Origin of the sequence: Mastigocoleus testarum BC008, assembly GCF_001456025.1 — a bacterium.
GTDB lineage: Bacteria > Cyanobacteriota > Cyanobacteriia > Cyanobacteriales > Nostocaceae > Mastigocoleus > Mastigocoleus testarum.
This window is the reverse complement of the sequence record NZ_LMTZ01000150.1, coordinates 1-57,671: the sequence shown is the minus strand read 5'-3', so window position 1 is coordinate 57,671 and position 57,671 is coordinate 1. Positions and strand designations below refer to the sequence as shown.

General features: G+C 38.3%; 41 protein-coding genes. 21 read left to right on the top strand and 20 right to left on the bottom strand.

The annotated features are described in order from the left end of the window. The first annotated feature begins 22 nt into the window (after positions 1 to 22). Both BC008_RS40300 and BC008_RS40295 read left to right on the top strand, forming a co-directional pair. Entirely contained in the window at positions 23 to 559 is a 537-nt protein-coding gene (locus BC008_RS40300; RefSeq protein ID WP_027842723.1) for a pyroglutamyl-peptidase I family protein, read from the top strand. A gap of 40 nt (positions 560 to 599) precedes the next feature. Then, positions 600 to 1,964, top strand: a complete 1,365-nt coding sequence (locus BC008_RS40295; protein ID WP_027842722.1) for a DUF3370 domain-containing protein — start codon at positions 600 to 602, stop codon at positions 1,962 to 1,964. A gap of 262 nt (positions 1,965 to 2,226) precedes the next feature. On the opposite strand, the gene BC008_RS40290 is transcribed toward BC008_RS40295, so the two are convergent. Then, the gene (locus tag BC008_RS40290) at positions 2,227 to 3,240 is read right to left on the bottom strand and encodes a DUF3179 domain-containing protein (protein WP_027842721.1); all 1,014 of its coding nucleotides are present in this window, start codon (positions 3,238 to 3,240) and stop codon (positions 2,227 to 2,229) included. Positions 3,241 to 3,551: 311 nt separating this feature from the next. Then, positions 3,552 to 4,400: a M20/M25/M40 family metallo-hydrolase gene (locus tag BC008_RS40285; protein WP_027842720.1), complete on the bottom strand. Its 849-nt coding sequence runs from the start codon at positions 4,398 to 4,400 to the stop codon at positions 3,552 to 3,554. Between the two features lie 118 nt (positions 4,401 to 4,518). Between BC008_RS40285 and dnaK the strand changes: the two genes are divergently transcribed. The 4 genes from dnaK to BC008_RS40265 all read left to right on the top strand — a co-directional run bounded on the left by dnaK (position 4,519) and on the right by BC008_RS40265 (position 9,725). Continuing rightward, entirely contained in the window at positions 4,519 to 6,870 is a 2,352-nt protein-coding gene (gene dnaK, locus BC008_RS40280; RefSeq protein ID WP_027842719.1) for a molecular chaperone DnaK, read from the top strand. Between the two features lie 302 nt (positions 6,871 to 7,172). Continuing rightward, a complete protein-coding gene (locus tag BC008_RS40275) occupies positions 7,173 to 8,153 on the top strand; it encodes a DnaJ C-terminal domain-containing protein (protein WP_027842718.1) in 981 nt (326 codons plus the stop codon). 362 nt (positions 8,154 to 8,515) lie between these two features. Next, entirely contained in the window at positions 8,516 to 9,097 is a 582-nt protein-coding gene (locus tag BC008_RS40270; protein ID WP_082650653.1) for a J domain-containing protein, read from the top strand. A 355-nt stretch (positions 9,098 to 9,452) separates the two neighbouring features. Further along, positions 9,453 to 9,725, top strand: coding sequence for a DUF3143 domain-containing protein (locus BC008_RS40265; RefSeq protein ID WP_027842717.1), 273 nt, complete (start codon positions 9,453 to 9,455; stop codon positions 9,723 to 9,725). Between the two features lie 298 nt (positions 9,726 to 10,023). Here BC008_RS40265 and BC008_RS40260 read toward each other — a convergent pair whose 3' ends face one another. From BC008_RS40260 to lysA, 3 genes are all read right to left on the bottom strand, one after another. Next, complete coding sequence (locus tag BC008_RS40260; RefSeq protein ID WP_027842716.1) at positions 10,024 to 10,773, bottom strand: isoprenyl transferase; 750 nt, start codon at positions 10,771 to 10,773, stop codon at positions 10,024 to 10,026. After that, positions 10,770 to 11,693: a diadenylate cyclase CdaA gene (gene cdaA, locus BC008_RS40255; RefSeq protein WP_027842715.1), complete on the bottom strand. Its 924-nt coding sequence runs from the start codon at positions 11,691 to 11,693 to the stop codon at positions 10,770 to 10,772. The genes BC008_RS40260 and cdaA overlap by 4 nt, the downstream gene beginning before the upstream one ends. A 441-nt stretch (positions 11,694 to 12,134) precedes the next feature. Next, positions 12,135 to 13,547: a diaminopimelate decarboxylase gene (lysA, locus tag BC008_RS40250; protein WP_027842714.1), complete on the bottom strand. Its 1,413-nt coding sequence runs from the start codon at positions 13,545 to 13,547 to the stop codon at positions 12,135 to 12,137. A 165-nt stretch (positions 13,548 to 13,712) separates the two neighbouring features. Here lysA and rimI point away from each other — a divergent pair, with 165 nt between their 5' ends. The 4 genes from rimI to BC008_RS40230 all read left to right on the top strand — a co-directional run bounded on the left by rimI (position 13,713) and on the right by BC008_RS40230 (position 19,730). After that, positions 13,713 to 14,267 (top strand): ribosomal protein S18-alanine N-acetyltransferase, encoded by a 555-nt coding sequence (gene rimI / locus BC008_RS40245; protein ID WP_027842713.1) that lies wholly within the window; start codon positions 13,713 to 13,715, stop codon positions 14,265 to 14,267. Positions 14,268 to 14,702: 435 nt separating this feature from the next. Further along, positions 14,703 to 17,171 (top strand): ATP-dependent Clp protease ATP-binding subunit, encoded by a 2,469-nt coding sequence (locus tag BC008_RS40240; protein WP_027842712.1) that lies wholly within the window; start codon positions 14,703 to 14,705, stop codon positions 17,169 to 17,171. A gap of 379 nt (positions 17,172 to 17,550) precedes the next feature. After that, entirely contained in the window at positions 17,551 to 18,711 is a 1,161-nt protein-coding gene (locus BC008_RS40235) for an FIST signal transduction protein (RefSeq protein WP_027842711.1), read from the top strand. 5 nt (positions 18,712 to 18,716) lie between these two features. Then, a complete protein-coding gene (locus BC008_RS40230) occupies positions 18,717 to 19,730 on the top strand; it encodes a sensor histidine kinase (RefSeq protein WP_036265164.1) in 1,014 nt (337 codons plus the stop codon). Between the two features lie 35 nt (positions 19,731 to 19,765). On the opposite strand, the gene BC008_RS51910 is transcribed toward BC008_RS40230, so the two are convergent. From BC008_RS51910 to BC008_RS40210, 4 genes are all read right to left on the bottom strand, one after another. Continuing rightward, positions 19,766 to 22,279, bottom strand: a complete 2,514-nt coding sequence (locus BC008_RS51910; protein WP_027842709.1) for a hypothetical protein — start codon at positions 22,277 to 22,279, stop codon at positions 19,766 to 19,768. 2 nt (positions 22,280 to 22,281) lie between these two features. Next, positions 22,282 to 23,340 (bottom strand): TniB family NTP-binding protein, encoded by a 1,059-nt coding sequence (locus BC008_RS40220; protein WP_027842708.1) that lies wholly within the window; start codon positions 23,338 to 23,340, stop codon positions 22,282 to 22,284. Between the two features lie 643 nt (positions 23,341 to 23,983). After that, positions 23,984 to 26,410, bottom strand: coding sequence for a DUF456 domain-containing protein (locus tag BC008_RS40215; protein WP_027842707.1), 2,427 nt, complete (start codon positions 26,408 to 26,410; stop codon positions 23,984 to 23,986). A gap of 2 nt (positions 26,411 to 26,412) precedes the next feature. Beyond that, on the bottom strand, positions 26,413 to 27,381 hold the full coding sequence (locus BC008_RS40210) for an AAA-like domain-containing protein (protein ID WP_235595946.1): 969 nt from the start codon (positions 27,379 to 27,381) through the stop codon (positions 26,413 to 26,415). A gap of 747 nt (positions 27,382 to 28,128) precedes the next feature. Between BC008_RS40210 and lepB the strand changes: the two genes are divergently transcribed. Continuing rightward, positions 28,129 to 28,722, top strand: a complete 594-nt coding sequence (lepB, locus tag BC008_RS40205; RefSeq protein WP_027842706.1) for a signal peptidase I — start codon at positions 28,129 to 28,131, stop codon at positions 28,720 to 28,722. A gap of 368 nt (positions 28,723 to 29,090) precedes the next feature. On the opposite strand, the gene BC008_RS40200 is transcribed toward lepB, so the two are convergent. Together BC008_RS40200 and BC008_RS40195 are read right to left on the bottom strand one after the other, a co-directional pair. After that, positions 29,091 to 29,624 (bottom strand): helix-hairpin-helix domain-containing protein, encoded by a 534-nt coding sequence (locus BC008_RS40200; protein ID WP_027846137.1) that lies wholly within the window; start codon positions 29,622 to 29,624, stop codon positions 29,091 to 29,093. A 14-nt stretch (positions 29,625 to 29,638) separates the two neighbouring features. Next, positions 29,639 to 30,013, bottom strand: a complete 375-nt coding sequence (locus tag BC008_RS40195) for an NINE protein (RefSeq protein ID WP_027846136.1) — start codon at positions 30,011 to 30,013, stop codon at positions 29,639 to 29,641. A 325-nt stretch (positions 30,014 to 30,338) separates the two neighbouring features. Between BC008_RS40195 and BC008_RS40190 the strand changes: the two genes are divergently transcribed. Further along, positions 30,339 to 30,662 (top strand): DUF1825 family protein, encoded by a 324-nt coding sequence (locus tag BC008_RS40190; RefSeq protein ID WP_027846135.1) that lies wholly within the window; start codon positions 30,339 to 30,341, stop codon positions 30,660 to 30,662. Between the two features lie 202 nt (positions 30,663 to 30,864). Here BC008_RS40190 and BC008_RS40185 read toward each other — a convergent pair whose 3' ends face one another. Beyond that, positions 30,865 to 32,790, bottom strand: a complete 1,926-nt coding sequence (locus tag BC008_RS40185) for a transglycosylase domain-containing protein (RefSeq protein WP_027846134.1) — start codon at positions 32,788 to 32,790, stop codon at positions 30,865 to 30,867. Positions 32,791 to 33,029: 239 nt separating this feature from the next. Between BC008_RS40185 and tyrS the strand changes: the two genes are divergently transcribed. From tyrS to BC008_RS40170, 3 genes are all read left to right on the top strand, one after another. Beyond that, a complete protein-coding gene (tyrS, locus tag BC008_RS40180) occupies positions 33,030 to 34,235 on the top strand; it encodes a tyrosine--tRNA ligase (protein WP_027846133.1) in 1,206 nt (401 codons plus the stop codon). Positions 34,236 to 34,375: 140 nt separating this feature from the next. Then, positions 34,376 to 35,092, top strand: coding sequence for an orotidine-5'-phosphate decarboxylase (gene pyrF / locus BC008_RS40175; protein ID WP_027847009.1), 717 nt, complete (start codon positions 34,376 to 34,378; stop codon positions 35,090 to 35,092). Continuing rightward, positions 35,089 to 35,838 carry a hypothetical protein gene (locus BC008_RS40170; RefSeq protein ID WP_153009675.1) on the top strand — a complete coding sequence of 250 codons (750 nt, stop codon included), beginning with the start codon at positions 35,089 to 35,091 and terminating at the stop codon, positions 35,836 to 35,838. The genes pyrF and BC008_RS40170 overlap by 4 nt, the downstream gene beginning before the upstream one ends. A gap of 309 nt (positions 35,839 to 36,147) precedes the next feature. Here BC008_RS40170 and BC008_RS40165 read toward each other — a convergent pair whose 3' ends face one another. Next, on the bottom strand, positions 36,148 to 37,392 hold the full coding sequence (locus BC008_RS40165; RefSeq protein ID WP_027844169.1) for a TetR family transcriptional regulator: 1,245 nt from the start codon (positions 37,390 to 37,392) through the stop codon (positions 36,148 to 36,150). A 330-nt stretch (positions 37,393 to 37,722) separates the two neighbouring features. On the opposite strand from BC008_RS40165, the gene BC008_RS40160 reads away from it, so the two are divergent. Beyond that, positions 37,723 to 38,577: an acyl-CoA desaturase gene (locus BC008_RS40160; protein ID WP_058184079.1), complete on the top strand. Its 855-nt coding sequence runs from the start codon at positions 37,723 to 37,725 to the stop codon at positions 38,575 to 38,577. A gap of 622 nt (positions 38,578 to 39,199) precedes the next feature. Then, a complete protein-coding gene (locus BC008_RS40155; protein ID WP_027844167.1) occupies positions 39,200 to 40,891 on the top strand; it encodes an NAD-binding protein in 1,692 nt (563 codons plus the stop codon). A 139-nt stretch (positions 40,892 to 41,030) separates the two neighbouring features. Here the strand turns inward: BC008_RS40155 and BC008_RS40150 are convergent, their stop codons facing one another. Together BC008_RS40150 and BC008_RS51905 are read right to left on the bottom strand one after the other, a co-directional pair. After that, positions 41,031 to 42,758, bottom strand: a complete 1,728-nt coding sequence (locus tag BC008_RS40150) for an RDD family protein (protein WP_058184080.1) — start codon at positions 42,756 to 42,758, stop codon at positions 41,031 to 41,033. 4 nt (positions 42,759 to 42,762) lie between these two features. Then, the gene (locus tag BC008_RS51905) at positions 42,763 to 44,259 is read right to left on the bottom strand and encodes a protein kinase domain-containing protein (protein ID WP_027844166.1); all 1,497 of its coding nucleotides are present in this window, start codon (positions 44,257 to 44,259) and stop codon (positions 42,763 to 42,765) included. A gap of 794 nt (positions 44,260 to 45,053) precedes the next feature. Here BC008_RS51905 and BC008_RS40140 point away from each other — a divergent pair. Beyond that, positions 45,054 to 45,932, top strand: a complete 879-nt coding sequence (locus BC008_RS40140) for a hypothetical protein (protein ID WP_058184081.1) — start codon at positions 45,054 to 45,056, stop codon at positions 45,930 to 45,932. 452 nt (positions 45,933 to 46,384) lie between these two features. Here BC008_RS40140 and BC008_RS40135 read toward each other — a convergent pair whose 3' ends face one another. Further along, complete coding sequence (locus BC008_RS40135; protein ID WP_036266065.1) at positions 46,385 to 47,503, bottom strand: glycosyltransferase; 1,119 nt, start codon at positions 47,501 to 47,503, stop codon at positions 46,385 to 46,387. 521 nt (positions 47,504 to 48,024) lie between these two features. On the opposite strand from BC008_RS40135, the gene BC008_RS51900 reads away from it, so the two are divergent. Beyond that, positions 48,025 to 49,209: a DUF2808 domain-containing protein gene (locus BC008_RS51900; protein WP_058184082.1), complete on the top strand. Its 1,185-nt coding sequence runs from the start codon at positions 48,025 to 48,027 to the stop codon at positions 49,207 to 49,209. 171 nt (positions 49,210 to 49,380) lie between these two features. Here BC008_RS51900 and BC008_RS40125 read toward each other — a convergent pair whose 3' ends face one another. The 4 genes from BC008_RS40125 to BC008_RS40110 form a co-directional block, all read right to left on the bottom strand. Next, positions 49,381 to 50,253: an MBL fold metallo-hydrolase gene (locus BC008_RS40125; RefSeq protein WP_027844163.1), complete on the bottom strand. Its 873-nt coding sequence runs from the start codon at positions 50,251 to 50,253 to the stop codon at positions 49,381 to 49,383. A 429-nt stretch (positions 50,254 to 50,682) separates the two neighbouring features. Beyond that, on the bottom strand, positions 50,683 to 51,666 hold the full coding sequence (locus BC008_RS48990) for a calcium-binding protein (protein ID WP_058184083.1): 984 nt from the start codon (positions 51,664 to 51,666) through the stop codon (positions 50,683 to 50,685). Positions 51,667 to 51,855: 189 nt separating this feature from the next. Beyond that, positions 51,856 to 52,896: an Ldh family oxidoreductase gene (locus tag BC008_RS40115; protein ID WP_036266062.1), complete on the bottom strand. Its 1,041-nt coding sequence runs from the start codon at positions 52,894 to 52,896 to the stop codon at positions 51,856 to 51,858. 216 nt (positions 52,897 to 53,112) lie between these two features. Continuing rightward, positions 53,113 to 53,973, bottom strand: coding sequence for a VanW family protein (locus tag BC008_RS40110; protein ID WP_072207779.1), 861 nt, complete (start codon positions 53,971 to 53,973; stop codon positions 53,113 to 53,115). A 544-nt stretch (positions 53,974 to 54,517) separates the two neighbouring features. Between BC008_RS40110 and BC008_RS40105 the strand changes: the two genes are divergently transcribed. Then, positions 54,518 to 56,920 carry a CHAT domain-containing protein gene (locus BC008_RS40105; RefSeq protein ID WP_082650651.1) on the top strand — a complete coding sequence of 801 codons (2,403 nt, stop codon included), beginning with the start codon at positions 54,518 to 54,520 and terminating at the stop codon, positions 56,918 to 56,920. After that, positions 56,875 to 57,671, top strand: a 797-nt coding sequence (locus BC008_RS40100; protein WP_153009744.1) for a tetratricopeptide repeat protein, incomplete at its 3' end; no start/stop codon positions are given. The genes BC008_RS40105 and BC008_RS40100, both read left to right, overlap by 46 nt.

Below are 57,671 nucleotides of genomic sequence, written 5' to 3'. Positions count from 1 at the left end.
TCTATTGTAAATAAAATTTTTTATGAAGAGAAGAATACTATTAACTTCTTTTGATATTTGGCTTCCAGATCAAAAATCAAATTCTGCAAATGATTTGTTGATTGCTCTCGAAAAAATTCACCCAACAGATGATTATTTAACTTTTGTAAAACAGATACCAGTTGATGTTTCTTTGGCTAGCAATCGGGTAATTAAAAAAATCCGTCAAATCCAGCCAGGTGCAATAATCTGTTGTGGCATGGCAGAAAAAAGAACTCAATTGAGTGTGGAATCAAATGCTAGTAGTACAGCTATATCATCGGCTGAAAATCATCAAAGAGTTCTCTACACAACAGTTGATTTAGAACTGTTAGTCAAGGGTATAGAAACTGTTCAGATTAGCCATGACTGCGGTAAATTTGTCTGTGAAGGACTTTATTATTCAGTCTTAGATTATTTGCAACAAAATCAAATCAAAATTCCTTGCATATTTGTTCACGTTCCGATTTTGACTGAAGAAAATACTTCATCTATCCTTAATCATTTTCTATTAATTATTGATAGACTGGCACTTTCATAAACTTATGTGCGTCTTGATGGTGCAAAAAACGTCTGGATATATGTTGCCATTCTTACTAAATTTTTCAATTGCTTTTCCGATCGCTCAAGTTACTCCTTCTCCAACACCGGTAGAATTTGTTCGACCACAGGAAGTTCGACCTTTGTCAGGGAATCTTGATAATGTCCCTGTATTTAATAGCAATAGTCCAGAATTAGTTCTTAAAGAAGGAATTTTACTTTCTACTTTTCCCCAAAAAGATAAAAAATCGCCAGAAGCACACTTGAATTTTCCCTTCCGGGGTCGATTTGATGTATTTGCACATCATGTTGCGAAAGCTCCCACACCAGAAGATTTACGGACACTATATATAGGTGTAATTCTGCATAATCCCAGCAAAGAAGCTGTAAAGGTTGATGTATTGCATGCAGCCAGTTATCTCAGTCAACCCGATGCGCCATTTGTTGACCTACCAGCCCAAGAGAATAATCTTTTTGGTAAAGTGCACGCTGGTCCGGGTAGTCGCGCTACCCATGACGTTCTCCGCAGTAAGCGACAGTCTATCTTACCTCCGCAAATTACCATTCCACCTGGTGAAAGTAAAATGTTACTAAATTCACCAATCCCGGTAAAAGAATTCGACCCACCCATCAACGGTAGGTCAACTTTAATGCGATTGCGGAGCAATGGAACGGTATATGCAGCTAGTTTGGCAATGTTTGCACCGAATGATGCAAATGGTCAAGAACGCGCTCCAACCCTAGCAGAATGGCAAAATTTACTTAATAATGGCAAGTTAGCCGGACCGCGAGATAAAAAACCAACTCCTCCAGATAAAACTAATAAATCAATAATTTATGGTCGCGTTGCTGGAGTAGCTAAAGGTTCTTTGTGGAGAACTTTACTGCGAGATAGTTCCGAAGCAACTTATTTAACAATTCCTGATCGCGATCGCGCCATTTCTTACGGTGTTAGTACTCTTGATCGCGGTACCCTTGGTACTGAACAGATTCAAAGCGCACCCATGCTAGTCCGCTATCCCGACACAGCATATCGCGCCCACGGTAACTATGGAATCCAATACAGTTTAAGTTTACCGCTTTACAATAATACAAATAACCAGAAAACTGTCAGTGTTTCCTTACAAACACCAATTAAAGAAGATAAGTTAAGTAAAAATGGATTGCGTTTTTTTGCAGAACCAACCAAAAGAGTATTTTTCCGGGGAACAGTATTAGTCCGCTACACCGATGATAAAGGAATACCGCAGACACGTTACGTACATTTGGTGCAAAACCGAGGCGAACAAGGTAAACCTTTAGTAACCCTAAATATCAAGCCAAATGACACAAGATTGGTGCGGGTAGACTTTCTTTATCCTCCAGATGCAACCCCACCTCAGGTGTTGACAGTAAGAACTTTTTGATTTGGGTAGGGTGTGTTACGGTGCGGTTTAATGATGGGGAAAAAGAAACATATCTTTGAACCGTAACACACCACCAGATACATCAGGTTAACTCACATCTTGCACCAATAAAATTTGATGTATTTCAATCACTCAGTATTAACGGCAAAACCTTAATTTAGCGATAAAAGCTAAGCAAAATAATGTAGCTTTATTGCGGTAATTTTGAGGTTTTAGTGTTTTACACCCAGAGGTGCAAGATCTGAGTTAAGGTTTCAATCACTCAAAAAAATGCTGGATAAACAAAAGCAAATGCTGTGGAACTTGGTATTTGCTTTCCATCGAGTTCTTCCACAATAACTGTTTCAAATTCCTTATCCCAACGAGCGCGGATTTGACGATCGTTAAAATCAACTAATTTGGTACCAACTTTTGCCATTTCTTGGTGACTAAACTGTAAACTTGCACCAGAAAAACGGTTATTAGGCTTTTGATTATCTGCTTCCCATACATAGGTGACAATTGCTTTGGGAGGAAGCTTGCGGGAATCTTGATTGCGGACGGGGAATATAATTTGATTATCTGTGTAATAGGTACCGTAGGGATATCTTTGGTAATCGCGGTTATGTCCGGTTTTGGTGGAAAGAATTTTACTGTTGGGATATTTTTTTAACCAAGCACCAAGGGTTGTTTTAACTGTGGGAACTTTTGCTAAAGAAAGATTAGTTCTAGGACCAACCACACCCAAAGCCCAAGGTTGAGCGTAAAGGGTATCATTGGCGCGATCGTACATTATTAAACAGCTTTGATAAAGTTTTCCTGAGACCCCAAAAGTTGAACCACCTCGTTGAAAAGCAACTATTGTGTCACATAAAGGACAATAGGAAACCGCTACATTAATACCCCCAACCGTATCATTAACTATTTCATGCCAATTCATAATCCCAAACGGATAAACTTTGACTTCTCCATTTACAACAACACCAATAACTGTTTCATCTGATTTGAAAGGTGTAGTTTTGGCTGTATCAAAGCTGGGATTATCAATACTGGGGATACCATCTTTACCTGGTCCTCCATCCAGCAAATCATCTAATTTAATTCGGGCGTTCTCCAGTGGGTTTTTATTTTGTTTGTGCAGGTCATCAAGTTCTTTATTTTGGTCATTAAAATATTTGGTCAGAAAAAAATAGCGGAGTTTAAAATTATCCCAACCACCAGCATGAGTCACTAATCCGCCAAATGCGATCGCGATCGTTAATATTGCAGCAATGGCTAACCGGGTTAGTATCTTCATCGCTCGTATCCTCAAACTCCTTCCTACTAATTACTAGTAGATTTGATGAAGTTTAATGCAGCTTGAGAATCAGATAATAATTTGATGAGAGGGGATTGGGGATTGGGGACTATAGGGATTGGGGATTGGGATTAATTTTGCACCGATGCGCTTCGTCTCATTGTGTTAACAGTGCTAGCTGTATTTGGGTGGCGTTAGCCACATAGAAATTAGATTTGAGAAACCGATGAATAAAATACTTTATCTATCTTCCCAATCGCCATATGACGCTATCGCGTCACGCTTTGCTAACGCCAATCCCGAATCCCGAATCAAATCTTCCTAATCCCTTGCTCCAAACCCCGACAAACTCCCGTAAGAAAATCCAAATCTAAAGTAGCAATAGTATCGCTAGGTTTATGATAATGGGGGTTGCGCATAAATGATGTATCCGTGACCATCATTGCTGGATAACCCACATCCCAAAATGGTGCATGGTCGCTCCGTCGAGTTGGAGGAACTAATTTACCCTTATTTGGTACTGTTAGCCATTCGCTAGGTGTCCCAGATTGGCGGATGTTACGGCATAGATGAATTAAATCTGGTATAGTTCGCAAATTACCAATTAAAGCAATAAAGTCCCCACAATCGGGATAAAAGCGTTCTAAAGGAGGAGGGTAAGATTGGGAATTAGGTCTAGAATCTTTATAACCCAGCATTTCCAGAGAAATCATCAAACGTAATTTTTGTTTCTCTTGCTGCAACATTGCTGCATATTCAGCAGAACCAATTAAGCCATATTCTTCCATATCAAAAGCTATTAGCCGCAGGGGATATTTAATAGGTTCTTTTGCAAACATTCTGGCTAATTCTAACAAAACAGCCACCCCCGTAGCATTATCATCAGCCCCCGGAGATCCCGGAACAGCATCATAATGAGCTGCAATTAAAATTGGTGGTAAATCTCTCTTTTTCTTTCTGGGTAAACCGGGTAAATTGAGGATGAGATTTTTGAATGTTTTACTTTTGAATGAAAAGGTGTGGATTTCCACACTTCCCCACTGACTAAATGAAGCGCGAATGTATTCCTGGACAAAAAAATGACCAGCCGACGCCATATATGGATCGCGCTCCCGTACTATTTCAGAGAGGTGAGTTGTTAGTTGCTCTTTTAAATTCACAAATTAATTGATAAAGAATACTCAATGACAGTGTATTTCTCAAGTGCAAGATACAATAAATCAAGCATTGGATCTAAAGAAATAAAATTTATAAGTAACATTAGGAGAAAAGTAACGCATGGGCAAAGTAGTCGGCATTGATTTGGGTACAACCAACTCAGTAGTTGCCGTCATGGAGGGAGGCAAGCCGGTGGTTATTGCCAATGCTGAAGGAATGCGAACCACACCCTCGGTGGTAGGCTTTAGTAAAGATGGCGAAAGAGTTGTGGGACAAATGGCGCGGCGACAAACCATCCTCAATCCCCAAAATACTTTTTTCGCAATTAAACGCTTTATGGGACGTAAGTATGGCGAACTTAGTCCGGAAACGAAGCGTGTACCTTATACCATCCGCAAAGATGAGTTTGGCAGTATCAAAATTAAATGTCCGCGTTTAAGTAAGGACTTTGCCCCAGAAGAAGTTTCCGCAATGATATTGAAGAAGTTAGCGGAAGATGCAAGTACTTATTTGGGAGAAACTGTAACCGGCGCGGTGATTACAGTTCCAGCATACTTTAATGATTCTCAACGCCAAGCTACCCGAGATGCAGGTAGAATTGCTGGTTTAGAAGTGTTACGAATTCTTAACGAACCTACTTCCGCATCTTTAGCCTACGGTTTAGATAAGGCTGAAAATGAAACTATCTTGGTATTTGACTTGGGTGGCGGTACTTTTGATGTTTCTATTTTGGATGTAGGCGATGGTGTATTTGAAGTCAAAGCAACTAGCGGTGATACCCAGTTGGGGGGTAATGACTTTGATACGCGGATTGTAAATTGGTTAGCAGAACAATTTTTAGAAACTGAAGGCGTAGATTTAAGACGCGATCGCCAAGCTTTACAGCGTTTAATGGAAGCGGCAGAAAAAGCCAAAATTGAACTTTCGGCGGTTGGGGTCACTGATATCAATTTACCGTTTATTACCGCTACAGAAGATGGTCCAAAGCATTTAGAAACTCGGTTGACTCGGGCTCAGTTTGAAGGAATGTGCGATGATCTGTTAGGAAGATTGCGCAACCCAGTCAAACGGGCGTTACGAGATGCGGGATTGTCGCCACGAAGTATTGATGAAGTAGTATTGGTAGGTGGTTCTACCCGGATGCCGATGGTTAGACAATTGGTTCGGGCAATGATTGGTTTGGAACCTAACCAAAATGTCAATCCTGATGAAGTTGTGGCGGTGGGTGCAGCGGTGCAAGCAGGCATTCTCGCCGGAGAACTCAAAGATATATTATTGCTGGACGTTACACCTCTATCCCTAGGATTAGAAACTATTGGCGGGGTGGCGAAAAAATTAATTCCTCGTAACACTACTATCCCAGTTCGCCGTTCCGATGTTTTCTCTACTTCGGAAAATAACCAAAATACCGTCGAAATTCATATTGTCCAAGGCGAACGGGAAATGGCTGCGGATAATAAATCCCTGGGACGATTTAAGTTATACGGTATTCCACCAGCACCGAGAGGTATCCCACAAATACAAGTATCTTTTGACATAGATGCAAATGGAATCTTACAGGTAACAGCTTTAGACCGGACTACCGGAAGAGAACAAAGTATTACAATTCAAGGCGCTTCCAATCTTAGTGAAGCTGAAATCCGCCAGATAATTCAAGAAGCTGAAAAATTTGCGGAAGTAGACAGACAGCGCAAAGAAAAAGTAGAAAAGCGCAATCGTGCTGAAGCATTAATATTGCAAGCCGAAAGACAATTACGGGAAGTAGCATTAGATTTAGGTATCAATTTTGCTCGCAATCGCCGCCAGCGCATAGATAATATTTGTCGAGAACTGCGGGAAAGTTTGGAAGCCCAAGACGAGCGGGGAATAGATCAGACCTATGCTGATTTGCAAGATGCTTTATATGAATTAAGTCGGGAAGTTCGGGAATTCTTCCAAGAAGATGAAGAAGATGACCTATTTGGTACAATTCGCGACATCTTTATTGGTGAGAAAGATGATGACGATCGCGATTTTTACAACGACAGAAGCTACAATCGAGATTATGATCGGGGCGGTTATAACCGGGGTGGTAGCTATGACCGAGGTGGTGGCTATGACCGTGGTGGTGGCTATGACCGTGGTGGTTACGAGCGGGGTGGTGGCTACGAGCGGGGTGGTGGCTATGACCGAGAACCTAACCCAAGTTATAACCAAGGGTATGAGAAAGATTACAACCGGGGTCGCAACAACAACCGAGATTGGGAACAAGACGACAGGCGAGGATATGATAGCGATCGCGATCTAGGAAGCTATGACCGAGAAAGAAGCAAAGACTATAACCAAGGATATGGTCGAGGTTATGATAGAGATCGAGATGTAGAAAGGGATAGCAAAGACAGCCGTTCTTATAAAGGAAAGCGAAGTTCTTCCCGCAACCCCCGCCCCAGCTACAGAGATAATTGGGATGACGATGATGATGATTGGTTCTAAGTTATACCAGCAATTACCTGTATACGGGACTTTCGGCTTTATCTGTAGTAAATATCTGCAAATTATTGAACTGTACGGATAGTTACTAAAGGCTGAGCTTAGTGGGTGTCATGTGCGGATTTTACCAACAGGAATTTGTAGTCATTCCTCGGTTACAAATCTCCTATCCGCAAGGACAGAGAATAACAAGAATTAAAAATATTAATAAACAAAGGAATATTTATTGTCCAATAAAAAAAATTAACATCTAAAATCTAACATCTGAAATCTAAAATCTAGAATCTCAACTTAAACAACTGGCTATGCAGAATTTGCAGAATTTCCGCGATTATTACGAAATTTTGGGAGTATCTAAAAATGCCTCTATTGAGGAGATTAAAAAGGTTTATCGTCGTTTGGCGAGACAGTACCACCCCGATTTAAATCCAGGTGATAAATCTGCTGAAGAAAAATTTAAAGCCATCGGTGAAGCCTACGGAGTACTTTCTGATCCCGCAAAAAGATCCCAGTACGACGAATTTAGTCGCTTCTGGAAGCAAAAGAATTTTGGTAAGCAAGGTAAACGAGGTGATAGTCGCTCCGCTTCTAGTAACGGAAGTGGAGGTTTCGATCCCAGTCAACATCAAACATTCGAAAGTTTTATTAATCAAGTTATTGGGAGGAATAAAAATTCGAGTACAACAACAGGTAACTCAAGCAAAACTAAGACTACCGATCCGTTTCGTTCTCCCCCCAGAACCAAGTATGAGTATACCGTTAACCCTCGTACCAATCGTCGAGATATTGAAGCTAGACTGACCATACCTTTAGAAAAAGCGTACAAGGGTGGTTTGGAAAGAATTCGTTTGGAAGATGGACGTTCTCTAGAAGTAAAAATGCCCCCAGCGATGGTGACAGGTCAAACTATCCGTCTGCGTAATCAAGGAATTGGTGGTGGTGACTTGTATTTAAAAATCACTGTAGAACCCCATCGAATGTTTAAAATGGAAGGCTTTAATATTTTTTGTCAGGTACCAGTTACTCCTTCAGAAGCTGTGCTTGGGGGACAAGTTGAAGCACCGACTCTTGATGGATTAGTAAAAATGAGTATTCCTCCAGGTGTCAGAACGGGTCAAAGATTGCGCCTCGCAAACAAAGGTTATCCTTACGAAAATGGTAAACGTGGCGACCAATTAGTAGAAATTCAAATAGTAACTCCCAAACAAATTAGCACCCGAGAACGAGAACTTTATGAGAAAATACGACAAATTGAAACTTTTAAGCCCCGTAATGAATTGGGCTAAGATATTTCAGTTCCACAAAAGAAAATTTACTTTTAAATAAATCCCAAACATATCTCAAACTAAATTTCTGTATAGTAGGGCATATTATTCCAAGGTAACAAGATAAATTGTTCAAAATAAATCGCTCAAAAATTTCTCACTCAAAAAATTGTTCAAAAATCTATTGAATTAGTAATTTTGTCAACTAAAAAGTTTATTAGTTTAGAAATTTATCTACTCGTAAATTCATAAACTTAAAAATTTACATATATACTTAGGTTGTTAACTTATGAGTACCCATACCAGGGGGAAAATATAGTTTTACAATATTAAGAGCAGAGAAATCGACACAATAAGTGGAACCAGCTGTGAATCAAAACGGGATATCACAACAGAGCAAACCCAATTATTATTCTCTACTGGGATTGCATCCTGGAGCTTCAGTGATTCAAATTCGTCGTGCTTATCGGGAATTAAGCAAACGCTATCACCCAGACACAACTGATTTACCCACTGCTGTTGCAACTAAAAAGTTTCAACAGATCAACGAAGCTTACGCAACTCTTAGCAACCCAGACCGACGATTTTCCTACGACTTAACAATAGGTTATTCCCGTTTTGGAGTAATTCAACCTCCCTCAGATTTAAATACTCCTGTTTCCCGTTCGTATGACTGGTCTAAATCCGCTTATTTAGATGCTTCAGATCGTCCCTTGTCTCCTGGCGAACTTTTTGCATTGTTTGTATTAGGAGTAACTTTTTTAGCATGTTTGTTATTAGCGATCGCAATTGGTTTAACTCGCGGCGATACTGCTCTAGAAACCCAAATTAGTCAAGCAATGTTTTCCCCCGAACAACCAATTACTTCGAATTTAGTTAGTTACCAATGGGAAACACTTGAAACTCTCAGCTTTGAAACAGAATTCGGGCTAAGTGAATCAGGAGCCAGCAGTAAAATCACATAGGGGTTGTCTTGGTTTTTAAACTTCTACTCGCTTCCAATATCAATGAGATACTGTAGTAGCAAAAATTGAACAAGAGATAAAACCATTAATATAAATCAATCCAAAAATTTTGATACTTTGTAATTCTGATACTTTTAGTTTTTCTGTTTAAATACTTTAGCCAAATATATACCCCCAAAATTCATTCATAAAAGTTGACCTTCAGCGTTCCCATTCACTTTACAATGTGAAATATAGGTTTAGCGTTGTTAAAAGTAATTAGCGCGATTTACAAATGTCCTGGCTGTTGGATATATCTTAAGTCGGCACAGAGTAATATTCTTAACTTCGACAGGTGAATTATTTAGAATTGCTTATGGATCTCCCCGTTCCAGAAACCCCTTTGTATAACCATACCTTGCCCCAAATAGAACAGTGGCTAACACATCAAGGTTGCGAGCAAGATAAAAAAGAGCTAGAGCATTGGCAATTAAAAAGACCAGCCTGGGAAGCGGAGCTTTGGCTGGATATTGAACAAATTATAGTTAAGTATATTCAAGCCGGAGAAAACGGACAAGATATACAACGTTCATTTAAATATTCCCTATCTCGCCGAGATATAGAAGAAGCAGTGTTTTCTGGACCGTAATCTGGGGATTAGGGACTAGGGACTGGTGACTAGGGATAGCATGCGTGCCGCCTTGCGGCATAGAGCCTACGGCGTCGGCAGATCCGCAGGTGACGGCTCCGTAGGTAGCGCAGCTATAGTCATAGCCTCTGGGGACTAGGGACTGGGGACTAGGGACTAGGAAGTAATATTTGAATTTTCATCCCAATTCCTAATCCAATGTGACGCTGTAGATACTAACATGTATGTGCTTACGCCCCGCCTTGCTAACGCCTCACGCTAACGTTAATCCCCAATACCCGAATCCCCAATCCCACTATCAAACTTTCCCAAACCGTCTTTCTCGCTGTTGGTAAGCAGATAAGGCACGGTGAAATTCGTTACGGTCAAAATCTGGCCACAAAGTTTCAGTAATATATATTTCTGAATAAGCAATTTGCCAGAGAAGGAAATTACTAATTCGCATTTCCCCGCTAGTACGAATTAATAAATCTGGGTCGCAACTACCAGCAGTGTAAAGATGGCGTTCAAAAATTGCTTCATCAATTTCATTCGGTTGTAGCAAACCTTTTTGAACTCGATCTGCAATGCTACGACAGGCTTGGAGAATTTCTAGCCTACCCCCGTAATTAGTGGCAACGTTAAACTGGATAGTTCGATTATTCCTGGTTGTTTCCATTGCGTGGGTTATTTCTTTTTGCAACCCCACTGGAAGTTCTTCTAAGTCCCCAACAAAACGAATTTGAACATCCTCCTCTATCATTTCTTCTAGTTCTTGGCGTAAAACTCGTCCAAATAAGGTCATCAAAAATTCGACTTCTTCTTCGGGTCTTTTCCAATTTTCTGTGGAAAAAGCATAAGCCGTCAAAGCTTTTATTCCCCAATCTTTACAGGTGCGGAGCAAATTTTTGAGTGCATCCACTCCTCGTTTGTGACCCATAATTCGGGGTAATCCCCTTTTTTTTGCCCATCGACCATTACCATCGCAAATAACTGCAACGTGTCTGGGTAGTAATTCTCGTTTTAAGTCGACTGGCAAATATTGCTGTTCTGTTTGTTGTGTTGTCATTTTTTATCTCGAGAAGCAGTCGATGATAATCCGGGTAAGTACGAAATCATTTTCAGTGCTTTGTTACGAATCCGACGCCCCAAACTGAATAAATCGGAAGCAACTGCTTCCCGATCAACACTGGGGGATAATCGAGTCTCTAACGACTCTTTCAGCTTCGTGATCGTAAGTGGTCTATTAAGAGTTCCCCTTTCTGCTAAAGAAATAGAACCTGTTTCTTCTGATACAACAACACAAATGCAATTTTCGACCCGCTCAGTAATACCCATCGCTGCCCGATGGCGTGTTCCCAACTGGCGCGAGGCTGTGCGTCCCGAAAGCGGTAAAATTATACCCGAAGCCACTATCCGAGAACCACGTAGCAATGTAGCACCATCGTGTAAAAGAGTTTTCGGCTGAAATATCGTCTGTATCAGTTCTTTAGAAACATTTGCATTTAGTTTTACACCGGGTACGGAAAAGTCCCGCTCGTCAATTTGTCCGGTAGTTTCGATAATCAACAAAGCACCAATACGATTTTTCGAGAGTTCTCTAACTGCATCGACAATTTCATCAATGACACTATCCGCTTTTGGGACTGCCAAATTAGAAGGTTGAAATAACTGGCGAAATTCGCCACGTCCTAGTTGTTCCAAAAATCGGCGGAACTCTGATTGCAGAGCAACCGCCATTGCCACAGCACAGCCAATGACTAACTTTTCCAGTACAAACTTTAACCTTGTGAACTCCGAATTATCAATCAGGGCTGAGACCAACATCAAGATGATAAATCCCCGCACCATCCAGAGTGTGCGACGCTCACTGATCAGAACTAATATCATGTAGGTGAGCGCCAGCACCAACAAAATATCCAGAGTGTCAAGCGGCAAAGACTTTGACCATTCTATATTTTTGAGCCATTGCGCCCACCAATCTCCCATGAAATCTGGATTTTACCTTCGGTCTTTTATCGTATAAGTAAATAGACACTAATCAATAGTCAAAATTCAAAATTCAAAGCACTTTTACTTTTAAATGTAAACTCAGCTTTGTTGCTCTATCTTAGTATGAATCTCGGAAATCCCAGATGTAGTAATAAAAAATTCTGGAACAAGATTTTCCGTTTGTGGAACGGAAAAAGATCGTGCAACAGAAAAATATGATTTAGTACAGGGTAGCATCCCAATATTTCCCTTGCTGGAACAATACCTATGTAATTAGTAAGATTCCGTGTTGGTAACATTCGGGATATGCTTTTGCCCTTATCCGGAAGATTTAAAGTAAGACTTTGGAAAATGTATTCAATTCAAGTAATACTACTCAGGGTGACAAAACACCCTGTATTCAAAGCCTAAAAATTTTGACTAAACACTGCTTGTTAACTAGGAAAGCTTTTCCGGTAAGCAATCTTGTCGAACTAAGTCTTGATAGGTCTCACGACGCAAAATTAGATTTGCTTCGCCCAATTCTACCAAAACTGCTGCGGAACGAGGCAGACGGTTGTAGTTGGATGCCATGCTGTAATTGTAAGCACCAGTACCCATAACTACGAGAATATCTCCTGGTTCTGTTGTTGGCAGTGTAGCATCTTTGATTAAAACATCCCCCGATTCGCAGTGTTTGCCAGCAATTGTTACTGTTTCTGTAATTGGAGCGGACATTTTATTAGCAATTACAGCCCGATATACGGACTGGTACGTAATCGGACGGGGATTGTCCGACATTCCACCATCTACTGCAATATAGGTTCTAATTCCGGGAATTTTTTTGGAGGAACCAACAGTATATGCTGTTACACAAGTTGTACCAATGAGCGAACGCCCAGGTTCGCACAGTAATTTTGGCAAAGGTAAATTTTGAGTGTTACAGGTTTCTTCAATTGCTTCACAGATTGGTTTTACCCATTCTTCAATACTGGGCGGATCATCTGATTCTATATATGTTATTCCTAAACCACCACCTAAGTTTAACTCAGTGATATTTAAACCTTTGGAATTGGCATTTTGTAACCACTTAACCATTAATTGAGCTAAATCTCGGTGAGGTTGGCGTTCAAAAATTTGGGAACCAATGTGGGCGTGCAAGCCAACGCAATTGAGAATAGATTTATGTTTGTTAATTTCCTCGAATAATTCGTCCAAGTGATTTGGGTCAAAACCAAATTTACTATCCAGTTGCCCAGTACGGATGTATTCATGGGTATGACAATCAATTCCAGGGGTCAGACGCAACATGATTCTAATCGGCACTGATGACTCAGAACTATTATTTTTTCCGAGTTCAACCAAAAGGCTTAATTCATACCAGTTGTCTACTACAATGGTGCAACCAGACTCACTAGCATAAATTAGTTCTTCCCTAGACTTATTATTACTGTGGAAATAAATTTTGTCGGGAGTGACGCCGGCTGTTAATGCGGTGTAAAGTTCGCCACCGGATGCGACATCTATTCCTAATCCTTCACTAGCTACGATCGCACAAACTGCTAAACAATTCCAAGCTTTGGAAGCATATAATACTTGAGATTCACCCTTGTAATAATTCTGGAAACTATCCCGATATTGGCGACAAGCAGTTCGTAAGCTTTCCTCATCCAAAATATATAGTGGGGAACCAAACTGCTGTACTAATGTGACCACATCACAGCCGCCAATTTCTAAATGTCCTGAATTATTGGTTCTAGCTGTTAATGGCAATAATTGCTGATTTGGAGAAAGATTTTTGTTATCAGTGTTTTTTGGAGGTAAATACTTGTTACCAGAATCTTGAACCCCCGTAGGGTGAGTCGATACCATAATTGTCAGGATTATCCTTGTTTAAAATGTGGACGCTTATTGTCCATTTCCCGATTCTCAGTTTACCTTTAATGTTGAAAGGAGACACTCGTTCGCTTTTCTTGAAAAGGGCGTTCTTATGGTGTCTCATTGATTTTCAAGGACATTTCAAGTTTTGCCAACAGTGTGAAATCATTCAAATTAGAGATCAAAATTCTTTCTGCAGAGCATTTAGATGCGCTTGTAGAACTAGATCGTATCTGTTTTAACGGTCTGTGGAGTCGAGAAGCTTATCTTAGGGAGCTAGAAAGTTCAACTAGCAATTTAATGGGCTTATTTTCTCCTATTCATCCCTTACAACTTTTGGGAGTAGGTTGTTTTTGGTCAATTTTAGAAGAAGCACATATTACAATCTTGGCTGTCCATCCCCAACATCAGAACCAAGGTTTAGGACAAATGTTACTTTGTTTTCTGCTTCAGAAAGCTTATAAGCAGGGTTTAGAGCGAGCGACATTAGAAGTACGGCCTTCCAACATAGCAGCAATTTCTTTATATCAGAAATTTGGTTTTAAAACCGCAGGACGACGACGACGATATTACATTGATAACGGGGAAGACGCTTTAATTCTTTGGTTAGGGGATTTGAAACATACCCAATTCCAAAAAACTCTGGATACCTGGCAAGAATTATTTAGCGATCGCCTCAAAAATTCTAACTGGGAAATATTTCTTGAGAAGTAGTTTCATCTATAAGCAACAGAATTTTTACTTATAGGTTTTTTGTCTTCAACAAACTTTATCAAAGCTGTCATCTACCTGAGAAACAAGCTTAACGTTATTTTTTCTTATTAATATCGAATATAGTATAAATAATTAAAATTAAGTATTTCTGGTCATAGACGAAATTAAAATAAAATGATATGGAAAATATGGTAGATTTGACATATTAATTGCAACTAAATCTTAAAATTACTGGTTTATAGCTAGCAGTTAACCAAAAACGTAACGTTCGGGTTGATTTTAGTCACATACTGAGTACAAAATAATCACAAAAACATAGTGATTACACAGAGAAGAAAAGTAGAGGATAATGTGACCTCTTTATCTTTCTACAGACATTGAAAATATTAGCCTGTGCTAAAATCAGCGTACCGGCACGACGCAGGTAATGGGACAATGTTTGAACGCTTCACAGAAAAAGCCATTAAGGTCATAATGCTCGCCCAAGAGGAAGCAAGACGTTTGGGGCACAACTTTGTTGGAACCGAACAAATTCTCCTGGGTCTGATTGGTGAGGGTACGGGAGTGGCTGCAAAAGTACTGAAATCCATGGGGGTCAATCTTAAAGACGCCCGGATTGAGGTAGAAAAAATCATAGGCCGGGGTTCGGGTTTTGTCGCGGTGGAAATACCATTTACACCAAGGGCAAAACGAGTTTTAGAACTGTCCTTGGAAGAGGCACGCCAACTGGGGCACAATTACATTGGCACAGAGCATCTGTTGTTAGGCTTAATCCGAGAAGGAGAAGGTGTAGCAGCTAGAGTGCTAGAAAACCTGGGCGTGGATTTATCTAAGGTCCGAACTCAAGTTATCCGAATGTTGGGAGAAACCGCTGAGGTGGCTGCTACTGGTCAATCAGGACGGACGAAGACCCCAACCTTGGATGAATTCGGTTCAAACCTGACTCAAATGGCAGGGGATGGTAAGTTAGATCCAGTTGTAGGACGCGCTAAAGAAATCGAGCGTGTCATTCAAATTTTGGGTCGACGTACAAAAAACAACCCTGTCTTAATTGGGGAACCAGGTGTAGGTAAAACTGCAATAGCTGAAGGTTTAGCGCAGCGAATCGCCAATAAAGATGTTCCTGACATCTTAGAAGAAAAACGTGTAGTAACTCTGGATATTGGTTTGCTGGTAGCAGGAACCAAATATCGGGGTGAATTTGAAGAACGCCTGAAGAAAATTATGGACGAAATTCGTCAGGCGGGAAATGTAATTTTAGTAATAGACGAAGTACACACCCTCATTGGTGCGGGTGCGGCTGAGGGCGCAATTGATGCAGCCAATATCCTTAAGCCAGCTTTGGCGCGGGGAGAATTGCAGTGTATTGGTGCAACGACCTTAGACGAGTATCGCAAGCACATCGAACGAGATGCTGCTTTGGAACGTCGTTTCCAACCAGTCATGGTGGGTGAACCATCTGTAGAAGAAACCATAGAAATTCTTTATGGTCTGCGCGACCGTTACGAACAACATCATAAGTTAAAGATTTCTGACGATTCCTTAGTTGCGGCGGCAAAATTATCCGACCGTTACATTAGTGATCGTTATTTACCAGATAAAGCTATTGACTTAATTGATGAAGCCGGTTCTCGCGTCCGCTTAATTAATTCTCAGTTACCACCAGCAGCGAAGGAATTAGATAAAGAGCTACGACAAATCTTGAAGGAAAAGGACGATGCTGTCCGCTCCCAAGATTTTGACCGAGCTGGCGAATTGCGCGATCGAGAAATGGAAATTAAATCCGAAATTCGCGCCATTGCTCAGAGCAAATCTAATTCTGGTCGTGCAGAAGGTGAAGAACCTGTAGTCACAGAAGAAGACATTGCTCATATTGTCGCATCTTGGACTGGGGTTCCTGTGAACAAGCTAACGGAATCGGAATCCGAAAAGCTGTTACACATGGAAGACACCTTGCACCAGCGCCTGATCGGTCAAGAAGATGCTGTGAAAGCAGTATCTCGGGCTATTCGTCGCGCTCGCGTAGGTTTGAAAAATCCCAATCGACCCATTGCTAGCTTTATTTTTTCTGGTCCAACTGGTGTTGGTAAAACAGAATTAGCGAAGTCTTTGGCTTCCTACTTCTTTGGTTCTGAAGAAGCAATGATTCGCTTGGATATGTCCGAGTTCATGGAGCGTCATACTGTCAGCAAATTGATTGGTTCGCCTCCTGGTTATGTCGGATACAACGAAGGTGGTCAGCTAACAGAAGCTGTACGTCGCCGTCCTTATACAGTAGTACTATTCGATGAAATCGAAAAAGCACATCCCGATGTGTTTAATATGCTACTGCAAATCTTGGAAGATGGTAGATTAACGGATGCAAAAGGTAGAACAGTAGATTTTAAAAATACTTTACTAATTTTGACATCCAATATCGGTTCCAAGGTCATTGAAAAAGGTGGTGGCGGTATTGGTTTCGAGTTTGCGGATGATGCAAGCGAGTCCCAGTACAATAGAATTAAGTCTTTGGTTAATGAAGAACTTAAGCAATATTTCCGTCCAGAGTTCCTCAACCGACTTGATGAAATTATTGTCTTCCGTCAACTGAGCAAAGACGAGGTCAAAGAAATTGCCGAAATCATGCTCAAAGAGGTATTTGGTCGTCTGGGCGAAAAAGGTATCAACTTAGAAGTTACTGATCGCTTCAAAGATCGTTTGATCGAAGAAGGTTATAGTCCCAGCTACGGTGCAAGACCATTACGTCGGGCTATTATGCGCTTGTTAGAGGATAGTCTTGCGGAAGAAATTCTCTCTGGTCGCATTAAGGACGGTGATACAGCAGTAGTTGACGTGGATGAGGGCGGTAACATTAAAGTTACTGGTCGAGAAAATCAGGACTCTTTACCACAAGCTGTTTCTTAATTACCTGATGAGAATATGAGATTTAAAGTTTACTTTTGAATCTCTGATTCTTGAATTTTTAATAAATAAATAAAAAACGGTAGGGATACTAATATCTCTACCGTTTTTTGTCGCAATTTATAGCACTATCTTTTCTGGTTAGATTTCCTGTTTCCACGTTCCCTGTCTTGGTCAGCATTCCGGCTGCGCCGGATTGCGCCTATCGGCGGCGCTGTTCCCTTTTAAGTAAAACATGATGTTCTAACTTATCTTCTTACTGCTATAAAAACCATAAATATTGTGCAAACAACAATACTCTCGATTCTGAAATGGGAAAAATAATCTCAGAATGATTGTGAAATACCCATATTTGTACTTGGAAAAATAAACGAGAGAATTTATGTTCAAAGTAGCAGTCGGTCATAGCAACGACCCAGATTCCGATTGTGCGATTGCTGAAGTTCTGGAACAGTGTCAAAAATCTTTAGCAGGAAAAATACCAAATGCGGGAATCTTATTTGCTGCGATTGATTTTGACCACAATCTGATTTTGCAAGAAATCGATCAAGTATTTCCAGGAATTGAGTTAATCGGAGGAACAACGGATGGAGAAATTTCCTCTGTATTAGGTTTTGAACAAGATTCGCTAACTTTAACGGTATTTTGTACGGATAATACAAATCTGAAAATATTAGCTGGTATTGGAGAAAATGTTTCTCTAAATCCGGTTGCTGCAACTTCTAGAGCGGTCGAACAAGCACTCAGCAAAAGCAGCAATCTAGCAGCCACAATATGTTTAACCATTCCCGAGACTCTGGGTAGTAGCGGAGTATCGATTTTGAATGGATTAAAGTTAGCTTTGGGACAACAAGTACCAATTTTTGGTGGTTTAGCAGCGGACCAAAATCGATTTCAACAAACTTATCAATTCTTTAAAACTAAAGTTTTCAGTGATTCCGTACCAGTTTTGTTATTCTGTGGAGAATTACTTTTTTCCCATGGAGTCGCAAGTGGTTGGAATCCCATAGGTAAAAAAAGTCTAGTAACTTCAGCCGATAAACATATCGTTTATGAAATTGATGGTGAACCAGCTTTACATTTTTACCACCGATATTTGGGTTCCTTAACACCTGCTGCTGAATATCCTCTGGCTATTTATGGGGATGTTACAGAGCAATTTTACATGAGAGCTCCTAAAACTCACGATTCTTCTAACGGTAGTATTACTTTTTTTGCTGATGTTCCCAATCAAGCATTAGTACAAATTACACAAGCAAGTTGTGATGATATTCTCACAGCTTCAAAAATATCAATGACAAATGCATTAGAAAATTATCCCGGTGTAGAACCCAAAGTAGTTTTGTTTTTTTCCTGCGCCTCAAGAAGACAAATTCTCGGTACTCGTGCTCGAGAAGAATATCAAATTGCTAAAAGTTGTTTGAAAATAGAACTACCTTGTTGTGGTTTCTATGCAAATGGTGAAATTTCTCCCAATTCGGGTTCTAATTGGACTTATTTCCATAATGAAACATTTGTGACTTTAATGTTAGGAGAAAAATAAACGAAATGACCATCGCAACGAATTTAGAACAAAAAATAAAAGATTTAGAAAAAGCTAATCGTATTCTTCAAAAAAAGCTCCAACGTTCTGAAGCTGATAGAATAAATTTAGAAGAGAATAATCACAAAAAAGAATCTTTGCTCAAACAGGTTATTAAAGAGTTTAAAACAACTCAATTACAACTAGTTCACAATGAGAAAATGTCTTCCTTAGGTCAATTAGTTGCAGGAGTTGCTCATGAAATTAATAATCCTGTTAACTTTATTCATGGTAATATTTTTCATGCCCGTGAATACATATTAGACCTACTTAGATTAGTCAAAACTTACGAGCAAACATATTCAGATATTTCACCAGAAATTAAAGATTTAGGCGAAGAGATAGATTTAGAATTCATTCATCAAGATTTGCCAAAACTAATAAATTCTATGCAAATAGGGGCTGAGAGAATTCGTGAAATTGTTAATTCTCTCCGTACCTTTTCTCGTTTAGATGAAGCAGAAGTCAAAGCTGTCGATATTCATGAGGGGATAGACAGCACACTTATGATTTTACAAAACCGTTTAAAAGCTAAAAATGAACAAACTCAGAACATTGAAGTTAGAAAATATTACGGCGAACTGCCAAAAATTCAATGTTATGCTGGACAACTCAATCAGGTATTCATGAATATCATTGCTAATGCGATCGATGCTTTGCAAGAAATGGAAAATAATAAAAATAAGCAGGAAAATCAGTTACTGACAATATCCATTCACACCTCAGTGCTCGCAAATCATCGAGTAGCAATAAAAATAATAGATAATGGGTCGGGAATTCCCGAAGAAATTCAAAAAAATATTTTTAATCCCTTTTTCACTACAAAACCTGTAGGTCAGGGAACCGGTTTAGGGATGTCAATTAGCCATCAAATTATTACAGAAATGCACGATGGTTCTCTAACCTGTAGTTCAGAGATAGGAAAAGGAACTTGTTTTACCATTGAAATTCCGGTTAAACATGGTTGTTATTCCAGTTAATTCAAGTTGTTGACTTGGAAATAAAAATATATTTATTAAATTTCTTCTGACACCATTTTTTCTACATATTTCTGGACTAAAGGAACTTGGAAGCTTACTGGTGGAATTTCATCTTGATTTTTGATTGTAATCTTGTCTACTTCCAAAATCTCTTTTCTTACTAACGAGTTTATTACTGATTTATCCGAAATTTTCAGAGGTTTCCCTTGAACTAAATTCTGAAGCGATCGCTGTTCTTTATCATTAAGACTTGTCCATGAATATCGGAAATATAAGTCTCCTCGTTCTAAAACTATGGGTATAACCTTTTCCACATCTTCTTGGTTAGCTTTGGAAATCTCTGCATCTCTGCCATTTTTTCTAATATCTTTATTAAGTAATTCTACTATTTCGTAGCAAACTAGCTGAACTAAATAAGGTTGACAGCGAGTTAAATGGAGAATCCGATTCACAGCATCTTCTTCATAGATGTCAGGAAAATCTGGTATGGGCTTAGTAATTAATTCTTTTGCTTCTAATTCTTTAAGGTAGGTAATCCGAATAGCATGAGCATTAATTAGGTAATTACTCCAATAAATAGGAAGTTCATCAAGTAAGTGGGACCCACAAAAGAGTAAAATCCAATTATTATAGTCTTGCAAAATGTGACGAATAAAATTGAGAGGTGCGTAACTGTTGGTAGATTTCACTAATTGATCCAAGCATTCATATTCGTCAAAACATAAGAGAAATCTTTTCTCAGGAAATTTGTTCTCTATTTTCCTAAACCATTTTTGTAATATAGGAAATGGATCTTGAGCTAACTTGTCCAAATTCAATTCTGGTAAATCAATACTTTGGCGTAAGCGTCGCGTTCCTTCAATAATTTCCTCTACTAAAAACTCTGCAAACCCGCTTAGGGTTGTTGCAGATGCTGCTCCTTGAATATCTACTCGTAATGGTAATAGGTTAGCACTAAGTTTTACTGGCAGATATTTGAGAGTTGAAGTTTTGCCACTGCGACGTCCACCATACAACAATAAAACTGGTGCTTGTTCTTGGGATGTTGACGCCTCTATTTCGTGAAATAAATCAACTCTTCCTTTGAAACGACTCTTTGCAATATTAGGATCTAAAGCGTTTCCAGGAATATAAACCTGTCGAATTTCCTGGGAAGCCTTAGCACTATCTTTCAATAGATCTTTTTTTGACTGTAGAATTTCTCTCCAACTTTGAGCGATTTTGCCAATATAGGTAGCTATTTGCGGCTCGCTAACTAAGGAAATATTATGGAATACTTCTTCTAACGAAATTACATTTTTTTCTAGTAATTTATATCTGAGGTAATCAGAGGGTATTTCGAAATATTGGTGGACGTCCTTCGCTATGTCTAGAAGTCGGCGTAGTGTCCATTCAATATGTTTAGAAGAATTCGAATGAATCCAAGCCACTTCCTCTTTATTCGCAGTATTTGCAATATCCTCTATAGTTTGACATTGATTGAGAGTATACAGAGCTATTTGCAAATTAGCTTTAAATGCTACTTTTTGTTGATTAGTGGAAGTCGTTAAATATTTAATAGTTGTATTTGCTATTTCAGTATTTTCTTTATAAGTATCCATAATCATTTCAACCATAAAAGGTAAGGGAAATATAATTTTTTCATCGAAGCGGGATGGTAAATATCCAATCCAGTATGATGCTTTTCCACCTCTAGAGAAGACAAATAAGGCGGACATACATAGTAATTCTGCAATCCATACAATGATTGGAACCAAGAGAAATACACCACCCCAGATCATAATTATTCTTTGGTCAGGAGCATCTGCTAGTGCCAAACAGGATACCAAACTTAATGCTGTACCAGCAGTTACACCTAATGCGACACCAGAAGCTACACCTGATACCACAATCCATGCTATGCACCATATTACAAGCCACGATGCAACAAAAATCCAGGTTGAACTCCATTCAACACCTAATAAAATAGCTAAGAATAATAAAATACCTAATACCCTTGCCCACTTCATACCCCATTCCCAACCCAAAGATACACCCCACGCTGTTCCTAAAAATACTCCCCATATAGCAGGGAACCATTGATTAGTAACAAGCAGAGTTATTAGAGAGTATGGTGTCAAACCCAAAAGTAATATAACGACTACAAAAATAAATAAAATACCAAAAGAGAACTCAAACCACTTTTCTAGTCTTTGATTATCACTACGCGCAAACCATAAGCCTAACAACCAACCCATCCAAAAAAAACAAGTATGAGTCCAATTAAAGCCATTTACTGGCAAAACTTCATACACTAAACCAAGTAATAGTGCAGCCAAAATTGGTATTAAAGCAGTTACACACCAAACTTGATTAGCGTAATTCTGCAAGCGGGGATTATTAGAAAAATCAGCTTTCAGTTTGAAAGGATTATCTGCAGGTTTTAACTCTGGATGAATCTCTAGTAACCAGTTAGCAAATGTATAGGGTTTTAAATAAGACCACCAAAGAATACGAACACACTGAATCAAATAAATCCAAAATTTAGTCAATGGTAATTCTTGAGTCATAACTAATTTCCAATCTCAAATAGTTCATTAAAAAATTTTTGTATTAAATCACTAACTTCCAACTTATCTAAGCAAATAAGAACTATAGAAATCAATAAAGCAATCCCGATAATTGCCTTGTGAAACTTATCAAAAAAATCACCAACATCGAAGGAAAACTTACCTAAGGAAGAGAATATACTCAATAATTTATCCCAATGATTTAATTTTAGGAAAGTAATCTTACTTTGTCTAACATTTATATTTTTTATAAACTTAATTCTTGCCCATTTTATATCCCTACCTTGTTGACGTGCTTCCCATAAATAAAAACAGGATAATTGTAATTTATAAGGATGTAATTCGCCCCATTCTATCGCTTTTTTTTGTTCGTTTAAATGTAGCTCTGCTGATATTTTGTTTTTACTAATAAGTGATGTAATCTTTATCGCTTCATCTTCTGTTAATTTTCCTAATTCTAAAGTATGACCAATATTGAAAAAAGGAGAACTTAATTCTTTCTCACGAGCATAATCTGCAAGACTTCTACGTGATGCTATTACTAGCATTAAAGCGCTATCATCCATTAAGTAGCGTAAATGGTCATAAAATCCCTTATCAAATTTTTGTGGGCGTTCCAATAATCGACCAAAATCATCCAAGCAAATAACTGGTAATATTTTCTTCTCTTGAAAACTCCTGATTATCCTAGAAAATTTTCTACGATTGATAGATTTATTTAGAAAAGTTTTTTTTAGATAAATGAGTGGTTGATTTGAACTTTCTACTAAATTATCTACTACTTCTTCATAAAAATCCCCTTCTGTTTGACAACGAGAGAGTGATAAATAAATTACGATATATTTTTCATCGTTTATAACTCTTTCTCTCCAAGTTTGATAAAAATGATAAAGAAGAGAGGATTTACCAATTTTTTTCTCACCGATAATATTGATACTTATCGGCTGTATTCCTGTCATTCTATTTACAATAGCTCTCATCTCATCTTCACGACCTACAAATAATCGGCGATCCTTAAGAATTCCATCTATTACAAAGGGATTGCGATAATTAATATTCATATTAAGAAAGTAATTTTGAATAGAATACTTTTGTATCTCAACTTTGCATTTACCCTTTCATTACAGGTTTAATGCATTCTTTTAACTCATATTTATGAATGTAAAATGCATCCTATATGACAAAATTAAAATTTTTATGGAAGCTTAGAGAATTATTAGTACACCAGAAAAAATACATTCATGCTATCTTTTACTCCGATATATAAAGACTTACATAAATACGACTATATAATCAAGTTAATAAAGTGATTTATCCTTTTAAATCCTCTTTTTTAAAAAGTATTTATTCACTCATATATATGCTGATTGAATATTCTTTTTATTTGTCTGAGGAATGTATAAAATTTGATTTTTATTCATTTATGATGTAATGAATCGTTTGCGTAGCGTTTACATTTAGGAAAAAGTAATAGTATTATCTAACTTTTTTTGATTATTTTATTCGCAATGATAACTTATTATTAAATCCTAAAAATTAGTATAATTCCGTTATTATCGTAGCTGATTTTTTATTTGGTCAGTAATATTTTCTCACTAGATTATTCAAAATAAAAATATGATATTCATTCGGGCACACTGATGTGTGCCCCTATAGTTTATAAATTATGAGAATAATTGCTTTTGAAGCATCCCTTATAATTCTCTAAGACATTTCCACATACTTCCGGAATAAAGGCACATTGAAACTTAATTTTCCAAATAAGTCAGTATTTATTCCAAACACAGCTTCTTGCTTTAAGACTTCTTTCCGTACTAGCGATCGCACTATTAATTTATCTTCACGTTTGGGTTTCTCACCGTCTGATAGGCGATAGAGGAAGTTTTTTTCTTCATCTGTAAAACGAGACCATTGTTCTCGAAAATATTGATCGCCCCGTTCTATAACTACAGGGATAACGGCTTTAACGTCTTCTAACGAAGCTCTTGTTATACCGCGAACTCTTTTTTCCTTTTTAATTATTTCATTTAGTCGCTCTATCAATTCAAAACATACTAATTGAACTAGATATGGCTGACAATGAGTAACCTTAATAATTTCATCTACAGCGTCATTTTCATAAATGGTATGGGAAAAATCCTTAACGGGACGCAAAATTAAATCTCGTGCTTCCGACTCTTCTAAAAAAGTCATTCGCAAAGCGCGGGTATTAATTAAGTAATCACTCCAATAAGGTGGTTGTTCTGATAACTCGTGGGAACCACTAAATAATAGAGTCCAAGCAGGCATATGCTGTAGAATATGGCGTAAAAAATTAAGTGGAGCTTTAGTACCTGTTGCTTCGATTATTTCACTTAATCTTTCATATTCATCTAAGCACAGAAGAAATCTTTTATTTGGAACAACACGTTCTATTTGTAATAACCAATCTTGAAGAGCTAAAAATGGCTCTTTTTCTAACTTTCTCTGATTTGGTTCTGGTAAATTTAAACGTCGGGGTAAGCGCTTTGCAGATTGAACAATTTGTTTTGCTATTTGTTCTGCTAAACCTGTAAGAGTCGTTGCAGCAGCTGCTCCTTGAATATCAATTAGTAAAGGTATAAGATTAGCTCCTACCCTACGCGGTAGGTATTTAAGAGCCGAAGTTTTTCCGGTACGACGTCCTCCGTAAAGTAGTAATGCAGGTGGTGGGTCTAAAAGGGCTATAGTTTCAATTTCCTGAAATATTTTGTGTCTCCCTTTAAAACGTTCTTGGGCTTTGTCAGGATCTAAAGCACTACCAGGGATATATACTTGTCGAATTTCCTCTGACTCAATTGTCTCTTTTCTCCATTCATCTTTTCGTGCTGTCATTAGTTCTAGCCACCGTTCAGCTATACTCCCGAACGTCGCAGCCAAACGAGAATTTCGTTCTCTAGCTAATTTATCGGTAACTTCTCGTAAGTTACAAATCGAATCTTGCAGGGTTTGATAACCACGATAGGTGGAACTAGCATGAATCGCAGAATTAACATTCTGGCTAACATCTAAAAAACTGGGTACTACCCAATTTTTATCTTGAGATATTGGTAAAGGAGTCCAATCGAGTTGATTTGCAACTTTTGCAATATCGTCAATAGTTTCACATTTTTTGAGGCTATGCAAAGCAATTGTAGCGATCGCATCTGCTGCTACCCTTTGTTGGCTTGTAGAATTAATTAAATAATCGATTGTTTCACGTGCAATCGCTTGGTTTTGAAGATAAGCATTCGCAATCATCTGCGCCATAAAAGGTAACGGTATGATGATACGTTGGTCGAAACGAACTGGTAAGTAAAGTAATAATGATGCGGCATCAGTACGTAGGGAAATTAAAAATAATACTGACATCCAAATAACTTCTACAAACCAAACAATAACGGGAACTAGAAGAAATAATATCCCCAAACATTCAACTAACTTCGGGTCAGAATCTACTCCCCAACCAACTCCGAATAATACTCCCAGTGCAAAGCCCAGTACTACACCTGAAGTTGCGCCAGAAGCAACTATCCAGCCTACGCGCCAAGCCAAACGCCATTTAATCAGACTCAATAAAAGGACAAATATAATCCCTAATATTAATACCAATGCAACCCCTAAAATCATTCCCCATCCGATACCCCAAGCAACTCCCCAAGCAATACCTAAAGCAGCACCCCAACCTATAACTTGAACCTCAGAAGGTACTAAAAACTGAGCAACGATTAGTATTGCAAGTACAAATACGAAAAGTCCTTTAAACCATGTCTCTAGTCTCTGATTCTCGCTCCGTGCTAAGCCTAAACCAATCCACCAACCTACAAAAAAAAGCAAGCTCAATACCCAGTTAAAATTACCAAGTGTTGTCTGTATTAATAATCCTATGGGTACAACAACTATAAGAGGAACTACAGCCGTTATCCACCAAACTTGCTCTGCGTATTTTTTTAAAGGAGGGTTATTTGCGAAATCAGCTTGATATTTAAAGGGATTATCTTTTGGTTTTAATTCTGGGTGTATTTCAGCGAGCCAATTTTGGAAGCTATAGGGCTGAAAGTATGAACTATAAAGAATACGTATGCATTCACTTAGATAGGTCTGAACATTTGATATGAATATACTCTGAGTCATAACTATCTCCCTATTAAATCTCGAAAGTATTTGACAAAAGTCTCCACAGGTAAAACTTTCACCACGACCAAAATCAACAAACTTAAAATAACTAATCCAATAATGCTTTTAGTAAAATTTTCTAAAGTCTCAACAAATCCCCCTATGATTATTGGTAGTTTTTTAAACCACCAAAAAATATTATTTTTCTCGGGTTTTTCTTTTTTCAAAAAGTAAGGTAGATGAGGCGATTTTCTTTTTTTCTCTTGCTCAAATAATTTTTTCTGTTGTTCAAATTGTTTTTTTGCCCATTTGATACCCTTATGGTTGTAACGAGATTCCCATAAATAAGAGGCGGCTAATTGCAATAAATAAGGATGACATTTTCCCCAAGAATATACACATTTCTGCTCCTCAGTATTTAAAAGTGGCTTTTTATCATTTGCAGTCATATCAGATAATTTTGTGAGTTCAATGGCTTCATCTGATGTAAATTCACTTAATTTGATAGTATGACCGACATTGAAAAAGCGAGACACAAAACGATACTTATCTGCATAAATATTCAGAGTTTCACAAGATGCTAAGATAAGCATCAGAACATTGTTATCCATTAAAGAACGTAAATTATCATAGAAACCATTGTCGAATTCCTTAGGATATTTCAAAAGATTTTCAAAATCATCTAGACAAAGAACTGGGAGCAAACCTTGATGTTCAAATTCTGCTATTGCTGTAGAAAATCCAATTCTATCGAGAGATTTTTTTTGCAAGAGCTCTTTTAAAATAGGTTTTGCTTGTACCCCAGAACAACTCAATAAATCTTGAGCGATAATTCCATAAAAATTTTCTTCTTTTTGGCAATATGCTTTTTTTAGGGATATATAAATAACTACATATTTATTCGGATTTCTCACCTTTGAGTGCCAAATCACAGAGAAGTAATACAGCAGAGAAGATTTACCAATTTGTGTTTCACCAACAATACTCACACTAGTTGGTTGCACGCCACTCATTCGAGAAAATATTGCTTGTAACTCTTCTTTTCGACCTACAAACAATTGTGGGTTTTGTAGCTTTGGACCGGCCACAAATGGGTTGGTTGGATGCATTTCGATAATTCGTAACTTTTGATACTGATTATAATTTTTATCTTTTCAAGTACATGTCTAGAGAGCAACAATCAAGCAAATAGCGAATTTTGAGTCATATAGAGCGTTAAGAGCTTTATAAGAATGAAATATTATATTTTTATTATTAATTCTTCTCAAGTAAACAGGTTAGGACAAAAATTCTTATTCTGTTGGTAATAAGCTATATTTGTTGAAATCGGGTCAGATTATTACTTGTAGTTGGTTATTTAAACAAGTGAAGTGATTTAGACAAGTAAAAATCAAACAAGTAAAAATCAAACAAGTAAAAATCAAACAAGTAACAACTGGCTTCATTGCATAAATTTTGAACTGAATAAAATCCAAGACAAAGCATTAATAACACTGATCGCAAGGTTGTTTGTCAATTGACCTGATCAGAAGAAGAATGTAAAACTGAAATTTGCTGAAAAGCTTAGTTTATAATTTCATAGGTCCAGTTAGGCTCAGAGAAAATATAGAAAATATTAAAAGTTATCTAAGTATTACTACTCACAAAAGAGACAAGGTGTAAAGTCGGCATGGCAAAGAAGCATACCTTTAGCTTCAAAATAATCAAGGTATCTGTTTAATTTTTGAATATGTATTATGAATTCTAAAGAAAGTGAATCAAAAAAAGTAGCCCTCAATCGATGGAACAGTCTGCGAGAAAACCTAATCGTAATTGGTATTGCTTTATTATTAGCGTTTTTAATTCGTACTTTTATCGCTGAACCTCGATTGATCCCTACAGGTTCAATGCTTCCAACTTTACATACTGGCGATCGCCTAATTATAGAAAAAATATCCTATCGTTTTCATCCACCAAAAATTGGTGACATTATAGTTTTTTTGCCACCAGAAAGATTACAGCGTCAAGGATTTGAGAAGGACCAAGCCTTTATTAAACGAATAATTGGCGAACCGGGAAAAACGGTTGCGATAAAAGATGGCACAGTATTTCTTAACAATGAACCCTTGGAAGAAAACTACATTGCCGAAGCTCCAGAACGTCCTTACCCGGACAGAGAAAATCCACAATTTTGTCAACAGCAGCTAGTTCCAACTAATGAATTTTTTGTTTTGGGGGACAATCGTAACGATAGTCGAGATTCCCGCTATTGGTGTTTCGTTCCCAAAGAAAATATCATTGGTCGCGCAGTATTTCGGTTTTGGCCTTTTGATCGCATTGGATCGACTTGATGCTTGGGGATAGCACTGCATGCCGCCGCTGAGAAGGTGCTGCGCGTTTGGACGCATCCTACGGATGAACGTGGCGCAATACCTACGGTACACTGCGTTAGCAGCCGCGCGTTCTTAGCGGCATATGGGGACTGGGTACTGGGGACTGGGGATTGGTGACTAGTAACTCCTCCCTACTCATTACTGTACGCTGTGTACACTTACGTGTCCCGCTAGACCGCGCGCCACGAGCGGCGAATGCTAACGCGCCCCCCTGTTCGCTGTAAGCGCATCCAAGATGCACCTGCGGTGAACGCTAACATTACTTGTTACTTATTACTTATTACTTATTACTTATTACTCATTACTCATTACCCATTACCTGATCGCTAAAATCTCAAAAAATACATCAGTTGGGCAATTACATCAGCGGGTAGCTTTAGGCGTCGCTTAAAATCTGCTAAATTTCGGTAAGGCCCTGCCGATAAACGGTTTTCTACTATACCTTGCGCCAAAGATAGATCGACAAAAGGTATTTTTGCCAAACTCTCTACGTCTGCTGTGTTGGGATTGATTAAGTGAACTGGGCTATCTAAAGATTCTTCATCGTAATAAGTAAAACTAAGAATCGGTTTGAGTACCTCTAATCTTTGTATTGGCATACTCAAAGCCGCTGCTATATCTTCTATACAGTAAAATTTTACCCCTCCAGCCGCTAATTCAACTAAAGAGCGAGCTTGGTGAATTGACAAACCGGGTAATCGCAACCAATCATCTACCGTTGCTTGATTAACATCGATACGGATACCAACTTGAGCCGCGATCGCAATTTCTTCAGCAGATTGTAGCCGATAATATGGATCGTTAAGTAATTTGGAACGCAATCTCTGTAGTCTGGGATTTAATGGCAACCAATTATTCACGATGCTCTTTGGATTCAAGATATTTCATCTAGCAGTTGGCGGCGTTTTTGCTCAAATTCATATTCAGATATTAATCCATCTTGGCGTAGAGAATCTAGTTCTCGCAAAGCCTCAGCTACAGATGATACCTGCTGACCGGTTTGTTTGAAACTTTTAACAGCGGATTTACCCAAATTAAAATTGCGATCAAAAGCTTCTTCATCTTGAGCTAAATACCAAACCCCTTCGATTGCACTGGCAACTTTGGGAATTGGGGTCCAAGATAGTAACACGTATAAAATACCCCACAGGGGTTGTCCTAAATAAAATTTATGCAATCCTGAAATTGTCAATGTTCCTGAAAAAGCTAGAATTGCAGCAATACTTCGACTTTTGCGCTGATTAAACATTTCCCTTTATAAATTTGTTTGTTGGTGGGGATTAGGGATTAGGGACTGGGGATTGGGGGGGATTGGTGAATGAATTTTTACGTCACATGCTTGACGTAGACGCTAAATCCATATGAGACTTGCAGCCTTATTGCGGAATTACCCTGACCCTATTACCCAGTCGCTAGTCGCCAATCCCCCATAAAACAGTCAAGTGTTGATATCTGGGTAAAAAACAGTACCCGAAAACGAACTTGTTCACCTTTATGAATTGCCTACACTAGAATAAAACTAGTGGGAAAATTAAAAGCTGCTGGGTATTGTCGCTCAGGTTATATAAAGCAAAATGGGATTCTTCGACTCTGATATAGTACAACAAGAAGCAAAACAACTTTTTGAAGACTACCAAGGACTAATCAAACTTGGTAATAGTTACGGCAAGTTCGATCGAGAAGGCAAAAAGCTGTTCATCGAACAAATGGAAGCAATGATGGAACGCTATCGAGTGTTCATGAAACGTTTTGAGTTGTCCGAAGATTTTATGGCGCAAATGACCATGGAACAACTCAAAACTCAACTGGGTCAGTTTGGGGTTACCCCCCAACAAATGTTCGATCAAATGAACTCGACATTGGAAAGAATGAAAGCTGAGTTAGATCGGCAAAATTAGTTTTAACAGTAGATAATAAAAATTAGGACGTCGTATTTTGCCTGAAAGGGAACAGGGAACAGCGCGACTACCAAGCAACAACGCAAGTTGCAATCCGGTGCAGCCACCCCGTAGGGTGGGCAAGAGTCGCAAGATAGAGAACAGAAAATCTCCTAGTCTTTAAGCAAAAGCCATCTCTGTAATTAGTTGGCTTAAATTGGGCTTACCTGGACTTTGGACGAGGAAATTTTGAAGGTGATTTAAAGTTTTCTTTGGGTTGATTTTTTAGTGCTTGCATCATAAAATCGCGCCACACTGGAGCTACCATTCCACCTCCTGTTGCACCTCTAGATAAAGTCCTATTGTCATCTCTACCTACCCAAACTGCAGTTGTTAGTTGAGGTACTGTACCTACAAACCAAATATCTTTTTCAGAAGAAGTAGTTCCAGTTTTCCCTGCTGCGGGACGACCAATTGCCGCATTGGGCGCTGTACCCCCTGGAGCAATAACCGAGCGCATAATATCAATTGTTGAGGCTGCAGCCCAAGGGTCAAGAACTAGCTGAGGTTTAGGTGTATTATCTAACAATACATTACCACTACTGTCAGTAACACGCAACATGACTGTTGTTGGAGATTGCCAACCATAGTTTGCTAAAGTCGCATATGCACCAGCCATTTCTAATGGGGTTACTCCAATTGCTCCCAAGGGTAAGGATGTAACTGGTGACATTGGACTCATAATTCCCAAAGTGCGACTAGTTTCAACAACTTTATTCATCCCTATAGCTTTGCCCACTTTGATTACAGGAACGTTTCGGGATAAAGCCAAAGCTCTACGAATTGGCATTGGTCCAGCAAAACTATTATCGTAATTTCTGGGATAATACCAACCCCTACCATCTCGATATCTTACTGGCGTATCGTAGACGGTTGTATTAGGAGTATATTTACCTGTAGCGAAAGCTGTGTAATAAACCAGTGGTTTAAATGAAGAACCTGGTTGTCGCAAAGCTTGAGTAGCGCGGTTAAATTCACTGGTTTTATAATTTACTCCGCCAACTAGTGCTTTCACAAAATGAGTTCGAGGATCTACTGCAGCAAGAGCAATTTGATTTTTATATAATCCACGCCGCAGAAGTCGATTATGCCACTTACTGACGGTCTTCTCCGCCATTTTTTGAAAATTAATATCTACAGTGGTTTGTACTCGCATACCTCCTTTAAGTAAAGCATCGCGCCCAAACTTCTTCGCTAATTCCTGAGATACAGCATTCGTTATGTAAGGCAAATTACTACTGCGGAAAGATTGTATTTTACCAAGTTTAATTTCTTGTTTGACAGCTTCTTCATATTCTTCTGGGGTGATCCAATTTAATTTCAGCATTCGCCCCAAAACAATTTCTTGTTGTTCTTTTGCCCCTTTCATATTTCCAAAGGGACTGTATCTTTCTGGTGCTTGAATTAAGCTTGCCATCATCGCCGCTTCAGCAAGCGTAAGTTTATCTGCAGTTTTATTAAAGTAACTACGTGCAGCAGTTTGAGCCCCATAATTATTATGTCCCCAATACACTTGATTGAGGTACATTTCTAAAATTTGATTTTTTTTAAATATTTGTTCTAAGCGAATAGCTAATACAGCTTCTGCAATTTTTCGCTCAAACTGTCGTCTGCGATTTAAAAACAGGTTTTTCACCAATTGCATGGTGATGGTGGAACCACCCTGGGAAACCTCACCTCCCCTTAAGTTTACGACCAAAGCACGTCCTACACCAGCAGGGTTAATACCGTGGTGTTGATAGAAGTGATCGTCTTCCATCGCCAGTACAGCACGTTTGAGGTGAGGAGAAATTTTTTCTAAAGGTACAACTTCACGGTTCGCTTCACCATGAATACTAGTCAAAAGTTTACCTTTTACGTCATACATGTGAGTAGTTTCTGTAGGCACAAAACTACGAAGCTGTCTCACATCCGGTAGGTTACGGAAACTGATTGCTAAACCAACCAAACCTCCGGCTACAATAGAGCTTGTCAGCATTGCGAGTGCAAGGAGAGTACCACCAGTTACCTGACCAACTCCCTTGACAAACTCGAAAACCGATAAATTTTGACGTTCGGGCTGATTTTGTTCAAAAGTCCTAGACGACACGGTGTTTTTACTTCCTCATTTGTATATATAGCGTGTAAATTAAGCAGGTAAAGCAAAGCGGTTTATTTTCTGCAATTATATTAGCTTGGCAGGTAAACTCCCAGGCGAATCAAGAGTGACTTAACAAACTTGTTATTTACTTAAATTATTGAAAAACTGTTAACTGTTCGCTGTTAACTGTTAACATTCAAGCCTTATGGCATGGCGATTAACCGATAACTGACAATGGATTTACTAGTATGGCGCAAGATTTTGCTTGGCTGCATCGTGGCACTGTAGAAATTTTTCCTCAACCTTTACCTCAATCTTCAAATGCTGAAAGTGAAAATGAAAGTCTCGAAAAGCTTTTAGAAACTACAGATCGTCCCTTACGAATTAAATTTGGCATTGACCCTACAGGTACCGATATCCACCTCGGACACAGCATACCAGTACGGAAATTGCGAGCATTTCAAGATGCAGGTCATACCGCAATTCTCCTGATTGGTGATTTTACAGCTCGTATTGGCGATCCGACGGGTAAATCCCAAACCAGACGGCAACTTACGGAAAAAGAGGTGAAGAAAAATGCCCAAACTTATATAGATCAAGTTCGACCGATTTTAGATTTTGATACACCCGGACGACTAGAAATCCGTTATAACTCAGAATGGCTTGGGAAGTTAGATTTAGGCAAGATATTGGAATTACTTTCTACCATGACTGTTGGACAAATGCTGGCAAAAGAAGGATTTGCCGAACGCTACAAAAAAGAAAATCCGATTTACTTGCATGAGTTTCTTTATCCTTTAATGCAGGGCTATGATTCTGTTGCTTTAGAAGCAGATGTAGAATTGGGCGGTACCGACCAAAAATTTAATCTTGCTGTAGGGCGAGATTTACAGCGCCATTTTGGACAAAAACCACAGTTTTGCTTGTTGTTACCTCTTTTAATTGGTACGGATGGCGAGCAAAAAATGTCTAAATCTTTGAATAATTATGTAGCTTTACCAGAACACCCTGCCTCTAAGTATCAAAAACTACAAGGTGTCCCAGATAGTTTGTTAAAGCAATACTTTGAATTGTTAACTGATTTACCTTTAGATAAATTACCAGAAAATCCTCGCGAACAGCAATATTTACTAGCTAGAGAAATTGTCAGACAGTATCACGGGGAGAAAGCTGTTCAAGAAGCTGAAGCCGCAGCAAAATCAGGTGGTAAACAAGGAGAAATTCCTGAATTTTCCCTTACTCAAGTAGAATTTCCGGCAAAATTATTTTATATCCTTAACGCTAGTGGCTTGTGTAAAAGTAGTGGCGAAGGTCGACGAAAAATTCAAGAAGGTGGCGTGCGTTTGAGTGGCGATCGCATTACCGATATTGATACTACATTTGAACAAGTTAGTGAATTGGAAGGACAAGTTTTGCAAGTTGGTAAGAAGAAATTTATCAAGCTTGTTGGGTAAGTTGGGGATTTACCAGTTATTAGTTAACAGTTAACAGTTTATGGCTAACGCCACGCCCTTACGGGCTACAGTTATCAGTTACCCATTACCCATTACCAATTACCCATTACCAATTACCCATTACCCCTTACTTTTTAACGGTGACAAATAACAAAATTATCGTTCCTTTAGATGTTCCCGATCTGCAAAGTGCGATCGTATTAGTAGAAAAATTAGACGAAGTTAGTTTTTGGAAAGTTGGTTTAGAACTTTTTACTGCTTCTGGACCACAAGTTTTGGAATATTTGAAGTGTAAAGAGAAAAAAATTTTTTTGGATTTGAAGTTCCACGATATTCCTAACACGGTTGCTGGTGCTTGTCGTAGCGCTGCTCGTTATGGAGTGGATTTATTGACAATTCACGCAGCAGCAGGGAAAGATGCTTTAAAAGCAGCGAAAGAAGCAGCAACAGAGGAAGCAAATAAGCTTAGTTTACAGCCACCGCGTTTAATTGCTATTAGCTTGCTTACAAGTATTTCTTCACGACAGTTAGCATTTGACTTGAAAATACCTTTAGAATTGCCTGAATATGTCTTGCAAATGGCATTAATGGCAAAAGAAGTTGGTTTGAATGGATCTGTATGTTCGCCCCAAGAAGCATTCCAATTACGCGAAGTGTGTGGCGATGATTTTCTATTGGTTTGTCCTGGGGTACGTCCCACTTGGGCGGACAAAGACGACCAAAAACGAACTTTTACTCCCGCGCAAGCAATAAAGGCTGGAGCAAATTATTTAGTTATTGGACGTCCTATTACTGCATCTACTGAGCCGATATTAGCTTGGGAAAAAATCTGTGCAGAGTTGATCACAACTACATGAAAATAATTTATTCTTTGCTTCTCCCTAAATTCAAATCTCTACAAATTGCTTCTTTATTCATCGCAAGCTTATTTTTCCAAGTCATAAATTTGGCTTTGATTGATTCAGTCTATGGATCTAGTAATTACGTATCAAAGTTTTCAGGAAGATTGAATCATTCTCAAAGTTCTAGAGAAATTTACCTTTCGAATTGGAGTAAGCAGCAAGATACAAGTAATAGTAATTATTTTCAAGAGAAACAAAGCATAAATTTTTCTCGCAAATTATCTGTTTGTATGGAGAAAGATGTAGAAGCATTAATGACCAAGTTATTACGCGATCTACCGGGTTACGCCAATCGTGTTAGCCAACGGTCTCGTCGTTTGAGCAGGACTACACAAACTTACAGTTATATGTTGATGGCGGGAAAACCTGAATTTTCGCCATTACCTACCAACATTCTTGAAGATACAGGAAATAGATCGAAAAAATCACAAGATAAAGACGTTAAGCAAGTTTTCTTTACTACTCTAGAAAGAAAATATATTCAAAAAAAACCCATTCAGTCGCAGCAATTTCATCGCTTGTTTTTAACTAAAACTAAAGATGGTTGGCATATGGTAATGATGTTTACTCAAACAGGTTCTTACCCTAAGAGTAAACCACCGACCCCTCCACGTGATAGTAGCAATGGTGTTGTTGGACAAGCAATTAAAACTTGGTTGCGAGATTGTCGAGTCGCTGAAAGCACAAGTCGAAGAAGCTGATAATTACTAGTTTGATAATTATTCGGATTGAGCAATTGAAACGGGATTTGCGATGCTTGCGCTTATGCGCTGAAGTTATCTATTATGTTAACTGATTGCTATATAAGTAGTGATTCGCCCTACCCCAGATCAAGTAATACTAATNACCCCTTTTTAGAATGAGAGAGGGAAGTGTGGGAGGTGTGGGAAGTGTGGGGGGAAATCCCAAAAAATATAAAGGGTTTTTAAAAATCGGATTTGGTATAAGGAGCAATTTCTTCTATTATATTTAATTCTAATAAGTAAAATTATTATCCGCGATCGCATTATCTAACTATTATTAGGTTTTCGATCCAAGCGAGTTGCTTCTTCTATAGCTGCTTTTTCCTTTGCTCTGCGAGCATAGGGTTCTAATTTGACCAAATCCCAATTAGTTATAATGCTAATATTTTCCAGGCTAACGCCTCGCATTAACATCTCGACACACCAAGTTTGTTGAGCTTGTGCTACGTCAGGTGGTTTTCCTTCTGGAGTTAATATTTCTTCAGTCCAAACTCTCCATTGGGACTCAATTTCTGATTCTGATATTGGTAAACCATCATCGTTGAGAAACATCGCACTTTCACTATCTTTACGAATTTTCAACCATTTAGTTAATGGATTTGCAGTATAAGAGCCATAACGTTTACCCATAATCCATTGATTTACAGGGACTTGGCGCATTTGTTCGCCACTTGTTGTTACTTGTAAAAGATGTTGGCGAGTGTCTGTAATTTGATGCGATCGCTCTAAGTTGCAAATTTCTGTAGGTGACAATCCAGATCCAAACAAAACATATCCTAAAGCATAATCTTGTAATCCTGCTTTTTTGGCTTGTCGCAAAATTTGATTAACTAAATTCGCCGGTAAATCAGCTACTGTCCTAATATTTCTATCGTTCTGAGGGACCAATAATCCAGATGAAGTGTCATTTGCAGATGATATTGCTCCATGCAAAAATAATTCCACCAAGTTGTCTAGAAAATCATCGCGGTCTTCCCAAAGTCCGTGGAACTCACTTGTGAACTCGATCGCCGTATAGCCTAATATAATTCCATTTAGTAAGCTGGCTAACTTTTCTGCTGTTAAATGAGTAGTTAAATGACCCTGTTGAATTACTGAAGCTAAATATTCTGCCACATGACCGTTAGCTTCAGTTAATACTTTTCCTAAAGCACGACGATTTTCTGTAGGATATTGGTCAGCCTCACCAACTACAGATCTGACAAATTCTGGATTCTTTTCTAATGCATGCAAGCAAACACTTGCATAATCCTTGAGTGCTTGGTAAACATTTTCTGGAGGATTCGCTTTCTGGATAAGAGATTCCCCCAAATTCCCAAATACTTCTGATTCTTGAATTACAGCCAATAATAATCCGTTTTTATTACCAAAATGTCGAAATAAAGTAACTTCATTGACTTGAGCTAACTCTGCTATTTGGCGAGTGGTCGTGCTACTGACACCTCGAGATATAAATAACTCCAAAGCTGCTTGGATCAGACGTTGTCGAGTTGAATTGGTTCGAGCGCACATAGGCGATAGCTTGCTCCTGGGTTGTTAAGTTAATTTTTTTGCTATAGGCGGAAGTACCGCACTGCTCACCATCTTTATCTCTGAGGTGAATGCTAAATCTATAACAATTACGGGTCCAACCACAAGAGTTATTATAAATAAGCAAGTAGCACTTGCATAACAATTCAAATATTGTTAGCATATTTAATGTAAGTGACACTTGCTTTCATGGTTTCAGTAATCTGTTGGTTTGACAGTTTGTTGTTTTGAAGTATTTGTTTTGAAGTATAGAGAGAAAACCTCTCCCTAGTTAAATCTTAAGTTTTCACCTATCTATTCATAGGATTTTTTATGAACACAAAATTGGCGATCGCCTCTAGTGGCAGTAATTATGCTGCAATTAATCGGGTAAACGTAGCATTTTTTGCTACATTTCACCTGCTAGCACTATTGGCTCCTTGGTTTTTTTCTTGGTCTGCATTAGGTCTAACTCTATTTCTCCACTGGCTATTAGGGAGTATTGGTATTTGCTTGGGTTATCACCGTTTGTTAAGTCATCGTAGTTTTCAAGTTCCCAAATGGCTAGAATATATAATTGCAACTTTGGGAGCACTGTCCCTCCAAGGAGGACCAATTTTCTGGGTTGGGGGACATCGTCAACATCACGCTCATACTGAAGATCTGGATAAAGATCCTTACTCTGCAAAAAGAGGATTTTGGTGGAGTCATATGCAATGGATTTTGTCCCCTCGTCCAGAGTTTTTTGACTACCAAATATATAAGAATTATGCTCCCGATCTAGCACGACAAGGATTCTATCGTTGGCTAAATCGCTACTTTTTATTTTTACAAATTCCTTTAGGACTCTTACTATATGTTTTAGGTGGTTGGTCTTTTGTTGTCTATGGAATTTTTGTTCGGTCAGTTTTACTTTGGCATTCCACCTGGTTAGTTAATTCTGCTACACATATGTGGGGCTATCGCACCTTTAATCATGATGATAACGCTCGTAACTGTTGGTGGGTATCTGTTGTTACCTATGGAGAAGGATGGCATAACAATCACCATACTTTTCCTCACTTAGCTAAATCTGGCTTGCGTTGGTGGGAAATTGACATGACTTGGTGGGCGATCGGGTTATTAAAGACTTTAGGTTTAGCTAAAAAAGTTGCACTACCCGATCCATCAAAAATGCCAAATATTTAAAAGATTGGTAGGTAGTAACAAGTTTATATTGTAGGTATCTCTCTCTTGTGTCACTTTCTAATTATCGAGGACCGTTAAATAATCAACTAGATCTATCAAATTAGGTAAAGCAATGGATGTAGAGCAATTTCAACCTTTTCAGCCTACATCCAGCATTAAACCATTCCTAAGGCAAATGCTAACACTGCGTTAGCAGTGCGGGCGTATACCAATTACCAAAAAACTGTTATTATTTCATCAAATCAAAATCATTTTCAAGTGTCTGATAAACATTCATTAGCAATAAGATTAGACAATATTTACCATCTGCTTGAACTTCAGCTTAAAAGTTTAATTGTTTTGAAATAATCGTACCCTCAGCTACAGTTAAATAACTCTGAAATCGGCAAAATTGTGAATACATATCCCATAGGCTCATTCTTATTCAAGATTGTCTATGACCTAGTACATAATCAATTTTTGACTTAAGAATAAACTCCTAAAACAGTAAGCTAATTTAACTAATAATATCGGGAGCCGCATCATTTCAAATCATAATTTACCTGTCAAAAATAGGGATTGCGATTATAACTGTAGGGATTTCACAAATGCGTCCGATCGATGTAAATCATGCAGCCGTTTCATGAAACCTAGAATTATTGTCTGTAGCTTAGGACGTACTGGATATAAAGTCTTTCGATTGCTTAGACAGCAAGGAGCATTAGTTGTCGGTATACATCACAAACCAATTGCAGGAGAATGTGCTGGAGATGTGATTATCGGCGATTTACATGCAGCTAGTACCCTAAAAGCTGCAGAAATCGAAAAGGCGAATACTTTAGTAATTGCTGGTGAAGACGATGCATTGAATTTATGGATTGTGATGCAAGCGCGAGTGCTTAATCCCCGCATCCGGATTATTAATCGCTTTTTTAATACTAGTTTGGGTTCGCGTTTGGATCAAACATTACCCAATCATTTGACCATGAGTGTTGCTGGTTTAGCTGCACCTGTATTTACTTTTGCAGCTTTGGGCAATCAATTAATTGGACAATTAAAATTATTTAATCAAACTTGGCCGATTCATGAAGAATATATTCATAGATATCATCCTTGGTTGGGCAAAAAATTAAATGAATTATGGGAAGACCGTTCCCGGATGCTAATTTATTATCTCCCCGTTCAAGGTGAGATAGATTTGGTTTCAGCGGTTACTTCCGGACAGCAATTAAATGAGGGCGATCGCCTAATTGTTGGTACCCAACCCCGTATTCGTCCAACCCGCAAATCATTAATTACCAAGTTACTTAAAGTATTGACTAATCTGCGGCAGTTTCAATACCATGCTCAATCGGTAGTTATAGCTGCGATCGTGTTAATGGTTATTATTACCATTGCTACTCTTACTTATGTTTCTGCCGAACTAAATATTTCTATAGTTGATGCTTTATATTTTTCTGTAGGTATGATTACCGGTGCTGGTGGTAGTGAAAAAGTTGTAGAACAAGCTCCCAATAGTATCAAAATATTTACTGTAATAATGATGTTGATTGGAGCAGCAGCCTTTGGTATTTGGTATGCTTTGCTCAATGAATTTATTTTAGGAACTCGATTCAAACAGTTTTGGGATGCGGCTAGAGTACCCCGTCAAAATCATTATATTGTTTGCGGTTTGGGTGGTATTGGGATCAAAATCGTTCAACAATTAAATGCTAGGGGACATGAAGTAGTAGTTATTGAACCAAACATCAATAATCGCTTTGTTAATACAGCCCGTAGGCTTGGTATTCCCATAATTCAGGCTGATGCTAGTTTTCCTGAAACTCTCAAGTCGAGTAATATCGAAGATGCTGCTGGACTACTTGCTGTTACGGGTAACGATGCAACTAATGTTGAAATTGCCTTGAAAGCTAAGGGTCTGTCACCTAGAATACCCGTAATCGTCCATTATGCCGATCCAGACTTTGCTCGGATGGCGCAGGAAGTGTTTGACTTTGAAGCTGTTCTTAGCCCAGCAGAACTAGCCGCTCCAGCTTTTGCAGCAGCTGCTCTTGGCGGACGAATTATTGGTAATGGAATTACTGCTGATAGCCTTTGGGTAGCATTTTCTACTTTAATTACACCCTCCCACCCTTTTTGTGGACAAAAAGTCAGAGATGCAGCAATGAGTGCTGATTTTGTTCCCTTGTATCTGGAAACTAACCATCAAACAATTCATGGTTGGGATCTATTAGAAACTTCCCTGAGTGGTGGAGATACATTATATTTAACAATGCCAGCAAACCGACTGTACGAACTATGGCGACGCGCACCATCCCAGGTCATGGTTAATTGAATTGTGGTTAATTAAAATATGCTTAATTGAAGTAGGCTCGGCTCGAATCCAATTTAACAATCAAATTATTGCCAATTATCTATTCCCATTACCCATTACCTATTACCCATTACCCATTACCTAATCTCCAATCCCCAAATCAAACCTGCTCTGAAATAATAAAAGATTTCAAAAAACCTCTAGCTTCAGGAAAATATATCTTGCCATATTTAGATACTACAAAAGCTTGATATAAAGTTCTTTTTCTCGGGTCGATTAATATCTTCGCCCTATAAGCAAATCCATTATTACCCCGCATAATTATTTCTTTTCCAGGGTATCCATTATCACTAATTCTCTTTTGTCTAATAATTTTAGAATTGGTACTTTTAGCAATAATACTAGTTGCCCTATTTAAGTATCGGTTAACATTAGATCTGGAGGAACTACCAGAATATTTAATACTTGAAGTGAAATATCCCCGACCTGTTGCTCTGTCTTCATAGGTTACCAAGACGTAATCTTGTCCTTTGTTATTAGAGCGACGTTGTTGCTTTGGACGTCGAGGAAATTTAACAGTATAGCTACCATCACCTGAAGTATAGGAATACCAGTTTCTAAGTTGAGAATTTCTAGTTTGAGATCTAGAACGAAAATTTCTCAGCCGAGAACTTCTTAGTCGAGAATTATATGCTTGTGAACTTCTTGAGGGAGGAATTGAGTTTTGGAAGTTTCTGGGAATATTATTTAATGCTGTGAGTCTGACAGGAGAGCGATTACCGCCATTGTCGCAATTAATAACGGTTAAAGAACCATCAAGTTCTGTTCTAATCAAAAAATTATCTGGGAAATAAGTAGCAAAGCGCGAGCCAGTTTTTGTATTAATTGGATTGGAACCAAGTAAAATTAATCCGTGTGAAGAAGTATACAATTGCATATTCTGCCGAACAGTATTACTACCTCCTCTACCATCGGGAAATTTAACTAACATGTTTCCCCTACGTCCTTGCATTTGTAGTGTCGCGACATAAAGAGCAGTACCACCGGTCCATTGCAGTCGCCAATTTCCATCTATATTGTTTCTCCCCGGATCGATCAATAGTTCCTGAGAACCACAGATATTAGCTTTACGACTGTTAGAAGCAAAAACACCGTTATTTGCTCTAATTGAATTACTTCTATTTTGCGGTTCTGAAGAAGTGCTTTGGGTGTTAACTCTATTTGTGCTACGACGATTAACATTAGAATTTGCTGTAAAACTCTTTTGTGGTATTTGCGATACAACTCTTCCTGCTGCGATCGCACCAACAAGTAATCCAACTAATGGTTTCCAAGGAATTTTAACGTTTTGGTCTTGACCTTTAACAACTAAACATCTTGCAATAATGTCATGAAGCGCTTGTTTTTCTGGAGTAAAAGCCGCCATTAAATAGCCAAAAAAGAAAACTCCTGCTCCAATTAAAAATAATAAGAGTGCTAAATATTGGTAAGGCGATTCTCCTCCCCCGATATTTTGAGCCATTAATGCTACTAAGCCAGCAGCAAGCCAAATTAGAATCGAAAAAGATTTACCAAAATACCTTGCAGTAGCTTTACCAAAAGAAATTTTATTACCTTGGGCATCAGTAACCATTATTCCTAAGATTTTTTTACCAAATGTAGCCTGCAAGGGAGAACTTTCCATAATTGCAAAGTACATCCAGCCAACTACAAGTGTAAAAATGTTATAAGCAATTACTTTTGGGTTATCCCAACCATTGTTAGAATTACCCCAGGTCGGCGGTACACCAAAAGCAACAATGAATTGCAATATTAGTAGAATAATACCATCAACTAAAACTGCGACAAATCTTTTCCAAAAGCCAGCATAATTATTTGTAATAGACATTTTACTATTTTCTAATAACTAAAGAATTAGAAATTTTATCGTGCAGGGTTTGTTTTTTATCTGTAACTCCTGCCATAAAAAAACCAAAGCAAGCAGTTAAATATGAAAGAGATTTACTGATATATCTTTTGGCAGCTTGTTCGAATGTAATTCGATTTCCATTGATATCAGTAACAGCAATCCCCAATAACATTTTCCCTAAGGTTCCTTGGGTGGGAGAACTTTCCATTACTAAAGAATATATAAAGCCCAAAATTATATATTCAGCTAAAAACCTCAGCCAAAATCCCTCATTATTGTCAATTCCACTGGTAATTAAGTCAAATATTAAAGCACTAACAATTAAAATTGTTTTGTCTATAATGTCGGCAACTACTCTTCTCGAAATACCCGCATACTTAATAGGAACAGGTAAATTATTAAATGAATTATTACATGAATTGCTTGACGAATTACTAAACGAGCTATTACTAGATGAACCAGTACTAGATGAACCAGTACTAGATGAAGTATTACTGGATAAATTTTGTGCGGGTTGCTGTTTTAAAGATGGTGTTGGGGTTGGTGTTGGTTGTCGTGATGGTACTGATTTTGCTTGTGATGATGAAGTTGGGGGTACAGTAGAGTTAACATTCGTAACATTTGGTACTTGAGGTGTTCCTGGATAAACTGTCTTTGTTAATTCTTGAACTGCTTGTAATGCAGCTGATGCTGAATTATATCGCTGATTCGGATGATAGCTAATCATGCGATCCAAAACATCCGCTAGATCGCTTCTTACTTGAACTAAATGACGCCAAACAACTTCTAATGTGTTGGTATCAATATCTAATTCCAAAGGATATGTACCTGTCAGTGCTTCAATACCAATCATTCCTACGGCATAAACATCACTGCACAACATTGGATGTCCCCGTAGTTGCTCGACTGGCATATATCCTTGAGTACCTACAACTGCTGTTGTAGATGTTATCATCCCTTGAGTATTAAAAACTTTTGTGCTTACTTGTTTAACAGCGCCAAAATCAATTATTACTACTTGGTTATTTTGATAAAATAATATGTTTTCTGGCTTTAAATCGCGATGGATAACTCCGTGTTGATGTACAAAAGCTAGTATTTCTAATATTTTCTGTAATAAAAAAATAACTTGATTCTCAGACCATTTCTGACCGCGAACTATTTTTTTTCGCAAGTCATCGGCGTCAACAAATTCTTGGACGAGAAAAAATTCTTGCTGTTCTTGAAAATAAGCTAAAAGTTCGGGGATTTGGGAATGTTTTCCTAGTATTTCTAAAGTTTTTGCTTCTTTCTCAAAGGCTTGTTGCACCCATTTAAAGGTTGATTGATTCTGGGGTTTTAGTCTTTTAACAACACAAGGTCGATTGAATCTTGAGGTATCTACAGCTAAATAGGTTTCCCCAAAACCACCTTCACCTAGTTTTTTTGTAACTTGGTAATGTCCTTGAAGTATTTCCCCTACCAGACTTGCTCCTAACATAAATATGCTTACGCAGTTTTCAGGATATGAATATTATTCTGTTTTTTTTTATACTTTATTTTAGGGAGTTTGTTGACTAGCTTGTTAATTAAATCTGAGCAATAATAGTACTCCTACTACCGTGTTTTTATGTAAGTATAAAATTACAGACAGACTCTGTCGAGCTGATGTCACGAAATTCTACAAACAATTCACAATCTCAATAATTTTTTAAACGAAATACTAAGCTGTTAATATATGTTTAATATTGAGTTTATATTGAATTGACATTTAATATATACAGTAAATGTTTAAAAATTTCTGATAATTGTGTGGAAAAATTATGATAATCAAACCAAATATAATCAAATAAATCTATCAATTTTATTTTTTATTTTTTTAGCGCGGTCTTCCTGTTTTAGTTTTACTTATTTTCATTCGTTCAGTATATTGCTATAATTGTTACCACATAGCATCAACGTTTATACGGTTATTGAATTTATGCGGTCCACATAATTTATATTTTTTCCAAAGAGATACTTTATAAGCTTTATACGGGGTTATAGTAAGAAATTAATTCCGTCACAATTAGTCTGTCTTCGTTATTAATGTGATGAAATAATAGATAATTTATAGATGATTGGAAGATATAGTAAATAGCTAGCATCTTTAAATTTGATATACCCCCATTTTTTCCCTTTCTACTGAAAGCGTTTGCCTCAAAATCAGTATTTCCCTGACTTGTGATTGAAGAAGTAGAGCGAGTATAAAAGATTTATTACAGAAGTAAAAATTTAGCTAGCTTTAAGTCTTCTATGAAAATAAGTTATTTCAAACATCAGACAATCAATTCAGCACCTGTCCCCTCCAATAGCTTGCTTGATCGTGTTGCAAAAGTTTTTATCATTGCTAATAAAGAACCCACCGAACAGCTAGAAGCAGCTTTGCAAAAAGAAGGTTTTGATTATCAAATTCTCAGACAAGAACCTTTGCCGAATTTAGAACAATATTCTCGTAGTTATCTGTGTTTGATGAATCATCGTCGAGCTTGGGAAGAGGCACAAAATCAGACCAAATTGACTTTGATTATTGAAGCAGATTTTGTTCCCGTCACATGTATGGGTCAACTACCCTTACCCTTTAATCCCGAGCATTCTGATGTGGGAGTTAGTTGGATTTATACCTGTGCTTCCCAAGTATACAGTATTGATTGTGAGGGTTATGCTCAAGGCTTTTCCGTTTCTACAGTTGCTTATATTGTTACTCCCCAAGCTGCAACTTATCTATTGGAACTAGCTACAGAAATTAAGCAAAAATATGGAACCGATCAATATTCGAGTTGGGATTCGACGATCGATAAATTCCTTCGTCAACGGAACCTAAAAAATTATATTCCTTGGCGCAACTATGGGGAACATGGTGGTATACCCAATCCCGAACACCGACAAAATAATCTCAGTTCTAGCCACCGTGCAGATGTTTTATATGGAAAATTAGCATTTATGCCAATATATGCCCTAGATAAGAATCAAGGTAAATTAGAATTAATGAAAGTTAGATTAAAAGCACGCCTCAAAGGTATTGCAAGATTACTGAGTGCACGCTTTCTCAGAATCAAAGTCATTCAAGGTTCTAATGTACCGGGTCGATTGATTCGTTTTGCAGTATTTCGCCAACTTTCTTGGTTACTGTGAAGTTAATATAACAATATTGGTGCTCGAAAGCGATTCTATTTACTAATTGTTTTGACTTTATGATCGCAATCTATTCTCAAAAGAATACTACATTAATTTTGTTTAAGAGAATGTTTATAAGTAAATTATAAAGTAGGGTATGTTACGGCAAAATAAGGATTTAATCGTGTAATAATTCAAAATTTGCTGCAGCGCACCGATATAACTGCAGCAATTTTATTTTTTGTTTATAAACAACTCCCAAGTACTTAATCCTCTTTTGTCACTTTCGGCAGATAATAATCTACAACCTTCGTGTTTCAAAGTTTTCGCAATAATAGGGTATAAATGGCATTAATCTTAGTACGAACGCCAAAACTATTGTTACATCTAGAACTCAAAATAAGCTCCATGTATTTATTTCCCCAGAATAACAGAAGAGAATTAACCTTATCTTGTTTAACCTAGTATCATTAGTTTATACCTAACACCTTAAGATATTTTTCAGCACTATATTCCAAAGTAAATTGATTTAGCCAATCAGAATCTATTTGCTTTGTATTTCCAGAAAGTACTTTTAAAATAGCCTCAGCCATAGCCTTAGGGTCGCCAACTGGGGTTAATTCTCCGTATTTACCTCCCGCTAAAATCTCTTTGGGACCGCTAGGACAATCTGTGGAAATTACCGGACAACCACAAGCCATAGCTTCAATTAATACGTTACCTAAACCTTCCCATAATGAAGAAAGTACAAATGCGTTAGCCTTACTCATGTAAGCATAAGGATTATCTACAAAACCCTCCATGTAAACATCTTTTTCTAAGCCTAATTCAGAAATTAAATTTTTTAGATTATATTTTTCCGATCCATCTCCCAAAATTACTAACCGACAACGACGCATTTTTCGTACTAGAGCAAATGCACGTAATAAAGTCGGATAATCTTTTTGGGGTTTTAACCTTCCGACAGCAAGAATAACTGGTGGTTCTCCCGGTTGAAACCATGGGTGATGAACCGCTTCTTTGGCTCTTATAAAAGTTTCAGAAGTTAAAACCGGATTATAAATTAAATCAATACGTTCCCGAGGTAAGTGGGTAACATTGGCTAAATCTTCAGCGACTCCTTCAGAAACAGCCACAATATTATCCGCAAAAGGGTAAAAAAGTCTTGCTGCGAAGGGTGTCAAACGTACTGATAGTCTGGGAATACGTTTTGCTTCTACAGAAATAGTATTACGTTCTGATACTATAATTCGCGTTGAAACCCTAGCAATATGCTTCGCTAGAATGGCTATTTCACAAGGATAGTGTAAAGCAGCTAATAAGCTTGCAGGCTTTTCAAATCGCAGATATTTAGCTAACTTTAAGGGAATGCTAAACTTAGATTGACCTTGTAAGTCTATAAGTCGAATATCTGGTGGTAATTGCTTTAAAAGAGGACCTTCTGCTCTTGCAAGGACCATATCAACTTTTAGATTTTGTTGTAAAAAAAACTGAGCTAAATTTAAGCATACTCGTTCGGCTCCACCACCGTTAAGGGTACGTAGAAAAATTGCAATGTCGGGAGAATTTTTCAAGATTGTGTTATTCATAATTGATTCTCCATAATCACAAAATAGCAATATATTATACTTTTCTTGTCCTAGTAATTTCTGAGGGTTAAGGTGGCAATTGCAAAAACTACTAATGCTGAAAATAACCACTATAACCGTTAATTGACCTTTGATGGTAATAATCTGATGGTAATACACCGGTTTCCTTTAATGTTGCTACACTTAGAACGCGGCAAGCCGAATGTTTATAGAAGGAAACAACGAACACGAGATCCCGCGCCGCCAACAGGCGTCATCCAACCTAGCCACCCCACAGGGTGGAAATGCTGACCAAGACAGGGAAGAGGAAACGGGGAACAGATTCAAAGAATTGATGTGTAGTGGTGTTTTTTGCAATTGCTAAATAGATTACTTTAAAGAAACGTTTTCTCGTCTTTGAAGCTTCTTAAGAAAACATTCCAGTTTGACTTTACTTCTCTTAGTCTCAGTGTAGGAATGTTAAATTATTCAATACAGTTAGAATTGATTCTTATAATAAAAAAGCTACATTAAGGATAGATATGAAGTTTGGTTATCTACTACCTGCAATGCTCTTCGCTGTGTTCAATGTAATGCAATCATATCGATTTGTAGTGGCATTAGAACCAACAGAAGTTAATGCGATCGCTCAAAAAATTACAGTTCGTATTAGCGGTCCTGAAGCTGGTAGTGGAATAATAGTTAACAAGGAAGGTAACACTTATACTGTCCTGACTAATTGGCATGTAGTAGATACCACAGGAATTTACAGGATCCAAACCCAAAATGGGGCATCTTACCGAATTAACTCTAGCGAAATCAAACGCTTACCAAATGTAGATTTAGCTTTTTTCCAATTTCAGAGCAACCGAAATCACCAACCTGCGAATATGGTCCCTGATTCTGGCAAGGTAACGGAAGGAACAACAGTTTATGCTGCTGGTTGGTTAGATCCCGATGCTATTTGTCCCCAACGTTGCTTCCAATCCCGACCTGGAACTCTTTCCGTACGTTTACCTAATGCAAAAGATGGCTATGGTTGGATATATACCAATATTATTAAGCCAGGGATGAGTGGTGGTCCCGTACTGGATGCAAAAGGACGATTAGTGGGGATTAATGGACGAGGTATAAGGGATCCAAGAACTGGTACAACAGATTTTTTTGCAATTCCCATTAATACCTACAATACCTATGTAAAACCTAGCTCAACAACCCCGGTTTCAACAATAAGTCCTACTCCGTCTCCGACTCCAACAATTACAACTTCCCCAAAAGTTAGATATTTTACTCAACCACCGCGTTTGACTTACGCAGTTGCCACCCATGATAACATCAGGGAATGGGCAGTAACATATTATTTCACTGTTAAGCTACCAGAGAACGCTGGAACACCATTGCAAAAAATCACAATTGAGCAACGCAAAGGCTTAGAATACATTCGCTTTAATCTCAAAAAGAGTTTTGTCTTTGAAGGGACGCGTTCAAAAAAAGGAAAGAGGCTGCAACTCAAAGATATAACTAGCGATAAAAAAGCAAAAACAGTATCACTAGTATTCGATCCAGCAGTTGCACCTGGTAAAACTATCACAGTTGACCTACAAGCAAGACAAAACCCTACATCGGAAGGAATTTATCTTTTCGGAGTCACAGCGTTTCCCGTAGGTGAAAAATCTCGCGGTCAGTTTCTTGGTTTTGGACGTTTACATTTCTACAGTGGTACCTAATCTCTCCTGTTAGCGCCTAGCGACAGCGTACCGGTTTGGACGCGTCTAAAGACGAATGCACGCGTCTGACGACGTTAGCGCAGCAATGCCGTAAGGCTTAACCGCTCTTAGCGCAGCTATAGGTATTGCGTGACCGCAGGTCATATTCTGTCTCCTGACTTATGATATTTTTTAAACAGTTTTCATCCACTCAATACATTCTTGTAGTTGTTGCTGCATAGTATTAAAATCTGCATGGTGGCGACGACCATGTCCCGGTAAAACCCATTCAAAAGAGTACTGAGTTAATTTAGTCATAGACTTGGCTAATTCCGACCAAGAATACCAACAAGCGCGACGGAAAGCAATTAGTTGTTTAAGGGAATCTGACCATGCTAGATGATCGCCAGTAAAAAGAAACTTGTTTTTATAAAGTAATATTGTATGTCCCTTAGTGTGACCGGGAACGGGAATAATTAAAACTTCAGGTGTGAGTTGAAATGGTTCCAAACCTGTGAGTTTAATTTCCACATCGCGAGTATTATGGGAGATCTCGTCTTCATGAAGAATGCGTTGACAGTTAAAATGTGAAGCAAATTTATCATGATCTGCAACATCATCACGGTGAGTCATGTACATATAGCTAACTCCCCCCATCTGTTCCAAACGCTTGACTAGTGGAGGTGCAAACCGAGGGGAATCTACTAAAATATTACCTTCTGGCATTTGAATAAGATAACTTGCAGCACCAAAAGATTTTTCCGAATGGTAACCACAATGATAAATATTTTCTGCAACGAGAATTGGAAAAGTTAACTGAGCATCTTTAATATCTAGGGGTTTCTCAACAGTACCAATAGAACTAGTTGGACAGGCTAAAAGTGCTTGTAGTGCACCCAATCTTTTTGGTTCACTATTCGGTTGATTGTAAACTGTGGATTGTTCGTCAGTACGATTAAAGATATCAGGAGCCATCCAGCGACATGTATCACAGTCTATACAAGTTGTGTCTACGTAAAAATCGCCTTTTGTATTTTGCGGATGACGTAGATTTAAATTAGCCATGTGTGTGCTCTCTCTTACCCTGTTACTTTTTAGGTAGATGATGAATTTAGTATATACGAAGTCGGTATGACTACGATAAAAAAATTTAGAAGTATTCGTGAGGGTTACTAGCCCTCACAAATACGATAGGTATTTAAGCGCACATAACATAATTGGTGCTTCTATGGGCTATACAGCACATTTCAGGTTGATGAGATACATTTACATGGGTAGTAATAACTTTACCAAAAGAGTTTGAGGATATGATTTTGTATCTTATTTAATTTTTAATTGCAAAGTGCCATATCATACTTGGCGTTGAATAGAAAACTGAAGCCAATCCCCGACAAATGTATTCCTGAGGTGATGCCGGAAAGAAAGGCTACAATATTGATATATAGCAACCCTCTGCAGACTTGCTAATATCCCTTAATTAACCTTATCCAAAAATCAAAATATAAATTGATTTGGATCTTCTAAATTAAGTTCTTCAGGGGAAACTCCTTCCACAATTGCGATTAACTCAGGTGTTGAACCATCATTTAAAAATATTGCTGTTCCGGGTGGTAAATTATCAGGAGATGTACCCAAGGAATAATTACTTGCTTCCCCTACTAGTTGAATTTTGTCTTTAGTTTTCCCTTCAAGCTCGAAATCTGCGATCGCAGCATAATCGTCAGTTCCAGCAGTATTAGGATCGCCGTCATTATAGAAGACAGTCTCGATCGCATTTCGTAATAGTTGTCCTAACACAAAGACATCATTACCAGCATTACCAATCAATACATCTATTTCACCAAAACCAGGTTGGGGACTTAAAGTAGTAGTTCCACTCAAAGTGTCGTCACCATCACCACCCGAGACAAAATCATTACCCGAACCACCATTAACTCGGTCGTCACCGCGATCGCCAAAAACTAAATCGTTCCCTGCTGCACCGAAAACTTGGTCGTCATTTGCACCACCACTAACCAAGTCATTACCCATGCTACCACTAAGAATATCTTTACCCTTGTCACCGAAAACTTGATCGTTTCCTGGACCACCGTTAACTTTATCGTCCCCTGCTCCACCCCTGAGAACATCATCTCCGATTCCCGTGACGTCATCTACATCACCGAACAATAAATCATTCCCCTTACCCCCATTGACAACATCATTACCATTTTCCCCAATTAAAATATCAGGTTTAGCACCACCATAGAGAGAATCATTACCATCTCCCCCTCTAATAAAATCAGTTCCACCTTCTCCTTCTATGCGATCGTCACCACTTCCACCGAAAACGTTATCCTCTCCACTCCCAGCTTTAACTGTGTCGTTACCATCACCAGCACTGACGACATCATCATTACCCTCTAATGCATTGATGAAATCATCTTCTGGAGTACCAAAAAGTAGATCGTTATCTTTTGTACCGAAAATATCTGCCATATTTATCTGAACCCCCCAATATCCAAAACAGATTGATGCCAAGTCTACGAAAAAAACAATTAAGAACTTTTGTTATAGCGATCCTAAACGATTTTGAGTAATTAGATGCCAAAAAGATGCTGTAAGCTGTTAATTATCCTTTTTTAACAAAACGTTGAGTTCGAATTTCAAGTTCAAACTTTAAAATTATTACCTAAAATATTCTGAAATAATATTTTGACCAAAATGTGTGGTGAGGGTTTCAACTAGGACTAAAGGTACGGGAATACCTGTTTGTAAACGTTCTTCGCGGGTAATTACTTCTAACTCACCGGGATAATAAATCGGTTCCTCTGCTTGGATTCGTGGAGTTGCTTTTAGAGAGCTGATTGCTTTTTGCACTTCTTGTTCAAACTGTTTTCTATCGGTCCATGCTGCGACATCTAGTACCCACAATAAATGACCAGTACCGTTTGCTGCATCATGAATTGCTTTATTTTTAAACATCGCAGTTGTAGTTCCTAATAAGGGTCCGCATAATAAATCTGAGATGAATGCTAAGCCGGAACCTTTATAAGAAGCTGGTATATTAACTGCTACTTCCCAGGGATTATTCGTTGGTTTACCTTCTGCTGTTATCCCCCATCCCAAAGGAATTTCTAAATCTTGGTAAGCAAAATGTTTTACCTTTCCTCCACTTACCGCACCTGCAGCCATATCGATAATTACGGGTTTATTTGTACCTGTGGGAATACCCCAAGAAATGGCGTTATTACCTAACTTCGCGACCTTTCCACCAAAGGGTGCTAAATCCACAGCATTGGTATCTGTAGTTGCAAAACCAATCATTCCGGCTTCGGTAGCCATGCGGGTGTAGTATCCGGCGACACCAAAGTGATTGCTGTTAGTAACGCCAACAACTGCAATTCCTGTTTTACTTGCTGCTTCGATCGCCATTTCCATTGCAAACTTAGCTGCATATTGTCCTGGTGCTGCATCTGCATCTATGCGAATCAAACTAGGACGTTGGGAAATTATTTTGATTTGTGGTTTGGGGTTAATTCGTCCGCTTTTTAAACTTTTATCGTAACCAATTATTTGCTGTAAACCGTGGGAATCAATTCCACATAAATTTGCTTCTACTAAATGAATAATTAATGCTGTTTGGGCTTCTGATGATAAAAAATGGGATTTGAGTACTTTTGAGAGGAATTCGAGTAAGGTTGGCGATCGCACTGATAGGGTTTGCATAATCAGCTAAAACTTAGTACTAGTACCGCTATGCGGAAGTCAAAAGTTAAAATAGTTTTGCTAACAAAAGTCAACAGTAAGAAATACTGTTTCTTCTAGCTTTGACCTTTTATGAATTAGTATTTTATTTCCGCTGCGATTTACTAGTAGTCTACCCTTCAGGAAACATATTTCAAAATCCTTATAAAGTAATTTGAATTCTCCCTCGTGGCGCTCTTAACTTTCAATTTCCGATTCAAAAGGTTTATAAATATCAATGGTTTTATAATTCACTTCCCATTGTGTATTTATATCAATATTTGTATTGCTGCCTGCATCAATTTTCTTTTCGTTTTCTTTCTTGAACTGGGATGTGGTTTTTTGCTGTACAAAACGCTTAGTTTCTACTTCCCAACCGGATATTCCTTGAGATAAAGGCGTTAATTCTTGTAATATTTTTGATTCAATTTTTACAGTAAATGGTATAGATTCAGTGCCCCAAACGCTCGCTGTAACTTCGGCTTTTTCGGGAAAAACTTCTAAACGCAATACTAAAGGTATATCGCTCAAATTCCTTACAATTAAATCTTTATAGCCATAAGCTACAGTTGCATCTTGACCCAAGGTAAAAAAGCGTTTTTCTCCGTGAGCATCAATGCTGTGGTTATAGCGTTCTAGCACTTGAAAATTAGCCCAAAGTAAAGCATTAAATAGGGTTGTAGAAATCTGACATAACCCACCACCAACATCATGAGTTAGTTTACCTCTGAGTAACATGGGTCCAGAACGAAAACCATTTTTTATTATGGGACGAGGGACGCGATTCCAAAAACCGAAAATTTGCTTTGGTTGGATAATCAATCCATTTATTTGATCTGCAGCTAGCTGCATATTATAGATACGATTTTCGTTTATATCGGCTGATCCAGAACGTTGTTTGATGGGAGTAGTGAACCCACTCCATTGATATGGATAGTTATAAAGTTCTGTATAATTTTGCTTGTTTGCATAGTAAAAAGGATAGCCATGTAAAAGATTTTCTCCAGATTTGCGAAGATGACGGATGTAAGCTTTCAGGCTTTGTAAGGATTTTCGCATAATTGTGTTTAAATAGACTTTTTAGAATAGTGATATTACTTGTTTTTTTTAGAACTTTAACATCATTTTTACAAGATATCTGCAATTGATTATGATTATTTAGGGCTTGCTGTTAAAAAAGTCCTTTGGTGGGGGGGAGGTAATAAGGAAAAGTTTTACCCCTATTTTTTCAAATTTCTTGCAGTCCAAAAAATTGTAGATGCAAGGTTTTTAAGTCTTATATACTTTTTCTCTTGTACCCTAACCTCTCAGATAAAACTCCCTCTTAGCCTCCCAGATTAAACTCCCTCCTAAGCTCCCCAGATTAAACCTCCTGCTAAGCTCCCCAGTTAGCGGAAGCGTTAACATAGTGTTCGCCGTATGCGCGCTCGACGTAAGTCTTTGCGTCAGTATTGGGAGGAATGGCGGGAATTTTTGATGAAAAGTAACCTGTCAGAATAAACAAAATAAACTGATATTTGCTAGCCGAATAATCTCAAAAATGTCCGAAATTACATTCGCTAACATTGGAGATAATATTTGATATCCCTAATTTCCCGGATTTATGCAAGTCCTTCACCTTGACCTCAAGCCAATTCAGGATAATTATGTAGAATTACGTTACTTTGAAGGTAATCCCAACGATTATCAAAGTCGTTCTCTTCCTTTAACTGAGATTACGGATTTAATTCAAATTGCAGAACGCGATTACTACACGGTTTTGCCGGAAGACCATCAAATAACTGGCGAAAGATTATTTGATTGGTTAGATGGGAATGATAGGTTTTTTCAACAATTGCTGAATAAACAACGGGGTAAAGGGATTGTTTTAGCCATTAGTACTTTGGGAAACATCTCCCATTTACCTTGGGAATTACTGCACGATGGTAAGTCCTTCCTGGTCGAAAGAAAACCTGGGATAATTCCGGTGCGGTGGGTGTCATCGGATGAGGTGAAGCAATTATCTATCAAGCCACAACCAGAAAATCGGGCGTTGCAAATGTTATTTATGGCGACTTCCCCTTTGAATTTGGAACCGGTATTGGATTTTGAGCGGGAAGAAGCAAACATTCTGGAGGTGACAGCGCGACAACCTTTGACTTTGACGGTGGAAGAAAGTGGTTGTTTGGAAGAATTGGGATTTTTAGTCGAAAATTATGGCAAAGAATACGGGAAAGAAGATAATAAACAGTATTTTGATGTTTTACATCTCACCGGTCATGCAACAATAGATGATGGAGTACCAGCTTTTATTACAGAATCGCCCACGGGTGAGGCTGTATATTCCACTGCTGATGATATCGCTACAGAATTACAATTTCAGCTACCCAAATTAATCTTCCTTTCTGGTTGTCGCACCGGACAAGCAGGGAATTTTGGTACTGTACCTTCAATGGCGCAATCTTTGCTGGAACAAGGTGCAAAAAGTGTTTTGGGTTGGGGACAAAGCGTTTTAGATACAGATGCGACCTCTGCTGCTGCAGCTTTATATCAAGCATTATCTGCAGGAAAGTTGTTAACTGAAGCTTTAGCGCTGACTTACCAGGCTTTAATTAAGAATAATGCACGGGACTGGCATTTATTACGCTTATATGTGGCGGATACTTTACCGGGTAATTTGGTTACACCTTTACGAACCAGGGGAAGAAAACCAGCACCACCCCGTTCCTTCAGTAGCGAATTTTTAGATCCTGCGGGTAAGGTCAAAGTACCTACTAGAGAAAGTTTTGTCGGAAGACGACGACAGTTACAAAATTGTTTGAGAATTTTAATGAACCCCTCAGCAGAAGAAATTGGGGTGTTAATTCATGGAATGGGTGGTTTAGGAAAAAGCAGTTTAGCCGCGAGGTTATGCGATCGCTTAACCAATTTTCAGCGCGTTGTTTGGGTGGGAAGAATTGACGAAACAAGTTTAGTCCGTCGTTTAACGGAGAAGTTAGATAGTAAAGATTTGCGAGAAACCCTACAAAACCCAGATGAAGAATTAAAATTTCGTTTAAAAAGGGTTTTTGCTTGGTTACAAGAAAATGGGGATAAACCTTTCTTACTTGTTTTAGATGACTTTGAAACCAACTTAGAACCCCGCAACGACAGCTACATACTGAAAACGGAAGCAGAAGCGGTATTATCAGCTTTAGTTTGGGCGATTAATCAAACTTACGCACCCCACCGGATAATAATTACCTGTCGTTATGATTTTGAATCAAGCCATTTGCAAGATTTCTACAAACAACCCCTAGAAGGAATGCGGGGTGCAGATTTGCGAAAAAAGCTTAGTCGTCTCACTGCTTTTAATCAAAATAATCAGGATAATCAAGCACAATCCCAGGTAGATGAGACATTAAAAGCGCAAGCGCAACGGTTAGCAGATGGTAATCCCCGGTTGTTGGAATGGTTAGATAAAGTATTATTGCGATCAGACGTCGATGTCGCAGAAATTTTAAATCGACTGGAAACAGATCCTGTTGAACTACGCGAACAAGTTTTAGCGAAACAACTGTTGCAACAAATGGATGATACCATGCGAGGTATCTTACAACGGGGTTTGGTGTTTGAGTTACCCGTACCTAGGGAAGCTTTGGAAGTAGTTTGTGAAAATATTGCTGATTTAGATAACTATATAGATAAAGCTGTAGCCTTGGGATTGTTGGAAGTTAGTCCTGAACAGTCGCTACGAGTACCGAGAATTTTACCTTTGAAGTTACCAGTCATTGCGACAGTAGGAAACAATCCCCAAGATGTCATTGCAACGCAGGTTAGGGCAGCGTTTCCGCAAGGAAATAGCAATCCCCAAGCAACTGTAATTGAAACAGACACCACTATCATTACGGCGCAAGAAAGCAATCCCAAACAATCACAAATCAGTCCCGAAATATTTAAAGCAGCTTCCCATTTAAAGCAGCTTCCCAGGTTTTATATCGTTTGTGGTGGAAAAGTAGAGAAACTTCCACAGAAGAACAATTATTAGAAATTCATCGCTTAGCTTTGCTGGGGAAAGAAAAGGAAATCGCTGGTGAATTAGCATCTAATCTAGCAAATAACTGGTGTCAAAAAAGTCGTTACAGAGAAACAGTGGAGTTTTGTAAGTCAACCTTAGAAATAACAAAAGATTACCGCGTTCTCAAGGAAATGGCTTATTGTGAACTTGTATTGGGTGAAGTTGAACAAGCATTAGAGAATTATCAGCAAGCTAAAAAACTTTGTCCGTCGGAAGATGAAGGAGGAACAGCATTCATTTTTCATCATTTAGCAATCATTTACCAACAACAAGGTAAGGTGAATGAAGCGATTTCTCTTTACCAACAATCTTTGGACATAAAAGAAAAAATAGGTAACCAACAGGGGAAAGCTGCTTCCTTACACCAACTTGCAATTATTTATCAACAACAAGGTAAGGTGAATGAAGCGATCGCTCTTCACCAACAATCTTTGGACATAAAAGAAAAAATAGGTGACCAACAGGGGAAAGCTGCTTCTTTACACCGACTTGCACGGATTTACGCCCAACAAGGTAAGGTGGATTATGCGATCGCACTTTTCCAACAATCTTTGCAAATAAAAGAAAAAATAGGTGACCAACAGGGAAAAGCTGCTTCCTTGCACCAACTTGCACGGATTTACGCCCAACAAGGTAAGGTGGATTATGCGATCGCACTTTTCCAAAAATCTTTGCAAATAAAAGAAAAAATTGGTGACCAACAGGGGAAAGCTGCTTCCTT

What these genes read in the sequence shown, in the direction of transcription:
- BC008_RS40300 (WP_027842723.1), top strand. Translation starts at nt 23, where the DNA reads ATGAAGAGAAGAATACTATTAACTTCTTTTGATATTTGGCTTCCAGAT.
- BC008_RS40295 (WP_027842722.1), top strand. Translation starts at nt 600, where the DNA reads ATGTTGCCATTCTTACTAAATTTTTCAATTGCTTTTCCGATCGCTCAA.
- BC008_RS40290 (WP_027842721.1), bottom strand. Translation starts at nt 3,240, where the DNA reads ATGAAGATACTAACCCGGTTAGCCATTGCTGCAATATTAACGATCGCG.
- dnaK (WP_027842719.1), top strand. Translation starts at nt 4,519, where the DNA reads ATGGGCAAAGTAGTCGGCATTGATTTGGGTACAACCAACTCAGTAGTT.
- BC008_RS40275 (WP_027842718.1), top strand. Translation starts at nt 7,173, where the DNA reads ATGCAGAATTTGCAGAATTTCCGCGATTATTACGAAATTTTGGGAGTA.
- BC008_RS40265 (WP_027842717.1), top strand. Translation starts at nt 9,453, where the DNA reads ATGGATCTCCCCGTTCCAGAAACCCCTTTGTATAACCATACCTTGCCC.
- BC008_RS40260 (WP_027842716.1), bottom strand. Translation starts at nt 10,773, where the DNA reads ATGACAACACAACAAACAGAACAGCAATATTTGCCAGTCGACTTAAAA.
- cdaA (WP_027842715.1), bottom strand. Translation starts at nt 11,693, where the DNA reads ATGGGAGATTGGTGGGCGCAATGGCTCAAAAATATAGAATGGTCAAAG.
- lysA (WP_027842714.1), bottom strand. Translation starts at nt 13,547, where the DNA reads ATGGTATCGACTCACCCTACGGGGGTTCAAGATTCTGGTAACAAGTAT.
- BC008_RS40240 (WP_027842712.1), top strand. Translation starts at nt 14,703, where the DNA reads ATGTTTGAACGCTTCACAGAAAAAGCCATTAAGGTCATAATGCTCGCC.
- BC008_RS40235 (WP_027842711.1), top strand. Translation starts at nt 17,551, where the DNA reads ATGTTCAAAGTAGCAGTCGGTCATAGCAACGACCCAGATTCCGATTGT.
- BC008_RS40230 (WP_036265164.1), top strand. Translation starts at nt 18,717, where the DNA reads ATGACCATCGCAACGAATTTAGAACAAAAAATAAAAGATTTAGAAAAA.
- BC008_RS51910 (WP_027842709.1), bottom strand. Translation starts at nt 22,279, where the DNA reads ATGACTCAAGAATTACCATTGACTAAATTTTGGATTTATTTGATTCAG.
- BC008_RS40220 (WP_027842708.1), bottom strand. Translation starts at nt 23,340, where the DNA reads ATGAATATTAATTATCGCAATCCCTTTGTAATAGATGGAATTCTTAAG.
- BC008_RS40215 (WP_027842707.1), bottom strand. Translation starts at nt 26,410, where the DNA reads ATGACTCAGAGTATATTCATATCAAATGTTCAGACCTATCTAAGTGAA.
- lepB (WP_027842706.1), top strand. Translation starts at nt 28,129, where the DNA reads ATGAATTCTAAAGAAAGTGAATCAAAAAAAGTAGCCCTCAATCGATGG.
- BC008_RS40195 (WP_027846136.1), bottom strand. Translation starts at nt 30,013, where the DNA reads ATGTTTAATCAGCGCAAAAGTCGAAGTATTGCTGCAATTCTAGCTTTT.
- BC008_RS40190 (WP_027846135.1), top strand. Translation starts at nt 30,339, where the DNA reads ATGGGATTCTTCGACTCTGATATAGTACAACAAGAAGCAAAACAACTT.
- tyrS (WP_027846133.1), top strand. Translation starts at nt 33,030, where the DNA reads ATGGCGCAAGATTTTGCTTGGCTGCATCGTGGCACTGTAGAAATTTTT.
- BC008_RS40170 (WP_153009675.1), top strand. Translation starts at nt 35,089, where the DNA reads ATGAAAATAATTTATTCTTTGCTTCTCCCTAAATTCAAATCTCTACAA.
- BC008_RS40165 (WP_027844169.1), bottom strand. Translation starts at nt 37,392, where the DNA reads ATGTGCGCTCGAACCAATTCAACTCGACAACGTCTGATCCAAGCAGCT.
- BC008_RS40160 (WP_058184079.1), top strand. Translation starts at nt 37,723, where the DNA reads ATGAACACAAAATTGGCGATCGCCTCTAGTGGCAGTAATTATGCTGCA.
- BC008_RS40155 (WP_027844167.1), top strand. Translation starts at nt 39,200, where the DNA reads ATGAAACCTAGAATTATTGTCTGTAGCTTAGGACGTACTGGATATAAA.
- BC008_RS40150 (WP_058184080.1), bottom strand. Translation starts at nt 42,758, where the DNA reads ATGTCTATTACAAATAATTATGCTGGCTTTTGGAAAAGATTTGTCGCA.
- BC008_RS51905 (WP_027844166.1), bottom strand. Translation starts at nt 44,259, where the DNA reads ATGTTAGGAGCAAGTCTGGTAGGGGAAATACTTCAAGGACATTACCAA.
- BC008_RS40140 (WP_058184081.1), top strand. Translation starts at nt 45,054, where the DNA reads ATGAAAATAAGTTATTTCAAACATCAGACAATCAATTCAGCACCTGTC.
- BC008_RS40135 (WP_036266065.1), bottom strand. Translation starts at nt 47,503, where the DNA reads ATGAATAACACAATCTTGAAAAATTCTCCCGACATTGCAATTTTTCTA.
- BC008_RS51900 (WP_058184082.1), top strand. Translation starts at nt 48,025, where the DNA reads ATGAAGTTTGGTTATCTACTACCTGCAATGCTCTTCGCTGTGTTCAAT.
- BC008_RS40125 (WP_027844163.1), bottom strand. Translation starts at nt 50,253, where the DNA reads ATGGCTAATTTAAATCTACGTCATCCGCAAAATACAAAAGGCGATTTT.
- BC008_RS48990 (WP_058184083.1), bottom strand. Translation starts at nt 51,666, where the DNA reads ATGGCAGATATTTTCGGTACAAAAGATAACGATCTACTTTTTGGTACT.
- BC008_RS40115 (WP_036266062.1), bottom strand. Translation starts at nt 52,896, where the DNA reads ATGCAAACCCTATCAGTGCGATCGCCAACCTTACTCGAATTCCTCTCA.
- BC008_RS40110 (WP_072207779.1), bottom strand. Translation starts at nt 53,973, where the DNA reads ATGCGAAAATCCTTACAAAGCCTGAAAGCTTACATCCGTCATCTTCGC.
- BC008_RS40105 (WP_082650651.1), top strand. Translation starts at nt 54,518, where the DNA reads ATGCAAGTCCTTCACCTTGACCTCAAGCCAATTCAGGATAATTATGTA.